General features: G+C 68.8%; 42 protein-coding genes. 26 read left to right on the top strand and 16 right to left on the bottom strand.

Going from position 1 to position 45777, the window contains the following annotated elements; genetic code table 11:
• Window positions 1-981: GlxA family transcriptional regulator (locus ON21_RS15860; RefSeq protein WP_306307702.1), on the top strand; the 981-nt coding region annotated here is incomplete at its 5' end.
• A gap of 21 nt (window positions 982-1002) precedes the next feature.
• Here ON21_RS15860 and ON21_RS35870 read toward each other — a convergent pair.
• Window positions 1003-1590 carry an LppA family lipoprotein gene (locus ON21_RS35870; RefSeq protein ID WP_051020850.1) on the bottom strand — a complete coding sequence of 196 codons (588 nt, stop codon included), beginning with the start codon at window positions 1588-1590 and terminating at the stop codon, window positions 1003-1005.
• A 175-nt stretch (window positions 1591-1765) separates the two neighbouring features.
• Here ON21_RS35870 and ON21_RS15850 point away from each other — a divergent pair, with 175 nt between their 5' ends.
• The 3 genes from ON21_RS15850 (at window position 1766) to ON21_RS15840 (ending at window position 4685) form a co-directional block, all read left to right on the top strand.
• The gene (locus ON21_RS15850; RefSeq protein WP_051020849.1) at window positions 1766-2428 is read left to right on the top strand and encodes a TetR/AcrR family transcriptional regulator; all 663 of its coding nucleotides are present in this window, start codon (window positions 1766-1768) and stop codon (window positions 2426-2428) included.
• A complete protein-coding gene (locus tag ON21_RS15845; protein ID WP_039798736.1) occupies window positions 2379-3602 on the top strand; it encodes an oxygenase MpaB family protein in 1224 nt (407 codons plus the stop codon). The genes ON21_RS15850 and ON21_RS15845 overlap by 50 nt, the downstream gene beginning before the upstream one ends.
• Before the next feature lie 408 nt (window positions 3603-4010).
• Window positions 4011-4685: a hypothetical protein gene (locus ON21_RS15840; protein WP_039798735.1), complete on the top strand. Its 675-nt coding sequence runs from the start codon at window positions 4011-4013 to the stop codon at window positions 4683-4685.
• 70 nt (window positions 4686-4755) lie between these two features.
• Here the strand turns inward: ON21_RS15840 and ON21_RS15835 are convergent, their stop codons facing one another.
• Window positions 4756-4974, bottom strand: a complete 219-nt coding sequence (locus tag ON21_RS15835) for an aromatic-ring hydroxylase C-terminal domain-containing protein (protein ID WP_039798734.1) — start codon at window positions 4972-4974, stop codon at window positions 4756-4758.
• Between the two features lie 142 nt (window positions 4975-5116).
• Between ON21_RS15835 and ON21_RS37155 the strand changes: the two genes are divergently transcribed.
• From ON21_RS37155 to katG, 6 genes are all read left to right on the top strand, one after another.
• Window positions 5117-6307: a glycoside hydrolase family 19 protein gene (locus tag ON21_RS37155; protein WP_051020848.1), complete on the top strand. Its 1191-nt coding sequence runs from the start codon at window positions 5117-5119 to the stop codon at window positions 6305-6307.
• Between the two features lie 58 nt (window positions 6308-6365).
• The gene (locus ON21_RS15825; RefSeq protein WP_039798751.1) at window positions 6366-7127 is read left to right on the top strand and encodes an enoyl-CoA hydratase; all 762 of its coding nucleotides are present in this window, start codon (window positions 6366-6368) and stop codon (window positions 7125-7127) included.
• Between the two features lie 197 nt (window positions 7128-7324).
• Window positions 7325-7846 (top strand): SRPBCC family protein, encoded by a 522-nt coding sequence (locus ON21_RS15820; protein WP_039798733.1) that lies wholly within the window; start codon window positions 7325-7327, stop codon window positions 7844-7846.
• Window positions 7847-7859: 13 nt separating this feature from the next.
• Window positions 7860-9029 (top strand): zinc-dependent alcohol dehydrogenase, encoded by a 1170-nt coding sequence (locus ON21_RS15815; protein WP_039798732.1) that lies wholly within the window; start codon window positions 7860-7862, stop codon window positions 9027-9029.
• Between the two features lie 300 nt (window positions 9030-9329).
• The gene (locus ON21_RS15810) at window positions 9330-9773 is read left to right on the top strand and encodes a Fur family transcriptional regulator (protein ID WP_039798731.1); all 444 of its coding nucleotides are present in this window, start codon (window positions 9330-9332) and stop codon (window positions 9771-9773) included.
• Window positions 9774-9809: 36 nt separating this feature from the next.
• Window positions 9810-12041, top strand: coding sequence for a catalase/peroxidase HPI (gene katG, locus ON21_RS15805; RefSeq protein ID WP_039798730.1), 2232 nt, complete (start codon window positions 9810-9812; stop codon window positions 12039-12041).
• A gap of 54 nt (window positions 12042-12095) precedes the next feature.
• Here the strand turns inward: katG and phoU are convergent, their stop codons facing one another.
• Window positions 12096-12815, bottom strand: coding sequence for a phosphate signaling complex protein PhoU (gene phoU, locus ON21_RS15800; protein WP_306307701.1), 720 nt, complete (start codon window positions 12813-12815; stop codon window positions 12096-12098).
• Window positions 12816-13133: 318 nt separating this feature from the next.
• Between phoU and ON21_RS15795 the strand changes: the two genes are divergently transcribed.
• The 3 genes from ON21_RS15795 to ON21_RS15790 all read left to right on the top strand — a co-directional run bounded on the left by ON21_RS15795 (window position 13134) and on the right by ON21_RS15790 (window position 14861).
• Complete coding sequence (locus tag ON21_RS15795) at window positions 13134-14018, top strand: MBL fold metallo-hydrolase (RefSeq protein ID WP_051020847.1); 885 nt, start codon at window positions 13134-13136, stop codon at window positions 14016-14018.
• On the top strand, window positions 14015-14155 hold the full coding sequence (locus ON21_RS38430) for a hypothetical protein (RefSeq protein WP_157170847.1): 141 nt from the start codon (window positions 14015-14017) through the stop codon (window positions 14153-14155). The genes ON21_RS15795 and ON21_RS38430 overlap by 4 nt, the downstream gene beginning before the upstream one ends.
• A gap of 124 nt (window positions 14156-14279) precedes the next feature.
• Window positions 14280-14861, top strand: a complete 582-nt coding sequence (locus ON21_RS15790) for a flavodoxin family protein (RefSeq protein ID WP_083880651.1) — start codon at window positions 14280-14282, stop codon at window positions 14859-14861.
• Here the strand turns inward: ON21_RS15790 and otsB are convergent.
• Entirely contained in the window at window positions 14828-18844 is a 4017-nt protein-coding gene (otsB, locus tag ON21_RS15785) for a trehalose-phosphatase (RefSeq protein ID WP_281032669.1), read from the bottom strand. The two genes, ON21_RS15790 and otsB, sit on opposite strands and share 34 nt — an antisense overlap.
• A 141-nt stretch (window positions 18845-18985) precedes the next feature.
• Here otsB and ON21_RS15780 point away from each other — a divergent pair, with 141 nt between their 5' ends.
• The 8 genes from ON21_RS15780 (at window position 18986) to ON21_RS15745 (ending at window position 27085) form a co-directional block, all read left to right on the top strand.
• A complete protein-coding gene (locus tag ON21_RS15780) occupies window positions 18986-19981 on the top strand; it encodes an Acg family FMN-binding oxidoreductase (protein ID WP_039798729.1) in 996 nt (331 codons plus the stop codon).
• Window positions 19982-20068: 87 nt separating this feature from the next.
• Window positions 20069-20335 (top strand): hypothetical protein, encoded by a 267-nt coding sequence (locus tag ON21_RS15775; protein WP_157170846.1) that lies wholly within the window; start codon window positions 20069-20071, stop codon window positions 20333-20335.
• Window positions 20336-20459: 124 nt separating this feature from the next.
• Entirely contained in the window at window positions 20460-21470 is a 1011-nt protein-coding gene (locus ON21_RS15770) for an Acg family FMN-binding oxidoreductase (protein WP_051020846.1), read from the top strand.
• 70 nt (window positions 21471-21540) lie between these two features.
• Window positions 21541-22425 (top strand): DUF302 domain-containing protein, encoded by an 885-nt coding sequence (locus tag ON21_RS37150; protein ID WP_051020845.1) that lies wholly within the window; start codon window positions 21541-21543, stop codon window positions 22423-22425.
• 231 nt (window positions 22426-22656) lie between these two features.
• A complete protein-coding gene (locus ON21_RS15760) occupies window positions 22657-23313 on the top strand; it encodes a DUF2267 domain-containing protein (RefSeq protein WP_039798725.1) in 657 nt (218 codons plus the stop codon).
• 197 nt (window positions 23314-23510) lie between these two features.
• Window positions 23511-24167 (top strand): response regulator, encoded by a 657-nt coding sequence (locus ON21_RS15755; protein WP_039798724.1) that lies wholly within the window; start codon window positions 23511-23513, stop codon window positions 24165-24167.
• 69 nt (window positions 24168-24236) lie between these two features.
• Window positions 24237-26006, top strand: coding sequence for a sensor histidine kinase (locus tag ON21_RS15750; RefSeq protein WP_083880649.1), 1770 nt, complete (start codon window positions 24237-24239; stop codon window positions 26004-26006).
• A 50-nt stretch (window positions 26007-26056) separates the two neighbouring features.
• Window positions 26057-27085, top strand: coding sequence for a methyltransferase (locus tag ON21_RS15745; protein ID WP_039798722.1), 1029 nt, complete (start codon window positions 26057-26059; stop codon window positions 27083-27085).
• 66 nt (window positions 27086-27151) lie between these two features.
• Here the strand turns inward: ON21_RS15745 and ON21_RS15740 are convergent, their stop codons facing one another.
• The 11 genes from ON21_RS15740 to ON21_RS15690 all read right to left on the bottom strand — a co-directional run bounded on the left by ON21_RS15740 (window position 27152) and on the right by ON21_RS15690 (window position 38679).
• The gene (locus tag ON21_RS15740) at window positions 27152-28639 is read right to left on the bottom strand and encodes a carboxylesterase/lipase family protein (protein WP_039798721.1); all 1488 of its coding nucleotides are present in this window, start codon (window positions 28637-28639) and stop codon (window positions 27152-27154) included.
• Window positions 28640-28796: 157 nt separating this feature from the next.
• Entirely contained in the window at window positions 28797-30134 is a 1338-nt protein-coding gene (locus ON21_RS15735) for a hypothetical protein (protein WP_039798720.1), read from the bottom strand.
• On the bottom strand, window positions 30131-30517 hold the full coding sequence (locus tag ON21_RS15730; RefSeq protein ID WP_039798719.1) for a hypothetical protein: 387 nt from the start codon (window positions 30515-30517) through the stop codon (window positions 30131-30133). Before ON21_RS15730 ends, ON21_RS15735 begins: the two co-directional genes overlap by 4 nt.
• Window positions 30517-30705 carry a hypothetical protein gene (locus tag ON21_RS15725; RefSeq protein ID WP_039798718.1) on the bottom strand — a complete coding sequence of 63 codons (189 nt, stop codon included), beginning with the start codon at window positions 30703-30705 and terminating at the stop codon, window positions 30517-30519. Before ON21_RS15725 ends, ON21_RS15730 begins: the two co-directional genes overlap by 1 nt.
• Window positions 30702-32564, bottom strand: a complete 1863-nt coding sequence (locus ON21_RS15720; RefSeq protein ID WP_051020851.1) for a hypothetical protein — start codon at window positions 32562-32564, stop codon at window positions 30702-30704. Before ON21_RS15720 ends, ON21_RS15725 begins: the two co-directional genes overlap by 4 nt.
• 88 nt (window positions 32565-32652) lie before the next feature.
• Window positions 32653-33528, bottom strand: a complete 876-nt coding sequence (locus ON21_RS15715; RefSeq protein WP_245562618.1) for a lysophospholipid acyltransferase family protein — start codon at window positions 33526-33528, stop codon at window positions 32653-32655.
• Window positions 33529-33545: 17 nt separating this feature from the next.
• Window positions 33546-34169, bottom strand: a complete 624-nt coding sequence (locus tag ON21_RS35855) for a hypothetical protein (protein ID WP_051020844.1) — start codon at window positions 34167-34169, stop codon at window positions 33546-33548.
• Window positions 34166-34729 carry a hypothetical protein gene (locus ON21_RS15705; RefSeq protein WP_051020843.1) on the bottom strand — a complete coding sequence of 188 codons (564 nt, stop codon included), beginning with the start codon at window positions 34727-34729 and terminating at the stop codon, window positions 34166-34168. The genes ON21_RS35855 and ON21_RS15705 overlap by 4 nt, the downstream gene beginning before the upstream one ends.
• Before the next feature lie 151 nt (window positions 34730-34880).
• Entirely contained in the window at window positions 34881-36227 is a 1347-nt protein-coding gene (gudD, locus tag ON21_RS15700) for a glucarate dehydratase (RefSeq protein WP_039798717.1), read from the bottom strand.
• Window positions 36224-37630, bottom strand: coding sequence for an MFS transporter (locus ON21_RS15695; protein WP_039798716.1), 1407 nt, complete (start codon window positions 37628-37630; stop codon window positions 36224-36226). The genes gudD and ON21_RS15695 overlap by 4 nt, the downstream gene beginning before the upstream one ends.
• Window positions 37631-37755: 125 nt before the next feature.
• Window positions 37756-38679 (bottom strand): LysR substrate-binding domain-containing protein, encoded by a 924-nt coding sequence (locus ON21_RS15690; RefSeq protein ID WP_039798715.1) that lies wholly within the window; start codon window positions 38677-38679, stop codon window positions 37756-37758.
• A 102-nt stretch (window positions 38680-38781) separates the two neighbouring features.
• Between ON21_RS15690 and kdgD the strand changes: the two genes are divergently transcribed.
• Window positions 38782-39696 (top strand): 5-dehydro-4-deoxyglucarate dehydratase, encoded by a 915-nt coding sequence (gene kdgD, locus ON21_RS15685; RefSeq protein ID WP_039798713.1) that lies wholly within the window; start codon window positions 38782-38784, stop codon window positions 39694-39696.
• Entirely contained in the window at window positions 39696-41297 is a 1602-nt protein-coding gene (locus ON21_RS15680) for an aldehyde dehydrogenase (NADP(+)) (RefSeq protein WP_039798711.1), read from the top strand. Before kdgD ends, ON21_RS15680 begins: the two co-directional genes overlap by 1 nt.
• 132 nt (window positions 41298-41429) lie before the next feature.
• Here ON21_RS15680 and ON21_RS15675 read toward each other — a convergent pair whose 3' ends face one another.
• Window positions 41430-41681, bottom strand: coding sequence for a hypothetical protein (locus tag ON21_RS15675; RefSeq protein ID WP_039798709.1), 252 nt, complete (start codon window positions 41679-41681; stop codon window positions 41430-41432).
• Between the two features lie 411 nt (window positions 41682-42092).
• On the opposite strand from ON21_RS15675, the gene ON21_RS15670 reads away from it, so the two are divergent.
• The 3 genes from ON21_RS15670 to ON21_RS15660 form a co-directional block, all read left to right on the top strand.
• Window positions 42093-42839, top strand: a complete 747-nt coding sequence (locus ON21_RS15670; protein ID WP_083880648.1) for a FadR/GntR family transcriptional regulator — start codon at window positions 42093-42095, stop codon at window positions 42837-42839.
• Between the two features lie 3 nt (window positions 42840-42842).
• On the top strand, window positions 42843-43577 hold the full coding sequence (locus ON21_RS15665; protein WP_051020842.1) for a cache domain-containing protein: 735 nt from the start codon (window positions 42843-42845) through the stop codon (window positions 43575-43577).
• A gap of 618 nt (window positions 43578-44195) precedes the next feature.
• A partial coding sequence (locus ON21_RS15660) for an amino acid adenylation domain-containing protein (protein WP_039798707.1) occupies window positions 44196-45777 on the top strand: 1582 nt, incomplete at its 3' end.

Below are 45777 nucleotides of genomic sequence, written 5' to 3'. Positions count from 1 at the left end.
CCCCGAGAAAGTGTCCAGTCGGACACCACCAGGTACATTCTTGCCATGCATCGCGTGGTGGCCTTGGTGCGGCCGGTGCAGTCGACGTTCGAGCTGGGCTGTGCCGCAGAGGTATTCGGCACCCAGCGGGCCGGGGTGCCGCACTACTACGAGTTCGAGGTGTGCACGGAGACGCCGGGCCCGGTACCGACCGCGGCCGGGTACACGCTCGAGGTGTCGCAGGGTCTTTCGGCGCTCGCTGCCGCGGACACCGTCCTCATCCCGGGCTGGACGCCGGTCGAGGCGCCGCTCTCGCCCCGCGTGCGCCGCGCGCTGCTGCGGGCACACGCCCGTGGCGCGCGACTCGTCACGATCTGCTCCGGGGTGTTCGCGCTCGCCCGCACTGGCCTGCTGGACGGGCGCTCGGCGACGACGCACTGGGCACGCGCCGCACAGCTGGCGCAGGAATTCCCCCGCGTACGCGTGGAGCCGGACGTGCTCTACGTGGACCACGGCGATGTCGCCACGAGCGCCGGAGCGGGCGCGGGCATCGACCTGTGCCTGCATCTCGTCCGGAAGGATCACGGGGCGGCGCACGCCGCGCTCGTGGCGCGGCACATGGTGATGCCGCCGCACCGCGAGGGCGGCCAAGCCCAATACGCGCCGCCCACGCCGCCCACGGACGCGCTCGACGGTCTGCTCGAGTGGGCCGGCGCGCGCCTCGGGACAGCGCTGTCGGTGGGAGACATGGCCGCGCACCTCAACGTCTCGCCGCGCACGCTGGCCCGGCGTTTCGCCGATCAGCTCGGCACGAGCCCGGGAGCGTGGCTGCTGTCGCGCCGGGTGGCCGAGGCACGCACGCTGCTGGAGGAGACGGACCTGCCGGTGGAGGCGATCGCGGCACGCGTCGGCCTGACCTCGGCGGTCAACCTGCGCCGCCGCTTCCGCACCCAGGTGGGCACGACCCCGGGCGCCTATCGGCGCGCGTTCCGGGGTTCGTGACACGGAAATCGACCAGGAACGTCACCGAGGCGTTCGCTCGTCCGCGGGCAGTCGGCAGCCCACGGTCGCGGTGATCGTCATCGACCGGGCATCGGCGAACACCGACAGCTCGGTGTTGCTGTCCCACTCGGCCCCGTCCGGCCCTTCGAACGTGACGTGCCGGTCCGGCGACGACGCGCTACCGGGCAGCATGTCGGTCGCACCCACGGACGCGGCCAGCACGCGGGCCGTCTCCTGGAATCCGGGCCATGCCCCGTCCGGCAGCGAATCCTCGGCGCGATAGCGCGGCAGGACTACACGCCTGCCGCCGGTGTGCGCATACGGCCCGTAGCAAGGCCCTTCCGCGCGGTCCTCGCTCCGGGTCCACCGCAGCGCCGGTTGGATCGCCGAGGCGGCGTCCGCGATTTCCGCGACGACCGACGACATCTGCCGCTCCGCCACCTCCGAAGCCGGCAGATCGGCCAATTCCGCTGTGGCTGTGGCGATCTCTTCGGCGGACGGCGGCGGGGCGGGATCACCGAGCAGGGTCGCGCATCCGCCCGTCGAAGCCGCGACCGCGAGCGCGGCGGACCAGCGCAGTGCGGCGGCCGGCCATCGCCATTCGGTCATCGTCGTCTCCCACCCTTCCCCGCGGTCCCACGAATCGCGGGCCTGCTTCCCGCACAATCCTATTCCCGGCCGGTGGCCAGGAGAGCTCCATCGCGGCGACGAACACGACCGGCATCATGCCGCGCAGACCGACCGAATTATTGACGCAATGAAACAATCTTTGTATGTTTGTATCATGAGCGAAGGTTCCGACGGCGTCGACGAACGGATCCTGGACGCCGCGCTGGAACGCATCCTGCAGGTCGGCATCCGCCGGGCCGGCCTGGAGGACATCGCCCGCATGGCCGGGCTCAGCCGGATCACCATCCATCGCCGGTTCGCGGGTAAGGACAACCTGATCGAAGCGGTACTCGCCAGGGAGACGCGCCGCATGCTCGCGGAGGTGACCGCGATCGCCGCCACCGCGACCGGTGTGGACGCCCAGATCGAGAACACGATGCTGTACGTCCTCTTGCAGACCCGCATCCATCGGCTGGTCACCCAACTGCTGCGGGTCGCGCCCGACGAAGCGTTGCGCTTCTCCACCGTGCAGGGCGAACGCCTGGTGTCCATCGGCATCGACTACATCGTCGGCATGCTCACCCACGCCCGGTCCGCGGGCCTCATCGACTCCTACGACCCGCGCCCGGTGGCCGAACTCGTCGCCCGCCTGGCCCATTCGCTGATGCTCACCCCGGGCGGCGGCAGCTTCGACTTCACCGACGACGATCGCGCCCGCGCCTTCGTCCGCACCACCATCGTGCCCTTGATGAAACACGGCATCACCCGCCCCGACGAGGAGCCCAACCATGACCACGTCCGCGACCATCCCGGCCCGGCACCCCGACCGGCCACGTAAGGCACCCGGCCTGGGCCCGTTCGCCGCGCTGCTGCGCATCGGGAAACCATCCCCGCAGCGCTGGCAACTGCTCGGTGCATCGTTGCTCGTCGGCGACGAGCCGATGGACCGCCTCGTCGAGTGGATGTACGACGAAGGCATGACCGCCACGCGGCCGTTGTTCGAGCAGGCACTTCGGTCGGGCATCGACAGTATCCCCGGCGCGCCCGCGCCGCTGCGCGAGTTCTTCACCCTCGTCGAGGACACCCCGGCCTGGGTCGACCCGAAACTGTTGCGCGACGGCGAGCGGGTATTCCGTTCCGGCGGCAACGACGGACTGTATTTCGCGCGTGACGTCTCCTTCATCGGCGGTTATCTGGCCTCCGGCTTCAACAAGACCCTGCTGCGCACCGGCGCCCTGGAGAAGGGCCCCGCTCGCCGGTTCGCCGAGACCCTGCAATGGGCGATGGACGTCTCCACCGAGAACGGCATGGACCGTTACGGGGTCGGCTACCGCTCCACCCTGCACGTGCGGCTCATCCATTCCCTGGTCCGCAGGCACGTCGCCGCGATGCCCGACTGGCGCACCGAGGAATGGGGCCTGCCGATCAACCAGACCGACATGGCCGCCACCCTCGTCGGCGCCCTGCTCGCACCCGTCGTCGGCGGCATGGCGCTCGGCGTCATCCTCTCCCCACGGGAACTGGCCGCGGCCGCCCACCTCACCCGCTACGTGGGCTGGCTGATCGGCGTCGAAGACCAATGGCTGCCCACCGGCTTCCGCGACGGCATCGCCATCCTCGACCACTGCCTGACCGCCATCACCAATCCCGACGAGACCAGTCGTCAGCTCGCCCTGCCCATGGCCGACGATCCACTGCACTGGTCCTACCCCAACCTGCCGACGCTGCGCGGCCGGCTCGCCCGCGCCCAGCACCTGTCGGTCAGCAGCGCCTTCCTCGGCCCCAAGGCGATGCGAATTCTCGGCCTGCCCGCCTACGTCCCGCCCTGGTACCCCGCCCTGCGCATTCCCGTCAATCTCGTGCGCACCGCCTACACCCACCTGGCCCCCGGCGGCCTCGACCGGGCCGCCATCCACGGACGCAAGCAGCAAGAAGCCTTCCTGCGACGCCTCATCGGCGAAACCAGCGCCACCATCGGGCATTCCGCACCGCAACTGGATCGCATCGCCTGACCGCGGACCCCGGCAGCACGAGTCCGCGGGCATTGCACCTTCCACGCGACCGGAGCCTTCCAGGCCTCGATCCCGGCCCGGCTCGTCCGCTCGCCGGCCGAGGTGACCCGCGGGATCCGCCGTATGATTCCGCTTTGTCAACCCTCCTGATGCCGACGCCGCACGCAGCGGTGCGAGAGCTCACACCGCACAACCGGTCCACCGGATCGCTGACCTGGAGGGACAACTCGCGACAGGCGGCGAAACGGTGAACCACACGCGGCAGCCGACGCCGGTCATTCGGACATCCGACGCGCACGAGTATGCGCTGTTGTCGACAATGTCGCCGCTCGATCTATCTACACTGACAGCGCTGACAACCACCGGGTCGACGCCTTTGTCCGAAACCGCACTTCGACGGAGAAGCTTATGTCCGGCCGCCGGAAACCCAAGCGCAACAACAGCATAGGTCGTCCGGACACCGTACCGGCGATCCGGTATCCGGCCCGATCCGTCATCGACATCCTGCTGCCCGCCATGATCAAGCGCCGCAGCGCCGCGCCGACCGCCGACCCGGGCCTCGTCCACATCTGGGGTTTCACCGGCACCGGCGAGGACGACGGCGCGAGCGCCGCGGGCTTCGCGGAATTCTCACCCGACGACGCCCCCACCGTCGCCGGATCCCCGATCCTGGACATCGCCGGACGGATGATGGCGGGCATGAACGGCCGCCTGTGGGGATTCGGGCTGGCCCACCAGGCCGCCGCCGACACCATCGTGCACGGGATCGACGACCAGCCCGACCTGATCACCCCGTCGCCCGACGGGCCCGCGGAACCCTCCACCACCGAGGATGTCTGGGCCGCCAGCATCTTCGACGCCCGCGGAAGAGAGATCACCCAGCTGCGCTACGTGCATCTGCCGGAACTCGAACCGATCACCTTCGACAGCGACACCCTCGATCGGCGCAGCACCGTGCACGACTGGATCGACCGCGTCCAGACCGGAGTCATCTCGGCGCATGTCTGGGCCGCGGCCCTCGCCCTGGACGCGCAGCGCAACCGAGCCGTCCTCGCGCAACTGGAACAGCGGCTGCTGAGCTGACCGCGACTCCCGCCGGTCCGGCCCGCCGGTACGGAATATGGCGGCTGCGGTGGCGTGCTCCGAGGGATTGTCAGGCGTGCGAGTGAGCGCCGAACCAACGGGCGAGCGATTCCTCGAGCCCGTCCAGGTCGCCGCCGTCGGCAGCCCACGCGACACAGCCGTCGGGACGAACCAGAAGGGCCGAAAGCTCGCGCGGCTGAGCGGATTTCGCGGTGACGACGCGCACCCGCCCCGACCATCCGGCCGCGCGGCATCGCAGGTCGGCGGAATCGGTGAGGTCGAGCAGCACTCCCTACACCGAGTCGTCACTACCGGAATCAACCGACGCTCACAGCGCCCGCCGCGAATTCACCCGCTCGGGCAGACTGCCCTCTCACGACTGGGGATGAGAGACGGCGAAGGTTCGAGCCGGTCATGCGAGGATCGTGGGCATGGGCTCCCGGTTCGACCCGTTACAGGCGGATCCCTGGGGGCGAGCGCGATACGGTCTGCTCGCACTGCCCGCCAAGCTACCGGGGTCGGATTCGACCACGACGGCGTCATCGGCAATCCTCGATGCCCGCAAGCAGATCGAGAGTCTGGTCGCCCCGCCGCAGGCCTCCGCCACGTTGCGGGAAGTCGTCGAGTTCACGCGGAACGCCTTCGATCTCATGGTCGACCAACTCGGCAACGGACACACCGAGGCTATTCCGGATCTGATCGTCCTTCTCGATGAGGCCGACCTGTACGACGTCGCGAACGAGTCCATCGTCACCACGCGTTACAACGAGAAGTCAGGAAAGCTGGCTCGGCTCGCCACCGACCTGAAAGCCCAAGCCACAGGAATCTCCGGGAAGGTGGACGACGTGGCGAAGGGCAATGTCGAGTTGATCGGCACGATCGCCGACGAGGCGGCACGTCTCGCGACGGTGCTGCAAGCTGCCGCAGTAGCCGTCTCAGCGCGCTCGAAGAAATTGTCGCCGACCGAGGAGAGGGCGCTGCTGACCGAAGTCGTCGCGACACTCGTACGGGTCGAGACGAAGTTCGCCGCGGTGGCCGGGCACAATACCGACCGGGCCGGGACCATGGGCCCGCTGACGCTCGAACAGCTGGAGCGGATATTCCCCGGCACGTCACGGGAGAAACCGCGGGAATACCTGCCCTATCTCAACCAGGCGATGCGCGACTACGGGATAGACACGCCGAAGCGGGAAGCCGCGTTCCTCGCCCAGATCGGCGAGGAAACCGACGATCTGAAAACCCTCGAGGAATACGGCCCCGACGAATATTTCAACCGCAACTACGGGCCCGAGTCCAGCGTCGGCCGGAGTCTGGGCAACACGAAGCACGGCGACGGCGCCCGCTTCCACGGTCGCGGCGCGTTGCAGCTGACCGGCCGCGACAACTACCAGAAGGCGGGCGAAGCCCTCGGTGTCGATCTCGTCGGTGATCGCGAGCTGGCCGCCGATCCGAAATACGCCTTCGCTACCGCCGGGTGGTTCTGGGACGCAAAGGAATTGAACCGCCGAGCCGACGAATCCGACTTCGACGCGATCACCACATCGATCAACGGAGGTTCCACCGGCGCTGCGGACCGCAACGAGAACTACCACCGCGCCCGCAAGGTACTCCACGTGAAATGAACGCGAGAATCGCCATCCCGGGCAGCTCCTGGTGGTCCCCGCCGCCTACGATCCGGTCATGGCGCAGATCAGCAGTGAGCGGCGGGACAAGGTCGCGGTCATCACCGTGCACGATCCGGATCGGCGGAACGCGTTGACACCGGCGCTGTCCGAACAACTGGCCGCCGCGGTGGCCGAGGCCGAGCGCGACCCCGGCGTACACGCGGTGGTCGTGACCGGAACCCCGCCCGCGTTCTGCGCCGGAGCGGATCTGAGCGCGCTGGGCGCCGCCCGCGAGGAGGGGCTGCGGGTGATCTACGACGGATTCCTCGCGGTCGCGCGCTGCGCACTGCCGACCATCGCGGCCGTCGGCGGCGCCGCCGTCGGCGCGGGACTCAATCTGGCGCTGGCCGCCGACGTCAGGATCGCCGGTCCCCGTGCGCGGTTCGACGCGCGATTCCTGCGGCTGGGCCTGCATCCCGGCGGCGGGATGACCTGGATGCTGCAACGCGCCGTCGGACCGCAACAGGCCGCGGCGATGACTTTGTTCGGCGAGATCCTCGACGCCGAGGCCGCGCTCGGCGCCGGATTGGCGCACCGGGTGGTCGACGGCGATCACAACACGCTGCTCGCCGCGGCGATCGACTTCGCCGCGGGCGCGGCCGAAGCGCCGCGCGATCTGCTCATCACGACCAAACGCACCATGCGCCACACCGCGAACCTCGACGCACACGCCGATGCCGTCGACGCCGAGATCGTGCCGCAGGTCGCCTCCCTCGAATCCCCGGAATTCGCCGCGCGGCTGGCGGCCAAGCAGGCCGAGATCGGCCGATCGAGATGATCGGTGGCGGTGCGGCGCGGGCTGATCTCATCGGAGTCGGACGGAAGTGGTTTGGCGTCTCCGGCGGCGGGTAGCCGCTCGGAGACCGCATAGGACATCCGTAGCTGTGCGGCCATAGTTCGTGTCCGGACCGCAGGGCACGGCGCTTCTCGTGTGTGCCGGGTGGCTTGCGACCACGGAGAGCGAGAGGAGGTCCCATGCACTACATCGATGACACCAAACACCTGCTCAGCGATCTCGTGGGGCGGGTGATCGAGTCGGCGAGCAGCTACTCGAGCAGTCAAACCGTGACCATCGCCCGGCCCCGCGCCGAGGTCGAGCAGTTCTGGCGCGACGCGGCGAACCTGTCGGAGGTGCTCGGCGATGTCGCCGAGGTCAGATCGACCGCACCGTCGATCTACGAGTGGACGCTGCAGGCAAGCGCGGACGGACGCCCGACCTGGAAAACCACACTGCGCGAGGAGGAAGGGCACTTCCGGTTCATCGGCGCCGCCGACCAGGACAGCACTTCCGGCGAAAGCCTCGAGATCGAACTCTGCTTCCGAGCAGCGCCGCGAAACCTCGGCACCGAAGTGACGATGCGGGCCCGCACCCCGCTGCCCGACCTGCTGACCGGCGCGGGCATGTTCACCGCTCTCTACCGAGCCCGAGCCCTGTTGCAGACCGGCGAAGTGCCCACTCTGGCCCACAATCCGAGCGCTCGCTCTTCCGCTCGGTGAACAGGAGGAGACCATGCACGCGCTCTGCTGGAACGGCGTCAACGATCTCGCCGTGGAAACCGTGCCCGACCCGGTCCTGGTCAATCCGCACGATGTCATCGTCCAGGTCCGCCTGACCACCACCTGCGGGTCCGATCTGCATTTCATCGACGGATACCTGCCGGGAATGCGGGAAGGCGACGTCTTCGGCCACGAATTCATGGGCGAGGTCGTCGAGACCGGAGCCGAAGTCACCTCGATCGCCGTGGGCGATCGAGTCGTGGTCCCGTCCTTCATCGGGTGCGCATCGTGCTGGTATTGCGACCACGAACTGTATTCCCTGTGCGACACCACCAATCCGAACAGCGCCATGCAGCAACCGGTCTTCGGCTATCCGACCGGCGGAATCTACGGCTACACCCATCCCTTCGGCGGTTATCAGGGCTCCCATGCGCAATATATCCGCGTCCCCTTCGGTGACACCAATTGCTTCCGTATACCGGACGGCATCACCGACGAACAGGCACTATTCCTCTCCGATGCCGTTCCGACGGGTTTGATGGGCGCCGAATTCTGTGACATCCACCCCGGCGACACCGTCGCGGTGTGGGGCAGCGGCGCCGTCGGGTTGATGGCCGGGCATACCGCTCGCCTGCTCGACGCCGGCGAGATTTTCGTCATCGACCGATTTCCCGAGCGTCTGCGTATGGCGAAAGAGCAGTTCGGCGCCGAGACGATCGACTACACCGCCGTCGACAGCGTGCACGAGATCCTGCGCGAGAGCACCGGTGGCCGCGGTCCGGACGCCTGCATCGACGCCGTCGGGATGGAAGGACACGGCACCGGAATCCAGCAGCTCTACGACCGCGCCAAACAGCTGCTCCGGCTCGAATCCGATCGCGCGACGCCGCTGCGCGAAGCCATTCTCGCGTGCCGCAAAGGGGGAATCGTCTCAGTGCTCGGCATTTACGGCCTCACCGACAAATTCCCCATGGGAGTCGTGACGAACAAGGGCCTCACCATCCGTACCGCACAGCAATACGGCCAGCGGTTCGTCCCCCGCATGTTCGATTACATCCAACAGGGCGATCTCGACCCCTCCTACCTGATCACCCACGACATGCCGCTCGACGACGCGGTATACGGCTACGACATTTTCAAGCACAAAAAAGAAGGGTGCATCCGTTCCGTTTTCCGGCCCTGATGCGGGCCACCCGGACCCGCGTCAACCCACGTCCCTGACCGAGCGCCGCGCCATTGGCGCAGGTCACGGACCAGATCGGCGTCGCATCGGCTGGGCGGCCGACATTCGCCGGTTGTTCCTCCGACCCGGCCGCTCTGATCGGACACGCATCGCTGGCACGATCGAATCGTCGCAAACGCACCCGCGCCGCGTGCCGTCCTCGATACGCTCCCCAGCAGCCGCCGCCGCCCCGCAGCGGGTCCGGCGCGACTTCGAAACAAACTCTTGACTCGTTCCAGAAAACGGACGAGACTTCCGTGCATGCCAACGGCCTCGGAATTCCAGCAGATGCTGCGAGGAGTTTCGCTGCGTGTGACCCGTCCGCGGGTCGCGGTGCTCAGCGCGGTGCACGACCACCCGCACGCCGACACGGAGTCGATCATTCGCGCTGTTCGATCCGCTCTGCCCGAGGTGTCCCACCAAACGGTCTACGACTCGTTGAACGCACTCACAGCCACCGGCCTGGTGCGGCGCATCCAGCCGTCCGGGTCCGTCGCCCGCTACGAATCGCGGGTCGGCGACAACCACCATCACGTCGTATGCCGAGCATGCGGGGTGATCGCCGATGTCGACTGCGCCATCGGCGAGGCCCCCTGTTTGACCGCGTCCGATGACAGCGGGTTCTCGATCGACGAGGCCGAGGTCATCTACTGGGGCCTGTGCCCCGATTGTGTGGAATCACAGGCTTCCCGATCACATTCGTGATCGCAGCCCACATCACTCATTTCAGGAAGGAATGCTGTGTCATCCGATAGCCGCCCGCCGAATCCTGACACCAAGACGCACAGCGCCAGCGAGAGCGAGAACCCGGCGATCCCGTCCCCCACCGCGAAGACGGACCACCGTCCCCGCAGCAACAAGGACTGGTGGCCGGAGCAGATCGATGTCTCGGTGCTGCACGCCCATACCTCCAAGTCCAACCCGCTCGGCGAGGACTTCAACTACCCCGAAGAATTCGCGAAGCTCGATGTCGACGCCCTCAAGGCCGACGTCGCGGCGATCATGACCAATTCGCAGGACTGGTGGCCCGCCGACTACGGCCACTACGGCGGCCTGTTCATCCGGATGAGCTGGCACGCCGCGGGCACCTACCGCATCTCCGACGGCCGCGGCGGCGGCGGTCAGGGCGCGCAGCGTTTCGCGCCGCTGAACAGCTGGCCGGACAACGCCAACCTGGACAAGGCGCGCAGGCTGTTGTGGCCGGTCAAGCAGAAGTACGGCAACAAGATCTCCTGGGCCGACCTGCTGGTGTTCGCGGGCAACGTGGCCCTCGAGTCGATGGGGTTCAAGACCTTCGGTTTCGGCTTCGGCCGGCCGGACATCTGGGAGCCGGAGGAGGTCTTCTGGGGTCCGGAGGACACCTGGCTCGGCGACGAGCGCTACAGCGGTGACCGCGAGCTGGCCAACCCGCTCGGCGCGGTCCAGATGGGCTTGATCTACGTGAACCCCGAAGGCCCCAACGGTCAGCCGGATCCGGTGGCCGCGGCGCGCGACATCCGCGAGACGTTCGGCCGCATGGCGATGAACGACGAGGAGACCGCCGCGCTGATCGTCGGCGGCCACAGCTTCGGCAAGACCCACGGTGCGGGCGATGCCGGCCTGGTCGGCGCCGAACCGGAAGGCGCTCCCATCGAACAGCAGGGCCTTGGCTGGAAGAGCGCCTACGGCACCGGTAAGGGCAAGGACGCCATTACCAGCGGCTTGGAGGTCGTCTGGACGGCCACCCCGACCAAGTGGGGCAACGGCTTCCTGCAGAACCTGTACGGCTACGAGTGGGAGCTGACCAAGAGCCCCGCCGGGGCCTGGCAGTGGAAGCCCAAGGACGGCGCGGGCGAAGGCGCCATCCCGGATCCGTTCGGTGGTCCCGCGCGTACGCCGACCATGCTGACCACGGACCTGTCGCTGCGCGAGGACCCGATCTACCGGGAGATCACCCGTCGCTGGCTGGATCACCCCGAGGAGCTGGCCGAGGCGTTCGCCAAGGCGTGGTACAAGCTCCTGCACCGCGACATGGGACCGATCAGCCGCTACCTCGGCCCGTGGGTTCCCGAGCCGCAGCTGTGGCAGGATCCCGTTCCCGCTGTCGATCACGAGCTGATCGACGAGCAGGACATCGCGGACCTGAAGAGCAAGGTGCTCGAGTCCGGTCTGTCGGTCGCGCAGCTGGTCAAGACCGCGTGGGCGTCGGCGGCCAGCTACCGCAGCACCGACAAGCGCGGTGGCGCCAACGGCGCCCGGATCCGCCTCGAGCCGCAGAAGAACTGGGAAGTCAACGAGCCGGACGAGCTGGCGAAGGTGCTGCCGGTACTCGAGCAGATCCAGCAGAACTTCAACGGTTCGGCCGCGGGCGGCAAGAAGGTCTCGCTCGCCGACCTGATCATCCTGGCCGGGTCCGCGGCGATCGAGAAGGCCGCCAAGGACGCGGGCCACGACGTCACGGTGCCGTTCGCGCCCGGACGGACGGACGCCACCCAGGAGAACACCGATGTCGAGTCGTTCGCGGTGCTCGAACCGCGGGCCGACGGGTTCCGCAACTACGTGCGGGCCGGCGAGAAGGCCCCGCTGGAGCGCCTGCTGCTCGACCGGGCGTACATGCTGGACGTGACGGCTCCGGAGCTGACGGTGCTCATCGGCGGCCTGCGCGCTCTGGGCGCCAACTACGGCGGCACCGACCACGGTGTGTTCACCGACCGGCCGGGCGTGCTGACGAACGACTTCTTCGTCAACCTGCTCGACCAGAACACCGAGTGGAAGGCGTCGGAGTCGGCGGAGAACGTCTACGAAGGCTTCGACCGCTCCTCCGGCGCGGCCAAGTGGACGGCGACGGCCAACGACCTCATCTTCGGGTCGCACTCCGTGTTGCGGGCGGTGGCCGAGGTCTACGCCCAGGACGATGCCAAGGGCAAGTTCGTCGACGACTTCGTCGCGGCGTGGGTCAAGGTGGCCAACAACGATCGGTTCGATCTCGCCTGATCGATCCTCGACGAGTTCCGGGCCGGTCCTTCGGGGCCGGCCCGGATCGTCTCCTCACCCGACATCCACAGCGAATTCGGTTCCGCTCACTGGTGATTCGCGGGCCGGGATCGATGGCGCGGCCTCGTTGTCGGGGCGGCGCCCGGTGGTCATGTAGAGGGTGCGGCGGCCCACCTCGACCGCGTGGTCGCCGAAGCGTTCGTAGTAGCGGCCCAGCAGGGTGACGTCCACCGCGGCGGCGGTGCCGTTGTCCCACCCTTCGGCGAGGACCGCCGCCAGCAGGTCACGGTGCAGATCGTCCATGGTGTCGTCGCGAGCATCGAGATCGGCGGCGTCGCCCGGGTCGGCGGTGGTCAGCACACCGACCGCGGCATCGGCGAGGTCGACGGCCGCCGCGCCCATGTGAATCATCAGATTTCGCACCCGTTCGGGGACCGCGGCGGCCGGATGCCTGCGTCGCGCGGTGTCGGCGATGTGCTCGGTCAGCGCGCTCATCCGGGTCAGGTCGTCGACCAACTGCAGCGCCGTCACCACCTGCCGCAGTTCTCCCGCGACGGGGGCTTCGAGCGCGAGAAGGGTGACCGCGGCGTGCTCGGCGTCCTCGCGCATCGCGACGGTTTCGACGCAGTAATCGATGATGCGCTCGGCCAGCTCCAGATCCGCGCCCAGCAGGGCGTCGGTGGCCATCGCGATGGCCTCCCGATTGCGCACGCACATCGCTCGTAAGTGGTCGGCGAGCTGCTCGAGGTGATCGTGGAAGCGGGTGCGCACCATTCCATCATCGCGCGCATCCCCGCAGTGCGCCGCGGGTCGGGCACGAATCGCTCGATGTGGCCCTCAGCCCTGCCGCTCCGCTGTCGTTCCACCTTTCGTGTGGCGAGCACCAGCGGGATCTGCAACGGAAGGCGCGCCAGGGCGACCGCTGATCGACTATCGGAATCCGAGTTGACATCATGGTTCGCCTGAGAAGGCTGTTCGTCGGCTGCGCCGCGGCCGGGGCTGGAAGGGGCCGGTGTGGATCTGCCATCAGCGGGACCGTTGACTGCGCGGACCGGCACTGCCGGGACGTGGTGGTCGTGTTGCGCCGCCGGCATGTCGATGCCGTGGCGCACCTGGCAACCGCGACGTCGCGACACGGAGTTGCTCGGGACGCTCGCCGACGCGGGACTGCCCCCGGCGCGCGCCAGGGTCCGGCTGACCTCGCTCGTCCATGGTGTACGCCCCGCTCCGGCCTACGGAGTGATCGAAGGAGTGTTGCGGCCGCCCGCGGTAGCGACCGCGATGACCAGTTTTCTGGTCGAACACCCGCAGGCCCGTTTCGTCGTCGATCCGGCGATGTGCGCCGACGTACACTCCCGGGTCGTGCCGCAGCTGCGCCGCCCGTATCGCGATCTCGTCGCTCCACGCAAACCGCTTGTCGGCCTTGCCGATTCGCTCGCGTTGTCCGCGTTCCCGGTCGATGCGCTCGACTTCGCGATCGCGACGCACATCCACTGGGACCACGTGGCCGGACTGCTCGACCTACCGGCAGACCTCGCGCTGCGGGTGACCACGGCCGAGTTGAACTGGGCGACGAACCCCGAGACGGCCCCTATGGCAGTCGCCGAGTCGCTCGGCTCGCGCCCGATGCCGTCTTTCGACCTCGACGGTCCTCCTGTTCTCACCTTCTCGCGCAGCCACGACCTTTTCGGCGACGGTTCGGTCCTGGCGGTCGATCTCTCCGGCCACACCCCGGGCAGCATCGGGCTCGTTCTCGCGATACAGGACGGTGGCACCGTGCTGTTGGCGGGCGACGCCGTCTGGCGCCGCGAGCAGATCCGGCTGCTGCGCGAGAAGCCCCCGCTGCCAGGACTTCTCGTCGACCACGATCGCTCCGCCGCCTTCGCCGCGATCCACCGCCTGCACCGTCTGCCCGCGGGTATCGAAGTCATCCCAGCCCACGACCACACCGCGGCGAAAAGATGGGCGCATCGATGACCACGGAGCAGCTTGGAGGCGGCGCGCTGCTGCGCGGCGGCGCTCGAACAGCGGGCGAGAAGCTCGCCGCGGCCGGCGGTGGCGCACTGATGGGTCTGGAGCTGGACAAACGTCGCGTCGAGACGGGCCGGGGATAGCCGAGCCCGCCAGGCGGACGTGGAGGACGGGGCTAAGGTCCCCCGGTAGAGGTCGGTTCGACTCTGTGCGGGCGCATGCGCGCCGCGTAACGTCGTGCTACCCGGCGGTGCAGAGGAGCCGGCCATGCGTGCACGAATCGTCTATGAATCGATGTTCGGCAACACCGCGGCGGTCGCGGAAGCCATCGCCGAAGGACTGCGCGAGCACGCCGACGTGGAAGTCCTGCATGTGGCCGCGGCCGCCGAAGTGCCTGCTCCGAAGGTGCAGTTGCTCGTGGTCGGCGGCCCCACCCACACCTTCGGGCTCAGCCGCAGGCGTTCCCGCCGCGACGCCGCCAAGCGAACCGACGCGCCGATCGCCGACATCGGTGTCCGGGAATGGCTCGAAGCGGCATTGCCCGTTGCGCGGGGGCACGCCGCCGTGGCATTCGGCACCAAGCCGGCCGGTCAGTCGTGGCTGCCAGGATCGGCTGCCCGCGGCATCGGGAGACGACTGCGGCGTTTGGGCTACGCCCTCGCCGACGACCCGATGGATTTCCTCCTCGAAGACACGACCGGCCCGCTCGGTCCAGGGGAGCTGGAACGCGCCCGTGCGTGGGCCGAGCGCATCGCCCACACCGAACTCGACCGGATCTCGCACCCGGATTGCCGACGCCGCAACGATGAACGCGATCAACGACTCGAACAATGGGGCAGTTCGGGCTGATCCGGCGCTGCTGCCGAGTTCATCGGTAGCCGGATCGTCGCTCCGGCCTCGAGCCGGGCGGTCTGGTCCCGGCAGGTGACCTCGATCGGCGCCGACGCGCCGGAATCGGAGCTGATCTCGACGCCTTCGCCGGTGACGCGCACGGTCAGCCGATGGCCGCGATAGATCATCGGGAATGACAAAGCGCCCAGCGACTCGGGCCAATACGGGCAGAACACCAGGCGGTCGCGGCGCAGTTCCATACCGGTGAAGCAGCGTTGCAGCAGGTCGACGCTGCCCGCCATCGCGGCGAGGTGAATGCCCTCCGCGGTGGTGCCACCCTGGATGTCGGCGACGTCGGAGCCGAGCACCAGATCGAAGAACTCCACGACACGATCCCGGTTGGCCCGCGCGAGCACCCAGGAATGCACCAGCGCGCTCAGTGTCGAGCCGTGCGATGTGCGCGACAAGTAGTAGTCGATGGTCCGCGGAATCATCTCGCCGGGCAGTTCGTATCCGAGATCGCCGAGCAGTTCGCGAAGTTCGTCGGCCGACAGCAGATAGAACAGCATCAGGACATCGGCTTGTTTCGCGGCCCGATAGCGGTTGACGTCGTCGCCCTCGGCCTCGAGCAGACGGTCCAGCCGCTGGATGTTGCCGTATCGCCGACGGTAGTGGTCCCAATCGAGTTCGGCCAGTCGCTCGTAGCCCTCGAACTGGCTGATGACGCCGTCGTGGAACGGGACGTACATCCGCCGGGCCACCACGGTCCAGTGTTCCGCTTCCGACGGTCGCACCGACAGCTTCTCCAGCAACTCCGACCGTTCGCGCGGGGCGAGTAGGGCGAGAGCCTCGGTCGCCCGCAGGATCACCCACGCCGCCATCACATTGCTGTAGGCGTTGTTGTCGATACCGGCCTGCGGCGCGTCCGGATAGCCGGAATGGAACTCGTCGGGGCCGATCACGCCACGGATGGCGTAGCGGTCGCGCACGGCGTCGTAGCCGGCCAGGCTCGACCAGAAGCGAGCGATCTCCACCAGCAGCTCCGCGCCGCATCCGACGAGGAACTCCAGGTCGCCGGTGGCCTGGTAGTACTGCCAGACGTTGTAGCCGATAGCGAGCCCGATGTGGTGCGCGCGGCGACTGGGATCCGGATTCCACCGCCCCGACAGCGGATTCAGGTGCAACCGCTGGCTTTCTTCCCGGCCGTCGCTGCCGGACTGCCACGGGAACATCGCACCGGCCAGCCCCGCTTCCGCGGCGGCCCGCCTTGCCTCGGGCAGGCGGCGATAGCGGTACCGGAGCAGAGATCGGGTCAGGTCGGGAAAGCGCGGATTCAGCACGGGGAAGACGAACAACTCGTCCCAGAACACGTGACCGCGATAGGCCTCACCGTGCAGGCCACGCGCGGGCACGCCGACATCCATGTGCGTGGTGTTCGCAGAGAGCGTCTGCGCCAAGTGCAACTGGTGCAGGCGCACGATTCGCGTAGCGTCCCGCGCACCGTCCAAGTCGATGCCCAGCCGTGCCCACAGATGCTCCCACGCCACGGCGTGTCCCTCGAACAGATCCGCGTAGCTGTCGAAAGCGTCGATCCAGCGCGCGGCTTCCTCGTCGGGGCCCGCCGCGGCCGGATCACGTCCGGTGAACACGGCGACGATCTTCTCCACGGTCACCGCGTCCCCCGCGGTGACCGAAACGGTGAAATCGTGCCCGATCAGGCCGCCTTCGTGGATCGCCGCGCAGACCGAGTCGATCGGCTCCAGGCCGCGACGCAGACTGCTGCGCGTCGCGACGGCCACCGGTGTTCCCGAGACGCGGGTCCGTGCCGCGAGTAGAACCGATCCCGCGGACAGGTGGACGGCACGCTCGGTCACCAGGTGGGCGTCGGACAGGTCCCGGTACCGCTGCACCAGCTGATTGCGCACCGATCCGTCGATCGCCGAGCGAACGGTCACCGCACCCGACCAGTTCTCTGCGGTGATCGTCGTCGCCATGGCGCCCGAGTGCGGGCTGTGCATGGCGACGAACCGGCGTTGCGTCACCGCCGTGATCCGCCCGGAGGCGTCACGAAAGCGGAATCGCCGCACGAGTTCGGCACGGCGCAGATCGAGCTGCTGCCGGTAGTCCAGCAGGTCCGCCGTATCGATGTCGAACCAGTCGCCCTGTTCGATGCGGAAGGTGAGCGGGAGCCAATTGGGCAGATTGACCAGACTCTCGTTGTCGACCACGTGCCCGGCGATCATGTCGGAGAGCCGGTTGTACACCCCGCCCACATAAGTGCCCGGGTAGTGCACCGCTCCCGCCGCGCATTCCGGCGCCGCGCCGCGAGTGGCGAAATAGCCGTTGCCGACCGTGCACAGCGACTCGCGCAGCTTTTCCCGGCCCGGGTCGTATCCGTCGAAGCCGAGTGTCCACGACTCCGGCGCGGCGGCGACGGTTTCGGTCCGCAGCCGACGGGCCAGCCGATCGAGGAAGTCGCGAACCCGGTGCGGCCCGTCCACCGCGTACCGGGCGGCGGTGTGCCTGTCACCGGTCTCGTCGTGGCGCACGACGACGGCGAGCCCATCGGATCCGACGGCATCGAAGGCGTCTTCGTCGGTGAGGTCGTCGCCGAGGTAGATCGGAAACACCGGCTCGGTCAGATGGTCGAGAATCCACCGCACCGCGGCGCCCTTGTCCCAGTCCACATCCGGACGCAGTTCGGCGACGCGGCGGCCGTGGGTGACCCGCAACCCCGCGGTGTGCCCGGACTCGTGCACCGCGGCGACCACTCCCCCGACGTCTTCCGCCCTGACGTTGCGGTAGTGGACGGCGACCGCGAAGCGCTTGTGCTCCACCAGGACCCCGGTGACCTCCCGCAGGCGACTCCGCAGTTCGCCGGCCGCCGCGGTGAGCGCCTGCTCGGCGCCGGGCGCGGCATCGTGCACGTGCGCGGTACCGTCCGGGGCCACCAGATCGAAGCCGTGACTGCCCGCGTACCAGATTCCGGCGACACCGACGCGGGCGCGCAGATCGGCGAGATCACGGCCGCTGACCACCGCGACCGGGCATTGAGCGGCCAGCTTCCGCAATGCCGCCGCCACGCCTGCCACCGGTTCGGCGGCGGACGGATCGGCGACGATCTCGGCTACGGTGCCGTCGAAGTCGAGCAGCACCGCGGGCTTCTCCCTGCGCAGACGATCGGCGATCTGCGGCCAGCCCGACCTGACTTCCGGAATCTCCGACATCCGCCGGAATCCCCCGCGCAACCCCACCCGGGCGAGGTCGTCGACGACGACATCGGCTCCGCGCGCCAGCAACCGATCCGGCTTCGCCTGCCGGTCGACTCCGACGACCAGCGCGAAGCCCCCGCCGCGACCGGCCGCGACGCCCGCCTCGGCGTCCTCGACGACAACCGTCCGATCCGGTTCGGCCCCGAGTCTGCGCGCGGTCTCGACGAGCATCGCCGGATCGGGTTTTCCCGGCAGGCGCAATTCCTCGGCATCGTTCCCGTCGACCCGTACGGTGAACAGGTCAGCGACACCGGCGGCCGTGAGCACCTGCGCGCAGTGCCGGCTGGCGGTGAAGACGCCGGTGCCGATGCCCGCGGCGTTCAGACGGCGAACGAGGTCGGCGGTCGACGGAAACGCCCGGACACCGTCCCGCGCGACGCGCTCGCGGAACAGGCGATCCTTCCGGTTCCCGAGCCCGCAGACGGTTTCGGCCGTCTCCGGGTCGGCGGCACTGCCCCAGGGCAACGCGATACCTCGTGCCGTGAGGAAGTCCGCCACGCCTCGATAGCGCGGTTTGCCGTCGACGAAGCGGAGGTAGTCGGTTTCGGTGAACGGCGACCGGTCCTGGCCGGCGCCGGCGGGGCGCCGGGTGAGGAAGTCGTCGAACAATTCCGCCCACGCCGCGGCGTGCATCGACGCGCTGTCGGTCACCACCCCGTCCATATCGAAGATCACCGCGTCGTGGCGGCGCGAATCGATCCGAGGCGTCGCCTGCACACCGTTGCCCACGACTCCAAGCCTGACCGAGCCGCCGGGATCCCGTCCAGGGACGAAAGTCCGCAACAATCGCCTGACGTGAGGGCCACCAGCGGCGAGATCCGGGACCAACGACTGTTTTCCCATCGGCGTGGGAGACCTACCGTCGGCCCTATGAACGAGCTACCCACCGGAGAAACCATCGAGAAGGCCGTCCTCCTCGCCGGCCGGGCGCCGTCGCTGCACAACAGCCAGCCCTGGCACTGGACGTTCGACGGCCAAGCGCTGCGGCTGTTCGCCGTGCCCGAACGCCGGCTCCCGGCGACCGACACCGCCGGGCGTCAGATGCTGATCAGCTGTGGTGTCGCGCTGGGACATCTCCGCGCGGCCATGTCCGCTGCCGGTTGGCGCACCCTCGTGGCTCACTTCCCCAACCCGAATCGGCGCAATCATCTGGCCACGATCACGTTCCATCGGGCACATTTCGTGACCGACGGCGACCGCGCCCGCGCCGACGCCATCCTGCGCAGGCACACCGACCGGCTGCCGTTCGCGGCGCCGCCAGGATGGTCCGATTTCGAAACCGTGTTGCGCAGCACGTTCGACCCCACCGACGCCACGCTGAACGTGCTGCACGACGACAGCCGCCCCACGTTGGCCCGCGCCTCCGAGATGACCGCGTCCCTGCGCCGCTACGACCCGGATTACCATGCCGAATTGCAGTGGTGGACAGGGCATGTCGTCGCCGACGCGGGCGTACCCAAGGAGGCGTTGATCTCCGAGCAGGAACGGCAGCGGGTGAGCGTGGGCCGCAAGTTCCCTACCGTCGCCGGTGACCGGCGCGGTGAGGTCGCCGACGACCATTCGGTGATCCTCGTCCTGTCCACCGACAGCGACAGCCCCGACGACGTGGTGCACTGCGGTGAGGTGCTGTCCACGGTGCTGCTCGAGTGCACCCTCGCGGGCTACGCGACCTGCCCTCTGACCCACCTGACCGAGGTCCCGCAGAGCCGTGCGCTGGTCCGCACGCTGACCGACGGTTTCGGCTTGCCGCAGGTGCTGGTCCGGGTCGGCTCGGCGCCCGATTCCGCGCCGGAGCCTCCGCAGACGCCGCGCCGCCCGCTCTCGGAGATCCTCGATTTGTCCGGTCCGGAGGGCGAGGTGGACTGAGGCCACACCCGTCTCGGGACGTTGGCCCCCGCGCTACGGGCAGCAGTACCCTCCCGCCGCACCCGCCGCCCGAGCAAGCTGTGTGCTATGTCACCCCGTCATATACCTGGACGCCCACCCGGCGGAGCACCGGACCTGGACGCCGTGCCGCTGGCGGTTCCCGCGGTGGTGATCGCGTCGACCATGCTGGTCGGGATGCTGGTGGCGCTCGTGGTGTTACTGCCCGATTGGGCCCGCGACTACGGCGCGGGGCTGGTGTACCTCGCCGTGTTGATCTACGCCGGTCTGGCGCTGCGGCTGTTGTGGTGGGGCGTGACGCTCTTGCGTGCCCGGGTGGCGGACACCGACGACTAGGACGCCACGCGGAACGTCCCCGCGCGCCGGACCGGCACGCTCAGTCGGCGACGGTGACCAAGGACCCTGCGTCGCGGGCGGAACGCCCGTATTCGCCCCAGACCTTCGTGCGGACACTCGAATCATGACCGCGAACGACGAAGCACCCACCCGCTCGGTACCCGACCATCGGGTGATCCTCGCCGCGCTGCGGCTGGCCACCCGGGCGCCTTCGGTGCACAACACCCAGCCGTGGCGGTGGGTGTTCGACGGAACCCGCCTGCACCTCTACACCGACGCCGACCGGCTGCTGCCGTCGACCGACCCGCACGGCCGCCAGCTGGTGATCAGCTGCGGAGCCGTACTGCATCACGCGCGCACCGTCTTCGCCGACCAGGGCTGGCACACCGACACGGTGCGGGTGCCGGACCGCCAGCGCCCCGGCCATCTCGCGGTGATCGAGTTCCGGCAGTGGACGGACCCGCCCGAGGGGATCCATACCCGAGCACGCGTCATCGACCGGCGCCGCACCGACCGGTTGCCGATGACCGAACCGCAGGGCTTCGCCGACCTCCTGCCGCGGCTGCGGATGCTCACCTCCCCGCACGAGGTGGAACTCGACGTCTTGGACGACACCGCCCGTCCCCGGCTCGCCGCCGCCTCGGAGCAGGTCGGCGCTCTCCGGCGGCAAGACCTGCTCTATCAGACCGAATTGGAATGGTGGGCCGGACATTCGGAGGCGCTCGAGGGCGTGCCGACCTCCGCGCTGGCCTCCGACGCGGAATTCGCTCGGGTCGGCGTCGGGCGCGCTTTCCCCCCGGCTCCGCATTCGACGCGCCGGGCCCGGCTCGACGATCGCGCGCGTCTGGTGGTGCTCAGCACCGAAGGGGATTCGGTGACGCGGTGGCTGCACGCGGGCGAGGCTTTGTCGGCGGTGCTGCTGGAATGCACCACCGCGGGCCTGGCGACCTGTGCGCTCACCCATGTCACCGAACTGCCGACGACCCGAGGACTGCTCGCAGGCCTGGTTCCCCGTCCGGCGGCACCCCAGGTGCTGCTGCGAGTCGGCACCGCGCCCACCGACGACGCCGATATGGTCCCGCCGACTCCCCGGCGACCGGTGACGGACGTCTTCACTGTCACCGGCTCCCGCTGAACCCGCGGTCATCGACACCCGAAGGGCGGCGGCCCGCGCCCATGGCACCGAACGAATCGAGGAGGACGCGGTGGAATACCGGATCGCCCTGGTCGAGTCGGCACCGGAAACGGTGCTGCGGATGGCACGCCTGCTCCGTCCCGATCCGGGCCTGCTCGGCGAGGACATCGCCGAGGGAATGCGGGAAGTGACCCGGATCGTGCAGCGGGCCGGTTTGGTCGCCAGCGGCGCGCCGACGATCACATTCCCCGACGACACGCCCGAAGGCGAAGCGGCCGCGGTGGAATTCGGCGTCGCGGTGGAGCCTGCCCCCAATCTGGGGCCCAGTTCCGGCGCGCGAGTAGTCGTCCTGCCCGGCACTCTGGTCGCTCGCACCTGTCACCGCGGCAGCTACCGCGAGCTCGGCGCGGCATACCGGGCGCTGCGGGAATGGCTGCGCGACAGCGGCTATCGACCGATCGGTCCGCCCACCGAGGCCTACCTCATCGGCCCGGACGAGGTCACCGACGCTCGGCGTCTGCTCACCGAGATCCGGTTGCCGGTCGCCCCCGCCGCCACCGTCGCGGTGCATCTCGACGTGCCCTTCGACGAGACGGTGCGCAGGACCAGGGATACCTTGCGGGAGGCGGGACTGACGGTGGTCGCCGAAGTCGACCTGCAGGCCACCCTGCGCGAGAGCATCGGCGAACAAATCGAGAACTACCTGATGCTGGGCGTCTGCGACCCCCGGCTGACCTACCGGGCCCTGCTGGCCGACCGCCACGCCGGGGCGATGTTCTCGTGCGGTGTCGTGGTGCGCTCCACCGACACCGGCACACAGGTCGAGGTCGCCGATCCGGAACTGCTGGTGTGCGTCACCGCCGAGCCGGGGCTGCGGTCCGTCGCGGGCGAACTGCGACGGCGGCTCGCCGGCGCCTTGGCCGGCCTGCGTGACTCGGCACCCGCGCGAACGTGATCCGATCGCCTCCACGGTGATCCGGCATTCGGGGTGACCATGGTCCCGTCAGTGCGGGTACGAGTCCTCTCACCGGTCCCGGCTCGGGCGAGCAGTCTCGTCGATATGGAGCCGGAAGACGCCACCGGGCGGTCCTCGGCAGGGCGATCTTCGCGCGGACCGCCGCTCCAGCTCGGCACCCGGTCCCCCTAGGCACGATCAACCACGATTCACCCGTGAAAGGCACACGTCATGAGCTACCACCGCGACCCCCTCGCACCCGCGGTGCACACCGCGCACGAGTGGCTGCGCACGCTGACCGACGAACTCGCCACCGAAGACCGGGCATTCGCGCACCGCGCACTGCGTGCCTGGCTGCACACGGTGCGTGACCGCATCGGCGTCAACGCGGCCGCGCACCTGAGCGCCCAGCTGCCCGAACTCCTGCGCGGGATCTTCTACGAGGGCTGGGTGCCCGCACACGTTCCCTTCCCCCACGATGTGCCCTCCTTCCTCGATCAGTTCGCGCGGGAAGCGGGCGTCTCCCGGGACGAGGCCTACGCCCTCGCGGGCGCGGTGACCGACGCGCTGGCCGACTTGTTCTCGCCCGGCCAGCTCGATCACGTGTTCGCGTTGCTGCCGGAAGATCTGCGAGCCGTCCTGCGTGGCGCCGAGCTCGCGGGCACCCTGCAGGACACGGCGACACCGGTCGCGCGACCCGAATCGTCTCGTCTCGACGAATTGGACGGCAGGCTACGGGCGCTCACCGACGCCGTGGCGGTGCTCGCCCGCAGCATGGAAGAACTCTCCGGTGGCGCAGCGCCCGACAGCGCGCAGGTTTCCGCCGCGCAGCAAGCCCACCGGATCCTCATCGCCGAAGGACTCACCCGCTCGGAGGCGCCGACCTGATCGCGGCCGGGCGCCGGTCCAACCGCGCACGGCTCCGTCGTAAGCGAACATTTTCTCCGGCGCGTCGCGTCGCGCCGAGAGCGATATACTTGCGCGGCAAACGGCTAGGCCAGGCAGGAAGGGACTTTGGTCCGTACCGAGCAGCCTGCCCGATGCGTAGTGTCGGTCCCACCCGCCACTCCCGGATTGGACACTCGATGATCACGGTGTTTCTGGTGGACGACCATGAGATCGTCCGCCGCGGCCTCGCCGACCTGCTCTCCGGCGACCCGGAGCTCTCGGTGATCGGCGAAGCAGGCGATGTCGCCCAAGCCCTCGCCCGCATCCCCGCACTCCGGCCGGACGTCGCCGTCCTCGACGTGCGCCTGCCCGACGGCAACGGTATCGAGCTCTGCCGCGACCTGCTGTCCAAGCTCGACGATCTGCGCTGCCTGATCCTCACCTCGTTCACCGACGAACAGGCGATGCTGGACGCGATCCTCGCCGGAGCCAGCGGCTACGTCGTCAAGGACATCAAGGGCATGGAGCTGGCCAAAGCCATCAAGGAAGTCGGCGCGGGGCGCTCACTGCTCGACAACCGCGCCGCCGCCGCGTTGATGCAACGGCTGCGCGCCGACACCCACCACGACGGTCCTCTGGCCGGACTCACCGATCAGGAACGCAAACTGCTCGACCTGCTCGGCGAAGGCCTGACCAACCGCCAGATCGCTCAGCGGATGTTTCTCGCCGAGAAGACGGTGAAGAACTATGTATCCCGCCTGCTGGCCAAGCTCGGCCTGGAACGACGCACCCAGGCCGCGGTCTACGCCTCCAAACTCCGGTCCCGGCCGTCCGGCTCCACCATCGACTTCTGACCGGTGCCGGGTCCATTTCCGCCGGGCGGCGGCGTTCATTTCCGGAACCGGGTGAAATAGTCTTGATCCATGGCGAGAAGCCGCGCTGACGGCGTTCCAGGGGCGAATTCGACTGATTACGCGTCGGCCGAAACCTATTCGGTGCGCGATACGCTTTCGCAACTGCGGCTGCGCGAATTGCTCGGCGAGGTCAAGGACCGCATCGAACAGATCATCGACGCCCGCGACCGCATGGACGGCCTCGTCGAGGCCATGCTCACCGTCACCTCCGGCCTCGACCTCAACCGCACCCTGCGCACCATCGTGCACACCGCCATCTCCCTGGTCGACGCCCGCTACGGCGCACTCGGCGTCCGCGGCCACGATCAGCAACTCACCCAATTCATCTACGAAGGCATCGACCAACCCACCCGCGAGCTGATCGGCGACCTTCCCCAAGGCCACGGCGTACTCGGCCTGCTGTTCAGCCAACCCAAACCGATCCGCCTGGACAACCTCGCCGACCACCCCTCCTCGGTCGGATTCCCCGCCCACCACCCCCCGATGCGCACTTTCCTCGGCGTGCCCGTCCGCATACGCGACGAAGTATTCGGCAACCTCTATCTCACCGAGAAGGCAGGCGGCCAGCCCTTCACCGAAGACGACGAAGTCATCGTGCGAGCCCTGGCCGCCGCGGCCGGAATCGCCATCGACAACGCCCACCTCTACGAGTCCGCCCGCACCCGCCAAGCCTGGATCGAAGCCACCCGCGACATCGCCACCGAATTCCTCGCAGGCACCGCTCCGGACCAGGTCCTGACCCACCTCGTCGAAGCCACACACCGGCTCACCGGCTCCGAACGGACCTACCTGGCGGTCGTCCCGGACTCCGAGGGGTCGCCCGAGGAGATCACCGAGCTTCTGATCACACACACCGCGGGCGCCACGCACGACCAGCGGCTGATCAAGTTGCCGTTGGGAGACAGCACCATCGGCCAGGCGTTCCGACTGCGTTCCCCCCAGCAGGTGGACGACGCTCGCCGCGCGGATCTCGGCAAGATCTTCCCCGATGCCGGGCCCGCGCTCGTGCTGCCCATGCAGACCTCCGACACCACGGTCGGCGTGCTGGTCGCGCTGCGGGCGGTGGAATCGGCGCCCTACAGCAACGAGACCCTCGCGTTGACGGCCGCCTTCACCGACCAGGCGGCGCTGGCGATGCAACTGGCCGACGCGCAACGGCGCATGCGGGAACTGGACATCCTCTCCGACCGCGACCGCATCGCACGCGACCTGCACGACCACGTCATCCAGCGACTGTTCGCCGTCGGGCTGAGCCTGCAGGGCACCGTTCCCCGCACCCGCGTTCCCGAAGTCCGCGAGCGCATCAGCGAGGCCATCAACGACCTGCAAGACGTCGTCCAGGAAATCCGCACCTCGATTTTCGACCTGCACGGCGGCACCGGCGACAGCGCGCGGGTGCGGCAACGCATCGAGGAAGCGATCCGCCAGCAGGCCGCCCCCAGCGGCATCCGCACCTCCGTGCGCATCAGCGGCCCGCTCTCGGTGATCGACCCCGAACTGGCCGATCACGCCGAAGCCGTGGTGCGGGAAGCGGTCAGCAACGCCGTCCGGCACTCCGGAGCCGACACCGTCTCGGTCGAGATCACCGTCGCCGACGACCTGACCATCGTCATCGAGGACGACGGCTGCGGCGTGCCCACCGATGTCACTCCGCGCGGTCTGTCCAATCTGGCCCGGCGGGCCGAAGAATCGGCGGGTACCTTCACGATCACGGCCGCCAACGGGCCGGACGGACGTACCGCGGGCGCCCGGTTGTGCTGGCAGGTGCCGCTGCGCTGACCGTTGGAGTCATGTGCTGGGCGCGCCGGAGCCGACGAGCGAGGAGGGCCATGTCCGAGGAGCCGACCGAATGGGGTGGGGCGCTGTGGGCAGCCGCCGACCTCGTGACGCCGATGGCCATCCGCGTGGCGGCGACATTGCGGCTGGCCGATCACGTCGCCGCAGGCAGGCAGACGAGCGAGGCGCTGGCCGCGGCGGTGGACGCGGATCGCGACGCGCTGGGGCGTCTGCTGGACCACCTGGTGACCGCCGGTGTGCTCGCTCGTGCGGGCTCCGGCGGCTACGGGCTGACGGCGTTGGGTGAGCGCCTCCGCGACGATCATCCGGACGGAGTACGACGCTGGATCGATCTGGAGGGTGCCATCGGGCGCGCGGATCTGTGCCTCGTCCAGCTGTTGCACACCGTCCGCACCGGTGAGCCCGCCTTTCCGCGTCAGTTCGGCCGGACGTTCTGGGACGACCTGTCCGCCGATCCTGTGCTGGGAGCGTCGTTCGACGCTCTGATGGGCGCCCGGCTGGCGGCAGATGCCCCTGCGGTGGCCGACGCCTACGCCTGGGGCGCACTCGGTCACATCGTCGACGTCGGCGGGGGCGATGCCAGCTTGCTCATCGCCCTTCTGCGCGCCCACGGCGAACTGCGCGGGACGGTGCTCGACCTGGCCGGCCCGGTCGCTCGTGCACGGCAGGCCATTCGCTCGGCGGGCCTCGACCACCGGGCCGACGCGCGGGTCGGCAGCTTCTTCGATCCCCTTCCCGCCGGAGCCGGCGGCTATCTGCTCTCGGGTGTGCTGCACGACTGGGACGACGAGGCCGCTGTCCGAATCCTGCGACGCTGTGCCGGCGCGGTCGCGGAGCAGGGAAGGGTGCTCGTCGTGGACCACATCGGCGATGCCGACGGCGGCCCACCCGACACCGAAGGAGACCTGCGGATGCTGTGCTACGTCGGCGGCCGGGAACGCACCCTGGACCGGTTGCGCGAGATCGCCGAGTCGGCCCGCCTACGGGTCGGCTCGGTCGTTCCGGCCGGTTCCCGCTCGATCGTCGAGTTGCGTCTTGCTGATCCAGCAAAACCCGAGTGACGATTCCCGCGCCGATCGCCTCGCGACGGTTCACTGTCCGGGAATGTCGCGGTCCGAGGAGCCATCTCAGGTGGCCAGGTCCAGGGTGTCGAACCGATGTGCAGACCAGATGCGGCGGGAGCGTTCTTCGGGGTAGGGCCGAGTGACCGGCTCGGCGCTGTACACGCGGGTGGAGCGGGTGTGCGGATCATAGGGAGCCCAGCCGGGATCGCCGGTGGTCGCGAAGTTCAGCCAATCGGTGCGCATGTGCCGGGAGACCCGGATGGCTTCGGCCGCCGCGCTCGGGCCCGCTGCGGGGTGGCCCCGCACCTCGTCGAGGTCGAGCGTGCCGAACACGAGCAGGAAATCCAGACTGTGCGAGGCGCCCTGCTCCGGGTGGTAGCTCCAGCTCAATTCGTAGACCCAGGCGTGCCCGTTGCCGGCGTGCCGGGCGTCGGCCAGGTGTAGGCAGGGCATCCGGAACAGCCAGTCGGAGTTGACGACTTCATAGAGTTCCCCGGCCGTGGCGTCGGCGTAGGCGGCGCGGTAGCCGTCGCTGCCGTGCGGGGCGGGCGCGAGACGATCGAGGGCGGCGGTCACCTGCTCGTCGGTCACCTCGCTGCCGAACCAGTTGTCGAACAGCCGGTATTCGTCCCGAGTGTGGCCCACGAGCAGATCGATGTCCCGTGCCGCGCCGTCGGCGAGCGCGGCCCATGGCGAGCGCGCCAGGTGCTCGCCGTCGACGACGGGTGAGAACGGTGTCGGGGTCAGTGCCATGGGACCCCAGGAATCGACGAATTCGGGCATCTTCCGGATGAGCGCGTCCGTCGCGCCGATCAGTGTGCGCGGAGGGATACGAGCCAGCTCATCGAGGGTGGCCCGGACACCGAGTTCCGCGACGATCGTCGCCGTCACCGCGGCGGCGAGCCTTCGGGAAAGGAAAGTGCCCGGAGGACTCTGGGCGATCGCTCGACGAAACAGCCCCGCCGCCAGCGGCATGGCGAGCAGCGCGGCGATGCAGCCGGCCCCGGCGGACTGGCCGAACACGGTGACGTTGCCCGGATCGCCGCCGAACGCGGCGATATTGTCCTGTACCCATCGCAAGGCGGCGGCCTGGTCGAGAATCCCGCGGTTGTCCGGCGCTCCGGCGATGTGGGCGAAGCCTTCCAGGCCGACGCGATAGTTCATGCTGACCACCACCGCACCGCACCCGGCGAGCGTCGCGCCGTCGTGGTGTGGGTTACCCGAGGTGCCCTCCAGGTATTTGCCGCCGTGGATCCACACCATCACCGGTAGTCCGGCGGCGCCGAGGTCGGGTGCCCAGACGTTGAGCGTCAACCAGTCGTCGGAGCCCTCGTCGGCGCCGGCCGTCGCGCGGCCTGCCGAAGGTACGGGTGGACCGAATTCCAGCGCGTCCCGAACGCCGTCCCACGGGTGTGGCGGCACGGGAGCCGCGAACCGCAGTTCGCCCACCGGCGGCCGGGCATACGGGATGCCTCGGAACACGGCGACGGGGTCCTCCCACCTGCCACGTACGATCCCGGCAGCCGTGCGGATCTCGGGCTGGATCCTCATCCGACCTACTCACTTCCTGTCCGACGTATGACACGGGCGATGAGCGTGCCCGCGGACACGCTAGAGCGAGCAGCCGGGTTCGAGCCAGTGAATTCGCGCGGGAACCGCTGCCGTGCGCTGACGAAAATGCTTGCTGCGCTGCGGAACTCGGAAGGCCTCAGGACTCGAACAGCAAGTAGAGACCGGTGAAGGTGAAACCGACCATGGTCAGCATCAAAGCCAGTTGGCCCGTGACCCGATGTGCCCGCGGCAGCAGCCGCAGACAGCGATCGTGCGCGGCGGCGACGCCCAGAATGTGGCCGATCACCACGGCGAGCACCTTGATCGTTCCCAACAGCGCGGGATGGGTGGACAGCAGGTAGGCGACGTCGCGGTCGGCCAGCCCGGCGAGATTCCATCCGCGTGCGAACGGATCCGCGAACAACAGCGCCGTCGCCTGGCCTTTCTCGACCAGGAATGTGAGGTAGTGGGCCACGAGATAGCCCGCGACGATCGGGGTCAGGCTGTGCGCGAGGCGATCCGGGAGCAGTTTTCGCTCGGCTGCGGGCAGGCCTCCGGTCGCCCGGGCGGCAGTCCGGAACAACCCGCCGACGACCACGATGAAACCCAGCAGCCCCATCGTCTTCAGCACGGTCGGCAGCACCTCGGATCCGCCGGCACCGGCGTCGGCCAGCAGTCCGCGCCAGGGAGGAAAGGTGGTGAAGCTGTCGAACGCGGTCGAGCCGAGCAAGGTGGCGGCCACGGCCACCGCACCGACTCGGACGGGAGTGCCCGCCAGATTGTCCAACGGCGATCGCAGCACGAGTTCGCCGGTTTCGCGGCGCCCGAACGGACTCAGCCTGCCCAGCAGACCGCTGTACACCTCCAGCGGGTCGGCACGCTCGGCCCACGTGGTGCCGCACATGACCAGTCCGATCGTGTTCACGACGAGATATGTCACGAGCCAGGCGGTCACGGCGGCCACCGAAGCCGGTTCCGGAAAAGCCAGTTCCATCCACACGAAGGAGAACAGACCCAGCACCGCGGGCCAGTGTCCCCAAGAACCGGGATAACGCACCGGCCCCTGGGTCGGTGGACGGCGCAGCACCGCGCACAGGGCGCGATGCACGGCGCGCACCGGGGACAACACCCTCCAAACGGGGCCGACGACCAGCGAGGCGACCATGACACCGACCCAGAGGAAGATGTAGACGACACCGGGCACGGGATTGCGCGCGGGATCGGCACTTCCGAAGACACCGATCACGACGACCACGAGGGTGACGGCCACACTCACAGCCGATATCACGACCCGGACCGCCCCGGAGTCCACGATCGCACCCACCACCGAGGGCAGCGCGACTCCCGGTGATCGGGGATCCAGCCGCGGTTCGCGCCAGGCGAGCACCAGCACCGCGAAGGAGAACGTCAAGGCCCAGGCGGCTCCGACGAGCGCGTACGACAAAGGGATCGGCAGATCGGTGGCACCGCCGATGCCGTGTGCGAGAACCGTCATCCGCGCACGAGCAGCGTCGCCACCGTTCGCCGGGCATGGTGCAGTTCGATCTCCACCCGCCCCGGCACGTCCACGGTGAAGCGGAACCGCTGACCGGTCCCTGGCGTGATCGCGAAGGTGTGCTGAGGCGTGGCGTGGACGTGCAGTTCGTCCTCGGCGTCGCTGTCGACCACGACTTCGATCGGTCGTCCCACCCGGGTCTCGAGGCGGACATCGGCCGGGCTCACCGAGCCCGCCGCGATTCGGACGGCGACGACGAGAGCGTCCGAATCACCAGCCGTCCCGCTCGTCGACGGGGTGCTGGCGGGATCGGAGGACGCGCAGCCGGTTACGAGCAGACCGCTCAGCAGGACGAGCGCGCCCCAGCGCCGCACGGATGCCATCACTGCTCCTTCTCGGCGCCATGCTCGGACGGTGCACCGGGTGTGCGATCGCGCTCCTCGGCGCGGCGGTCCCGCAAGGCGACGAACACGACGACGGCGACCACGAGCAAGGCGGGCAGGAAGGCCGGTATCGCCAGCAGCAGCGAGTGATCGGCCAGCACGTCCACGCCGTCGGGGCTCCCGGTCATCGCGAGACCGCCGGTTCCGCCTCGACCGTTCGGCTCGCGTGCGGGTAGCGGTCGTTGATCCGGGCCGCGCCCCAGGACAGCGCGCCGACGAGGACGAGGCTGCACACCAGGACGACCAGCGATGCCGCGCCGAACAACCAGGACGGGTAATCGAACGAACGTTCTCGCTGCAACACCGTGATCTCGGCGATGAACGGGCGGGTGAACGATGTCAGCGCGGGCACCTCTTCCACGCCGATGCCGGGGTCGGCGGCCATGAACACCGGCGCCGCGGTCAGGACGCGTCCGTCCTGCAACCGCAGAACGGTCTTCCACGACCCGTAGGCCGGAACGGGTTCGGTCGAGACGTAGTGCCCCGCGCCCACTCGTTGCAAGTGGTCGACAACCAGACCGCGGCCTGGGCTGTCGCTGCCGATGCCGCCTTGCCACGACAGGATCTGCATCCATTCGGGGTCGGAGCCGACGAGGTCGGCGGGCGTGACGCGGACGTCCGCCAGCACCATCCGTCCCCCTGGGCCCGATTCGACGTCACGCAGCGCCACTGTGGCGGTGGCCTGCTCCGGCACGTCGACGAGCAGCCCGTTTGCGGTGGCAGCCGCCACGATCACGACCGCGGCGACCATCAATCCGCGCCGCACCGGCGGGCGCGGCAGCGGCTCGCCGCGCAGCGTCATCGCCAGCAGTGCGCCGACGACACCGCCCGCGATACCGGTGGGCACCGCCATCGCCAGCAGTTCCGGCCACATGGCGGCCGGCCACGGATTGACGAACATCGCCCGTACCCAGAGGGATTCGAGCCACAGCCCGACTGTCGCGATCGCGAGCCCGCACAGCGCGCCCCACCAGATCGGCCGCCGAATGAGCGGCAACAGCGCCAGCAGTTCCACTACGATCGCGCAGCCGAGATAGAGCGGGAAGACATTACGCGGCGCATCGATGACCGGTCCGGCCACCAGCACGGCCACCACGGCGCGGACCAGGGCGGCGAAGCCGACCACGACCAGTGTGCTGAACGGCCCGAGGCTCGCGCGCGCGGCGACGAGGCAGACGGCGGCCGCGGCGGCGATGAGCATCGGCTGCAGGACGAGCCGGAACTGCTGCACCCCGAAGTCGAATTCCACCTGGAACACCGACAGCCCGATGAGCAGTCCGCCGAAGGCGAAGGACCGCAGCAGCCACATCAGCCTGCCGTCGGCGCGGTCGGGCTCGGGCTTGCTGTGCCTGCCTTCGAACTCCAGCAGCAGCACACCGATCAGTGACAAACCGGCGCCGCCGATCAGCATCAGATGCGTCGGCCCCCAGAGCGTGACGTCCTGCCCGAAGATCCGATGCCAGATGTCGTCGAGGGGGAAGCCGATCAAGGCGTAGAGACCGGCGCCCGCGATGAGGATGCCGCCGACCGGCGCGTACCAGGTGCGGGTGATCCGCACCGCCGCGGCGCCGGGCTTGACGTCCATCGGCAGCACGATCGCCGACATCCCGGCGGTGAACAGGAAGAACAATCCCGCCAGAATGAAGTAGTGCGCCGGATTCGCCAGCGGCCCGTTGTCCCGGCCGTTGCCGACGTGCAGGCTGACATCCCAGATGAAGCCCAACAGCGCCGTCAGGATCGTCGCGAGGAACATCGCGAGCGGAAGGGCGACCCAGCCGGGCCGATTGAACACTCGCCCGAGGCGATCGGCGACGCGCTGTAGCCAGGTGATCCGGCGGGTTCGGTGCAGATACCCGACCCACAGCAGAACGGCCGCGACCAGACCGGCGGCGCCGGTCATGATCGCCACCTGATCCAGCGCCGCGCCACCGCCCTCGGTGCCTGGCGCGGCGAACCAGTCGAGCCTTGCATGCGCGACGTCGCGCATGGTGACCTCCATCACACGAGCTGATATATGTTACTAACGGTATCGCGAATCGGGTGTGCGGCGGCGGAAACGGCGCGCCTCTTCCCGTTCAGCCGACGATCGGCAAGGCCCGTTCTTCGTCCAGCCTGGTCAGCGCGCCCTGCATGACTCCGGTGACGTGCCGGTAGGCGGCGTCCAGATCCAGCTCCGGACCCACTGTCGAGCGCAGATCGATCGGGTCGAGAAATTCGACGGTAATCTTGCTGGGCAACGGCAGATGCCCAGCAAGATCCCCGACGTCCAGTCCCCACGGCAGCGCGATCGAGATCGGGAACACCTTCAGCCGCAGCATCCGATCCAGCCGCAGCAGGCGCGCGATCCGATCACCGCGGGTGAGCACCAACTGAGTCTGCTGCGCGCCGATGTTCACCACCGGCACGATCGGAACCCGCTCGTTCCAGGCCAGGCGCAGGAATCCGGTGCGACCGGCGAAGTCGATCCGGTCCTCTTCCCAGGTCGGACGGTGCACCTCCCAATCGCCGCCGGGGTAGACCAGCACCGCCGCGCCCTCGCGCAGCGCTTGCTCGGCATTGCCCGGGTCGGCGTTGACCGTCCCGAAGCGGCGCAGCAACGAGCCGATCACCGGATAGGCCATCACCATGTCGTGGGCGAGCTGGAAGAAGGGACGGTCCGGGCCGAAACGGCGGACGAAGGCCAGCGTCGTCACCAAGACCTCCGGCGACACGTTCCCGCCGGAGTGGTTGCCCACCAGCAAAACCGGCCCCTGTTCGGGAATCCGTTCCAGGCCGCGCACCTCAGCCCGGAAGTAGAGGCGGACGAGAAGCCAGCCCAGATCCACGGTGTCGGCGATGAACTCCGGGTCGCGATCGGCGGGGTCGGCGGTGGGAACCCGCGCTTTCACCTGCCGGGCGACCCAGTCCGTCGCCCGCTCGACCGTCCCGCCGGCCAATCGGAAGATCTTCACGACCAACGGCTTCCCGGCTAGCCGCCGATCGAGAGCAGCTGGTCGAAGAACGCCCGGTATCCCCGTAGCGCCTGCCGCAGCCCCTCGGTGTCGGACGTGTCGCCGAGCCGCTCGTCCAGTTCGCGTTTGCGCTGGTCGTAGGTGGTGGTCAGCTGGTGGATGGTGTCGCCGAGCAGTTCGTCGGCGCGGGCGACCGCGTCCCTGGGATTGTCGACGAAGGTGACCTGAACTTCCCGCCACTTGGTGCGCAGGCGATCCAGATCACCTTCGGGCAGCAACGGCGCGGGCTGAGCATCCGCGGTACCGGCCGTCGGCGCGTTCGGCGCGGCGGCCGACTCGGTAGCCCCGGGGGCACCGATCGCATCCTGTCGCGCGGAGGTCTCGGAGGCCGGCTCCGATCCGTGGGCTTCGTGCGCCGCACCGGTGGTCTGTGCGCGCTGGGCGTCGTCGATCCCACCGGAAGCCGGGACCTGTCCGGGGTCGCGCTGTGTCGCCGCGGGTTCTCCGACCGGCCCGGCTTGCTGCGCGCGGTCGGTCTCCCCGGCTCCGGCGTAGCGCGGCTCGGCCCCGCGCTGCCCTGCTGCCGCCGAATTCTGTTCCGTGCCATCGCCGTACGGCCGGCGCTCGGATTCGGTGCTCATGCTTTCACGTCCTTCTTGCCCTCGCCGCCCACGCCGATCAGATCCTGGAACACTTCCCGGTAGTGCACGATGGCCGTGCGCCGGTCCTCGGTGGACACCGCCGCCCCCGCGGGGCGGGTCGCGATGTCGTGCGCGGCGCGATAGTGGCCCAGCGGCTCGGCATGCTCCACCGAGAGATCAGCCACCTGCTGCTCGTAGTTCTCCGTGGGGTAGCCGCGCTCGGACATGATCGTGGTGACGAGGCGGTCGGCTTCGGTCAACGCCCCGGCGGGGTCGTCGATGAATCGTTCCTGCACCTCTACCCAGCGGGTGGAATAGACCCGCTTCTCGTCGTCCGACAGCTCGCGCAACCGCAGTTGCGCGTGCCTGCGCTCGCGTTCGGCGAGTTCCCGCTCGGCGGTCTTGCGGTCCTCGTGTTCCCGAACCGTCCGGTCGTACTCGGGGCCGAACCTGCGGCGTAGCCGCTGCCTGCGCAGCATCGGCCACACCAGGAGCGCGACAACGGCTGCGACGACGACAATGGCGATGACGACGATGATTACCCATACTCCAGCCGACATCTGAACCTCCTTGTCGAGCTTGTCCGCTGGGGTAATGCCTCTCGAGCGTGGTCCCAAACATATGTTCGTCAAAAGGCTTCGACGACACCGCCGATCAGCCGGGCCGGCCGGACGCCCCTCATCCGTCGTGTCCGGCCGGCCCGCGGTGAGTTCAGCGCACCAGCGCCGGACGCTTGCTGTCGAAGCGCCACCCCGGCACGAGGTACTGCATGGTCGCGGCGTCGTCGCGGTCGCCCAACCCCTCCCTGTGGTAGAGCTCGTTCGCGGCGGCGACCCGTTCCTCGTCGAGTTCGACGCCCAGACCAGGGCGGGACGGCAAGGAGAGCAGTCCGTCGACGATGCGGTAGGGCTCCCGCGTGATGCGCTGGCCGTCCTGCCAGATCCAATGGGTGTCGATCGCGGTGATGTTGCCGGGGGCGGCCGCGGCGACGTGGGTGAACATCGCCAGCGAGACGTCGAAGTGGTTGTTGGAGTGCGACCCCCAGGTCAGCCCCCACGCGTCGCACAACTGCGCGACGCGCACCGAGCCGGCCATGGTCCAGAAGTGCGGGTCTGCCAGCGGGATGTCGACCGCGCCCGCCCGGACGGTGTGGCCCAGTTCGCGCCAGTCGGTGGCGATCATGTTGGTGGCCGTCGGCAGGCCGGTGGCCCGCTTGAACTCCGCCATCACCTCACGGCCGGAGTAGGAGCCCTCCGGGCCGACCGGGTCTTCGGCGTAGGCGAGAACGTCGGTGAGTTCGCGGCACAACTCCACCGCCTCGCTCAGCAACCACCCGCCGTTGGGGTCCAACGTGATGCGAGCGTCCGGGAACTCCTCGGCGAGCGCGCGGACCGCGGCCGCCTCCTCCCGCCCGGCCAGCACGCCTCCCTTCAGCTTGAAGTCACGGAACCCGTAGCGCTCACGCGCGGCGCGGGCGAGCGTGACCACTGCGTCCGGAGTGAGCGCCGCCTCGTGCCGCACCCGCTGCCAGGTGTCGGCATCGGCGGGCTCGTCGGCGGCGGATCGGTACGGCAGGTCGGTGCGGGTGCGGTCGCCGACGAAGAACAGATAGCCGAGCACCGGCACCGCGGTGCGCTGCACGCCGTCGCCCAGCAGCGCGGCCACCGGCACGTCCAGATGCTTGCCCAGCAGATCCAGCAGCGCGGATTCGACGGCGGTGACGGCGTGCACGGCGACCCGCAGGTCGAAGGTCTGGTTGCCGCGCCCACCCGCGTCGCGGGCGGCGAACGCGCGGCGGATGTCGCCGAGCACGGCGTGAAACTCGCCGACCGAGCGGCCGAGCACCAACTCCCTGGCGTCGGTGAGGGTGGCACGGATGCGTTCGCCGCCGGGCACCTCCCCCACGCCGGTGCGGCCCTCGGAATCGATGAGGATCACCAGGTTCCGGGTGAAGTAGGGAGCGTGGGCGCCGCTCAAGTTGAGCAGCATGCTGTCGTGGCCCGCGATCGGCACGACGCGCATGTCGATGACGCGAGGAATGCGGGGCGAGGATGTCATGACCGATTCTCCAGAGTGGTGCCGGCGAGTGCGTTCGGGGAACCGACCGGCGCGCGATCTGCGGCATGGTCGGCGGGATCGGCGCGGACGCCGGTGCCGACGGCGGCGGATCGCGTGTTGCGACGCACCAGCAGCACCGACGCGGCGGCCAGCACCGAGGCGGCGGCCAGCGCGTACAGACCCCAGGTCACCTCGCCGGTCGCCGATTTCACCAGGCCGAAGCCGTACGGTGCGACGAAGCCGCCGAGATTGCCGATGGAGTTGATGATGGCGATGGCGGGCGCAAGCACCAGTGGGTGCAGCCCCGACTGCGGGATGGACCAGAACAGCGGGCTGGCGCTCTTGAAGCCCATGGCGGCGATGCACAGGAACACCAAGGCGAGCCACGGCGAGGCGATAGCGGCCAGATAGGTGCCGGCCGCCGCGGTGAGCAGCGCGATGATCAACAGCGGCCGCCGGTTGCCGGTGCGGTCACCGATCCGGGCCGAGAGGTACATGGCGGCCACGGCGCAGATCCACGGCAGGGAGGCCAGCAGACCGACGGTGATGTCGTTCACGCCGTCGATGCGACGGATGATCGAGGGCAGCCAGAAGGTGTTGGCGTAGATCGAGAGCTGGATGGCGAAATAGATCCAGCAGAACAGCAGCAGTTTCGGATCGGCGAGCATGCGCCAACGCGATGCTTTGTGCGCGACGCCCGAATTCACGGCTTTGTCGACTTCTTCGGCGGCGATGGTGTCGCTCAGCGTTTTCCGCTGCCCCGCCGTCAGCCATTTCGCGTCTTCGATCCGGGAATCGAGGAAGAAGAAGGCGATACAGCCGACGATCACCGAGACCATTCCCTCGATTCCGAACATCCATTGCCAGCCGTGCAGGCCCGCACCGCCGTCGAGCGAGAGCAGCGGGCCCGACAGCGGCCCGGAGATCGCGGCCGCGATCGACGACCCCGCGACGAACAGCGCGGTGGCGCGGCCGCGGTGGCTGTTGGGCAGCCACTTGGCCAGGTAGAAGATCACGGCGGGGAAGAATCCCGCCTCGGCGGCGCCGAGCAGGAAACGCAGGACATAGAACATCGTCGCGCTCTGCACGAACATCATCGCCGCGGAGATCAACCCCCAGCTGACCATGATCCTGGTGAGCCAGATCCGGGCGCCGAACTTCTCCATCATCACGTTGCTCGGCAATTCGAACAGCGCGTAGGCGAAGAAGAACACGCCCGCGCCGAACCCGTAGGCGGCGGCACCGATGCCGACATCCGCCTCGAGATATTCGCGGGCGTAGCCGATATTGGCGCGGTTGATCTGGTTGCAGATCAACATGACGATGAACAGCGGAACGACACGTCGGAAGAATTTGGCTACGGCCGCATCCAGTTCTGCCGTCGGCTGCCGAGTGAACGACATCGTCCACTCCTTTCGGTCGAACCACCACCGCGCTCCGCGGTGCTGTGCGAATAGATCATCGGGGCGAGTGACTCGCCTCACAGCACCGAACTTAGAGAGCAGGCACGATTCCCGTCCAACACTAATTACGGATGAATCGATACAGGAAAGGTATCGGACGGCGATGCGTCCTGTTCGTCCAACCCTCGGAGCAAGCGGGCCAGAGCCGGGTTCTCGTTGTCCTGCCGCCAGACCAGATCGAGTTCCACCCTCTTCCCGACCCCGGCCAGCGGCCGGTACCGCACATTGTCGAACCGCATCCCCGCCGCCGATTCGGGCACCAGCGCCACGCCCCACCCCAGGTTGACCAGCGCGAGGATGCTGTGCACCTGCGTCATGTACTGGGTCACCACCGGCACCACCGCCGCCGCGTGCAGCGCGCTGGTCACCAATTCGTGAAAATAGCGGGCTTCGACCGGGGCATGCATGACCATGTCCGCGCCGTGCAGTGACGCCACCGGCAGCGGTTCGTCCGAGGTGGCCAGCGGATGACCGGCGGGCAACGCGGCGATCAGGCCTTCACGCACGAAGGTACGGGTGGTCAGGTCGGGCCGGGTGATCGGCGGGCGCACCATGCCCAGATCCAGCGATCCCTCCGAGAGCGCCTCCACCTGATCCATCGTCACGAGTTCGCGGAGCTCCACGTCGACGTCGGGCAGCAGCGAGCGTGCGGTCGCCAGCACCAGCGGCAAGCCGGAGTGCACGCTGGCGCCGGTGAAACCGACGCGCAGCACCCCGCCGGTGCCCGCCGACACCCGGCGCACCGCCAAAGTCGCGCGCTCGGCCTGCTGTAACAGGCGGCGGGCGTCCACCAGGAACGCCTGACCGGCCCGGGTGAGCCGGACGGTGCGGTTGGCGCGATCGAACAGCTCAGCGCCCACTTCCTTCTCGAGCAGTTGGATCTGCCTGCTCAACGGCGGCTGGGTCATCCGGAGGCGTTCCGCGGCGCGTCCGAAGTGCAGTTCCTCGGCGACGGCCACGAAGTGGGTGAGCTGCACAAAGGTGAACATCCGATACCGACCTTGTATTGAAAGATATGCAAACAGTGTTGGACGTGAATCATAAATGGTTCCTAGGGTGGGCTCAGCAGGCCCATCGAACAGGAGAGCCCTATGACCACAGCCGCACCGCAGGACATCGCCCGAAAGCTCGGCTCCGGACTGCTGTCCTTTCCGGTCACCCATCTGCGTGCCGACGGCTCGTTCGACGAGGCCGCCTATCGGGAGAACATCGCCTGGCTCGGCGGCTACGCCGCGGCCGGTCTGTTCGCGGCGGGCGGCACGGGCGAATTCTTCTCGTTGACGCCCGCCGAAGTGGAGCAGGTGGTCACCGCCGCGGTGGCCGAGGCGCCCGAGGGACTGCCGGTGATCGCACCGGCCGGTTACGGCACCGCCACCGCGGTGGAGATGGCACGGGCGGCCGAACGCGCGGGCGCGCACGGGATCCTGCTGCTGCCGCCCTACCTCACCGAGGCGAGTCAGGAGGGACTGGTCGCGCACGTCCGGCAGGTGTGCGCGGCCACCGATCTCGGCGTGATCATCTATTCCCGGGCCAACGCCGCCTACACCGAGACCGCCGTCGCCGAACTCGCCGACCGGTGCCCGAACCTGATCGGGTTCAAGGACGGCATCGGCAACATCGAGCAGATGACCCGCATCTACGCCGCCCTCGGCGACCGGCTCACCTACGTGGGCGGACTGCCGACCGCGGAGATGTTCGCGCTGCCGTACCTGGCGCTCGGCGTCACCACCTACTCCTCGGCGATCTACAACTTCGTCCCGGAGTTCGCCCTCGCCTTCTACCGGGCACTGCGCCGCGGCGACACCGAGTTCGTGCGCACCGCGCTGAACGACTTCGTGATCCCCTACTGCGACCTGCGCAACCGCAAGCCCGGCTACGCGGTGAGCATCATCAAGGCGGGCATGAAAGTGATCGGACGCCCGGCGGGCCCGGTCCGCAGCCCGCTGACCGACCTCGACGACGCCGAACTCGCCGAGCTGGCCGACCTCGTGAAGAAAGTGAGCTGATGACCACCGCACGCATCGATGCCGCGCATCTGACCGGCGCCAACTTGGTGGGCGCCGCGGACGTCCCCGGCTCCGCCGGGCCGTTCCACGCGACGAACCCGGCGACCGGCGCCGACCTCGATCCGGTGTACGGCGAAGCCGACGCCGCGACGGTCGCCCGCGCCGCCGAACTGGCCGAGACCGCCTTCGAGCGCTACCGGCACACCGGCTTCGGTGCGCGCGCGGCGTTCCTGGAGAGCATCGCGCGCGAGATCGAGGCGCTCGGCGATGTCCTGGTCGACCGGGTGATCGGCGAGACCGGGCTGCCCGAGGCCCGGGTGCGCTCGGAGATCGGCCGCACCACCGGCCAGCTCCGGCTCTTCGCCGACGTGGTCCGCGAGGGCAGCTGGACCGGCGCCCGGTTGGACCGGCCCGACCCGGCGCGCAGCCCGCTGCCCAAGCCCGATCTCCGGCAGCGCCGGATCCCGCTCGGACCGGTCGCGGTGTTCGCGGCGAGCAACTTTCCCCTCGCCTTCTCCGTTGCCGGTGGCGACACCGCCTCGGCCCTGGCGGCGGGTGCGCCCGTGGTGGTCAAGGCTCACCCCGCTCATCCGGGCACCTCCGAACTGGTGGGCCGTGCGATCCGGGCGGCCGTCCAGGAGCACAACCTGCCCGAAGGCACCTTCTCGCTGATCCACGGCGGCGTGGACACCGGTTTGGCGCTGGTGCGCGACCCACGAATCCGGGCGGTCGGCTTCACCGGTTCACGGCGGGCCGGGCTCGCGCTCGTCGCGGCGGCCGCGGCGCGGCCGGTACCCATCCCCGTTTTCGCCGAGATGTCCAGTGTCAATCCGGTTTTCGTGCTGCCGGGCGCCCTCGCCGAGCACGGCGCGCGGTTGGGCGCCGAATTCGTCGCCTCGCTCACCACGGGCGTCGGACAGCTGTGCACGAGCCCCGGCCTGGTCTTCCTGGCCGACGGCCCCGGCGCCGACGATTTCGTCGACGCGGCGAGTGCGGCGGTCGCCGCCGCGTCCGGCGCGCCGATGCTCAACGCGGGCATCGCCTCCGCGTTCACCGCGGGCGTGCGCCGCCTGGCCGCGACCGAGGCCGTGCGGACCGCCGCGAAGGGCAGCGACGCCGGGGTGGTCTGCACCGGCGTGCCGCAGCTGTTCGTGACCACCGGTGAACGGTTCCTGGCCGATCGGGAACTCCAGGAGGAGGTGTTCGGGCCCGCCTCGATCATCGTCCGGGTGACCGGAGCGGAGCAGTTCGCCGCACTCGTGGGCGAGCTCGAGGGCCAGCTCACCGCCACGGTGCACGCCGTGGCCGCGGATCGCGAGCTCGCCGGTACCCTGCTGGCCCGGCTCGAACTGATCGCGGGCCGGGTGCTCTTCGACGGCTGGCCCACCGGGGTGGAAGTCGGCCACGCGGTGGTGCACGGCGGTCCGTTCCCCGCGACCAGCGCGCCGTCGACCACGTCCGTCGGCAGCCGCGCCATCGAGCGATTCCTCCGCCCGGTCGCCTACCAGAACGTCCCCGACGACCTTCTCGCCGACGAGATCCGCGCGGACAACCCGCTCGGCATCTGGCGGCGCGTGGACGGGGCGATCACGCGGGACTGAGATCCGGTCCGCGCGGGTACGAAGCTGCGCGCTCGGCTCAGCGGCCGGGCGCGCAGCCGCAGGCGGCGAGGGCGATCCGACGCCGAAACGGCACATCGCCGGGGCGCATGCCCCGAGGTAGCGGGATCCGGTTCACGCCCACGCCTGCTGCAACGGAGGGATGAGTTTCGCCCAGAATTCGCGGCGCACGGCATCCCACAACCGCGTCAGTTCCGGAAGGAGTTCTCGCGCCTGCGCGAGGTCGGGGTAGTTCCCCGGGCCGAACGCAACCATGCGGGAAGCATCCGAGGTGTTGTCCACGGCGACGATCGCGATCAGGTGGTGTTGCACGAAACGCCACGTCACGCATACACCGTCGACTTCGGTATGGCGCACGTTATCCATCGTCGATACCTTGCAGCCTGGAGTTTTGCTTGTCTTTGCGCCGACCGTGTACTACCGGCCGCACTCCCCTTCGCGCCGTTGACTCGACACGGTGGCGGTGGGGTGACCGTCGGTGCACACAATGGCTGTCGGTGACGCCGCCGCGTCCCGGTGCCCAGAGAGGCAGTTCCACGCCTTTGAACATAAGACATTAGATTTCATAGTTCAACGGCCGGCCGGTAAGGATTGCGTTAAGTTCACCGGGGAGGCGGAACCGGAACGAGACCTTCGGCGGACCACACAGCATGCGGGCGCGACTCCGGTGGGCGCCGGACGGGGCCATTCGACGAGCGATATGTACCTCTGACCCTAGAGTTCATATTTCAATTGTCCGTTGGCTAGGATCGAGTTACATCCCACCGAGGAGTCGCGTTGTCCAAGCAGGAGAGCGCCGGATTGACCGCCCTCGGCGCCGTACTGGCGCCCCTCGAGGGCGGCGGTCCGAAGACCGAAGCCGTGGTGCAGCGACTCTGTGCCGCCATCAGCCTCGGCTTGATGGTCGACGGCCAGCAGTTGCCGAGCGAGACCGATCTCGCCAACCAACTCGGGGTGTCGACCATGACCCTCCGGGAGGCGCTGGCCGTACTGCGGCAGCAGGGAATCGTGCAGACCAAGCGCGGCCGCGGGGGCGGCAGCTTCATCCGCGGCGCGGCGGAAATCCTCGAGACCAGCTCGTTGGCGCGCTTGCAAGAAATGAGCATCCAAGAATTGCGCGATCTGGGGGACGAACACTTCGCCGTCACCGGAGCCGCCGCCGTGTTCGCCGCGCGCCGCGGGTTGCGGGCCGATATCGCGCGCCTGCGTTCGCTGGCCGACCGGCTGAAGAACAGCAGCGAGCCCATTTCGGCACGCCGGGCCGATAGCCGCTTCCATATCGAGATGGCGGTGTGCGCGCAATCCACCCGCTTGACTCGCGCCCAAGTCGCGCTACAGGCGGAGCTCTCGACCTTCCTGTGGTTGCCGCGACTGAAACTCGACCCGGCGGCCGAAGCCACCGCTCATGGCGATCTGGTGGATGCGATCGAAAGAGAAGACGACACGCGGGCGAGAGAGCTGGCAGAATCACAAACCGAGTCACGCATCCGCCGCCTCGTCGCCCTACGCTTGGAGCTCAGTTGATCGATGAGGGATACCGATAGTTTTTCCACCCCGGGGGCCGTCGAGTCACTCGTTCATGCCGTCACAGAGCTGGCCGAGGAGATCTACCTCTCACTGGGCGTCATCGGCGCAGGCTTGGCGACACTGTGGGAAAGCGCGACCGAGAAACTGCAGCAACCGCCCCGCTCGACCGACCTCGCACCGCTGCGCGACACCATCGTCGGCGAGCTCGAGCGGCGCGAAAAACTGCTCGAAGGCGCCGGCGTCGTGATGGCCGACGGGGTTCTGGCGGATAGTCCGCGATACCTGGAATGGTGGTCGCTCGACGCGAACCGCGGACCGCAACGCCTTGTGCTGGAATTGAATCCGCACAATGAGTATTTCTACGACTATACGACCATGGAATGGTTCACGATTCCGCGCGACCAGGGCCGGCGCTGGGTGCATGGGCCGTGCCTCGATTACGCGTGTACCGATCAGTACGTCTGTACCTTCGCAATCCCGGTGACGATCGATTCGGGAGCGTTTATCGGAATCGCGGGCGCCGACGTTCCGGTCGCTTCGATCGAGGAGGTCCTGCTCCCCCGATTCCGTGCGTTCGGTCAGCGGGTGGTGCTGATCAACAGCGAGGGCCGGGTCATCATGGGAACCGATCCCGAATTCACCACCGGATCCAGAACCGGCCGCATGGCCCGATCCGCCCCGGCGGTGCCGATCGAGGCAACGCCCTGGTCGCTGCAGGCGCTGGACTCGCACTGATGCCGCTCGACAGCGATACGGGCCGCCTGCGCCGGATGGTGTGCGGTACGCCCCGATGAATGGGGTCGTGCGGCACCGAGGAGTTCACCGAATACTCGTCTCCATGACGGCGATCCCCGCAGGCCTCCTCGTGCCGGCCACACTCCTCGCACCACCGTCGACCGCGCACGCCGCGCCGATCGAGCGGGAGGCGACCATTGCGGAGACCGGATCGCCGAGGTTCTGACCGGACCGCGGGCCCGCGGACACGCCGCCGATGCCATCCGAAACGCCTGTTGGGCATGCCATTCGGCGATGCGGGAGGCAACTCCCGCAACGGAATCGCCGCAGCCGCGGAAGCGAGTCGGCCGGAATCATCGTCTGAGTCGGTGCCGCATTGGCACACTTGATCAGTGAAAGGTGTGAGACACAGCATAATTCGCCGGCACCGCCGTATGCCGTGCCGTAAGCGGGTTACCGGCTGTGTACTGTCCCGACGGGGCCAGACGGTCCGAGGCTTCTCGCGAGAGAGCTCCCGGGCTGTCTGCGACACCATCGCGAGCAAGTAGTGAGGTTGTGGGTTGGATCGTTGGTGTACGGCCGCGAGTGCCGGCACCACCTGAAGGAGAAAGCACGGAAATGAAGATGGACCGCCGTTCTGCGCGTGGAAACCGCCGTCGCCGTTCTGGCGGTCTACTCTTCGGGCAACTGCTCACGGCCGCGGTCGAGTCCGCCGCCGACACGGTGGCGATCCGGTTCAGTCCGACAGGTGATCCCGCCGATGCCACGCAGTTGACCTATCGAGAACTCGACGAAGCCTCGTCGCGGCTGGCGCGGGAGTTGATCGACCGGGGACTGGGGCCCGGCGATGTGGTGGCCATCGGCATTCGCCGCTCCGTCGAGTCGGTGCTGTCGGTGTGGGCCATCGCCAAAACGGGCGCCGCCTACGTGCCGATCGATCCCACCTACCCGCCGGAGCGGATCGCGTACATGGTGTCCGATTCCGGAGCCGCGCTCGGCCTGACCACCTCCGCGTACCGCGAAGCGTTCGGCACGTCCATCCCGTGGATCGAACTCGACAGCCCCGGGGACCAGGAGCGGATCGCGCAGCGGCCTGCGCACCCGGTGTCGTACGCCGATCGGGTGCGACCGCTCACCGAGCAGCATCCCGCCTACGTCATCTTCACCTCGGGGTCGACCGGTCGGCCCAAGGGGGTCGTGGTCACCCACTCCGGATTGGGCGCGATGGTGGCGTCCGAGCGGGAGCGCTACGACGTCACCGAAGGCTCGCGGGTGATGCACATCTGCTCGCCGAACTTCGACGTGTCGGTGCTGGAACTGCTGCTCGCCTTCGCCACCGGATCCACCCTCGTGATCGCGCCGCCGACCGTGTTCGGCGGGTTCGAACTCGCCGACCTGCTACGGCGCGAACGCGTCACCCACATGCTGATCACGCCCGGAGCGCTGGAATCGGTCGATCCGGCGGGTCTCACGGACCTGCGCGTCGTGATGGTCATCGGCGACCGGTTCGGCCCGCACCTGGTCAGCCGCTGGAGCGGAGACGGCCGCGCGATGATCAACGGCTACGGTCCCACCGAGGCCACGGTCATCGCGACCAGCAGTGCGCCGCTCGTCGCCGGCGAGACCATCACCATCGGCAGCGCGATACCGGGATTCGGCCTGTTCGTGCTGGACTCCCGCTTGCGCCCGGCCCCGGCCGGAGTGATCGGCGAGCTGTACCTGTCCGGCCCGGCGCTGGCGGAGGGTTACCTGAACCGGCGCGGTCTCACCGCGGCGCGCTTCGTGGCCAACCCGTTCGGCGGCGAGGCGGGCAATCCGGGATCGCGCATGTACCGCACCGGCGACCTGGCCCGTCGACTGAACGCGGGCGGCATCGAGGTCCTGGGACGTTCCGATTTCCAGGTGAAGATCCGTGGTTTCCGCGTCGAACTCGGCGAGATCGACGACGCGCTGAGCCGCCATCCCGATGTCGAGTTCGCGGTGACCTTGGGCAAGCGCCAGCAGAACGGCACCACCATGCTGGTGTCCTATGTGCTGCCGGAGGCGCACGCGGTGGGCATCGGGGCCGAGTTCGACACCACGGCGCTGTTCGACTTCATCTCGCAGTCGTTGCCCGCGTACATGATTCCGGCGTCGATCGTGGTGTTGGATGCGATTCCGTTGACGCCGGTGGGGAAGTTGGATCGGGCGGCGTTGCCAG

The sequence above is a fragment of the Nocardia araoensis NBRC 100135 genome (assembly GCF_000308435.1).
Classification (GTDB): Bacteria; Actinomycetota; Actinomycetes; order Mycobacteriales; family Mycobacteriaceae; genus Nocardia; species Nocardia araoensis.
The sequence above is the reverse complement of the archived record's forward strand: the minus strand, read 5'-3'. Positions and strand labels throughout refer to the sequence as shown.

Bases quoted from the DNA above. Each gene is read 5' to 3' on its own strand.
- ON21_RS35870 (WP_051020850.1), bottom strand. From the start codon at position 1,590: ATGACCGAATGGCGATGGCCGGCCGCCGCACTGCGCTGGTCCGCCGCG.
- ON21_RS15850 (WP_051020849.1), top strand. From the start codon at position 1,766: ATGAGCGAAGGTTCCGACGGCGTCGACGAACGGATCCTGGACGCCGCG.
- ON21_RS15845 (WP_039798736.1), top strand. From the start codon at position 2,379: ATGACCACGTCCGCGACCATCCCGGCCCGGCACCCCGACCGGCCACGT.
- ON21_RS15840 (WP_039798735.1), top strand. From the start codon at position 4,011: ATGTCCGGCCGCCGGAAACCCAAGCGCAACAACAGCATAGGTCGTCCG.
- ON21_RS37155 (WP_051020848.1), top strand. From the start codon at position 5,117: ATGGGCTCCCGGTTCGACCCGTTACAGGCGGATCCCTGGGGGCGAGCG.
- ON21_RS15825 (WP_039798751.1), top strand. From the start codon at position 6,366: ATGGCGCAGATCAGCAGTGAGCGGCGGGACAAGGTCGCGGTCATCACC.
- ON21_RS15820 (WP_039798733.1), top strand. From the start codon at position 7,325: ATGCACTACATCGATGACACCAAACACCTGCTCAGCGATCTCGTGGGG.
- ON21_RS15815 (WP_039798732.1), top strand. From the start codon at position 7,860: ATGCACGCGCTCTGCTGGAACGGCGTCAACGATCTCGCCGTGGAAACC.
- ON21_RS15810 (WP_039798731.1), top strand. From the start codon at position 9,330: ATGCCAACGGCCTCGGAATTCCAGCAGATGCTGCGAGGAGTTTCGCTG.
- phoU (WP_306307701.1), bottom strand. From the start codon at position 12,815: ATGGTGCGCACCCGCTTCCACGATCACCTCGAGCAGCTCGCCGACCAC.
- ON21_RS15795 (WP_051020847.1), top strand. From the start codon at position 13,134: ATGTCGATGCCGTGGCGCACCTGGCAACCGCGACGTCGCGACACGGAG.
- ON21_RS38430 (WP_157170847.1), top strand. From the start codon at position 14,015: ATGACCACGGAGCAGCTTGGAGGCGGCGCGCTGCTGCGCGGCGGCGCT.
- ON21_RS15790 (WP_083880651.1), top strand. From the start codon at position 14,280: ATGCGTGCACGAATCGTCTATGAATCGATGTTCGGCAACACCGCGGCG.
- ON21_RS15780 (WP_039798729.1), top strand. From the start codon at position 18,986: ATGAACGAGCTACCCACCGGAGAAACCATCGAGAAGGCCGTCCTCCTC.
- ON21_RS15775 (WP_157170846.1), top strand. From the start codon at position 20,069: ATGTCACCCCGTCATATACCTGGACGCCCACCCGGCGGAGCACCGGAC.
- ON21_RS15770 (WP_051020846.1), top strand. From the start codon at position 20,460: ATGACCGCGAACGACGAAGCACCCACCCGCTCGGTACCCGACCATCGG.
- ON21_RS15760 (WP_039798725.1), top strand. From the start codon at position 22,657: ATGAGCTACCACCGCGACCCCCTCGCACCCGCGGTGCACACCGCGCAC.
- ON21_RS15755 (WP_039798724.1), top strand. From the start codon at position 23,511: ATGATCACGGTGTTTCTGGTGGACGACCATGAGATCGTCCGCCGCGGC.
- ON21_RS15750 (WP_083880649.1), top strand. From the start codon at position 24,237: ATGGCGAGAAGCCGCGCTGACGGCGTTCCAGGGGCGAATTCGACTGAT.
- ON21_RS15745 (WP_039798722.1), top strand. From the start codon at position 26,057: ATGTCCGAGGAGCCGACCGAATGGGGTGGGGCGCTGTGGGCAGCCGCC.
- ON21_RS15740 (WP_039798721.1), bottom strand. From the start codon at position 28,639: ATGAGGATCCAGCCCGAGATCCGCACGGCTGCCGGGATCGTACGTGGC.
- ON21_RS15735 (WP_039798720.1), bottom strand. From the start codon at position 30,134: ATGACGGTTCTCGCACACGGCATCGGCGGTGCCACCGATCTGCCGATC.
- ON21_RS15730 (WP_039798719.1), bottom strand. From the start codon at position 30,517: ATGGCATCCGTGCGGCGCTGGGGCGCGCTCGTCCTGCTGAGCGGTCTG.
- ON21_RS15725 (WP_039798718.1), bottom strand. From the start codon at position 30,705: ATGACCGGGAGCCCCGACGGCGTGGACGTGCTGGCCGATCACTCGCTG.
- ON21_RS15720 (WP_051020851.1), bottom strand. From the start codon at position 32,564: ATGCGCGACGTCGCGCATGCAAGGCTCGACTGGTTCGCCGCGCCAGGC.
- ON21_RS35855 (WP_051020844.1), bottom strand. From the start codon at position 34,169: ATGAGCACCGAATCCGAGCGCCGGCCGTACGGCGATGGCACGGAACAG.
- ON21_RS15705 (WP_051020843.1), bottom strand. From the start codon at position 34,729: ATGTCGGCTGGAGTATGGGTAATCATCGTCGTCATCGCCATTGTCGTC.
- gudD (WP_039798717.1), bottom strand. From the start codon at position 36,227: ATGACATCCTCGCCCCGCATTCCTCGCGTCATCGACATGCGCGTCGTG.
- ON21_RS15695 (WP_039798716.1), bottom strand. From the start codon at position 37,630: ATGTCGTTCACTCGGCAGCCGACGGCAGAACTGGATGCGGCCGTAGCC.
- ON21_RS15690 (WP_039798715.1), bottom strand. From the start codon at position 38,679: ATGTTCACCTTTGTGCAGCTCACCCACTTCGTGGCCGTCGCCGAGGAA.
- kdgD (WP_039798713.1), top strand. From the start codon at position 38,782: ATGACCACAGCCGCACCGCAGGACATCGCCCGAAAGCTCGGCTCCGGA.
- ON21_RS15680 (WP_039798711.1), top strand. From the start codon at position 39,696: ATGACCACCGCACGCATCGATGCCGCGCATCTGACCGGCGCCAACTTG.
- ON21_RS15675 (WP_039798709.1), bottom strand. From the start codon at position 41,681: ATGGATAACGTGCGCCATACCGAAGTCGACGGTGTATGCGTGACGTGG.
- ON21_RS15665 (WP_051020842.1), top strand. From the start codon at position 42,843: ATGAGGGATACCGATAGTTTTTCCACCCCGGGGGCCGTCGAGTCACTC.